This is a genomic window from Mucilaginibacter sp. BGA-UO-ETr-C110 (assembly GCF_059567985.1).
Genome location: NZ_JCAQPB010000002.1, coordinates 4,208,849 through 4,266,519 on the forward strand (window position 1 = coordinate 4,208,849; position 57,671 = coordinate 4,266,519).

Consider the following 57,671-nt stretch of genomic DNA (forward strand, 5'->3'; position numbering starts at 1 on the left):
TTGCCATACTCGTCATCAAACCCGGCATTAAGCGAAGATAAAAAAGCAGAGTGCCTTGCCGCCGGTAAAGCGATCAAGATATTGCTCGAAAAAGATATTAAACCATCAGACATCATGACCCGCGAGGCATTTGAAAATGCCATGGTAGTGATCATGGTATTGGGTGGCTCAACCAATGCGGTGTTGCACCTTATAGCAATGGCCAAAAGCGTTGATGTTAAAGTAACTCAGGATGATTTCCAGACGGTAAGTAACCGCATTCCGGTACTGGCCGATATGAAGCCAAGCGGTAAATACATGATGGAAGATCTGCACAAGGTTGGCGGTGTACCTGCAGTAATGAAATATTGCCTGAGCCAGGGATGGTTGAATGGAGATTGCCTTACTGTTACCGGTAAAACCATTGCTGAGAATTTAGCAGATGTTCCGGAGATCAATTTCGAAACACAAACTATAATCCGCCCGGCCGAAAAACCAATTAAAGCGACCGGTCACTTACAGATATTGTACGGAAACCTTGCCGAAGGTGGCAGCGTTGCCAAGATCACCGGTAAAGAAGGCACCAGCTTTGAAGGCCCGGCCCGTGTATTTGATGGCGAATTTGAATTAATCCATGGCATACAAAGCGGACGTGTTAAGGCTGGAGATGTAGTAGTTATTCGTAACGTAGGTCCTAAGGGCGCCCCAGGCATGCCGGAAATGCTGAAACCAACCTCCGCCATATTTGGCGCCGGACTAGGTAGTTCGGTAGCATTAATTACTGATGGGCGTTTTTCAGGCGGAACACACGGCTTTGTGGTTGGTCACATTACACCAGAAGCTTATGATGGCGGCGGTATCGCTTTTGTAAAAGACGAAGACCGGATATTTATTGATGCGGTTAACCGTACCATCAATGTGATCATCAGCGACGAAGAGTTTGCCGCCCGCAAAGCAGCCTGGAAACAACCTGCTTTAAAGGTAAGCAAAGGTTTATTATACCGCTACGCCAAAACAGTAAGCACTGCAGCCGAAGGTTGCGTAACTGACGAAATGCCGTAAAGTTATACGTATAACGTTTTACGTTGTACGCAATTAAAATCGAATAAATAAAAACGTATCACGTAAAACGTACTACGTAAAACAACAATAAACATACAACATAATACCCAACACTATGGAAGTTGCACAGGAAACACTAACTACACCCGCACCAACAACAGCGGTAGAAGTTTCAGGATCAGTAGCATTATTGGAGGCATTAATTGTTGAAGGTGTTGATACCATCTTTGGCTATCCAGGTGGCGCTATCATGCCCATCTACGATGCTCTATTTGATTATAATGATAAACTGAATCACATCCTGGTCCGTCACGAACAGGGTGGTATTCATGCAGGGCAGGGTTATGCCCGTACTTCAGGTAAAGTGGGTGTTGTATTTGCAACCAGCGGTCCGGGTGCAACCAACCTGGTAACTGGTTTAGCCGATGCGCAGATAGATAGCACACCCGTGGTATGTATCACCGGGCAGGTATTCGCACATTTGTTAGGTACCGATGCCTTTCAGGAAACCGACGTGATTAACATCACTACCCCGGTAACCAAATGGAATTACCAGGTAACTGATGCTAACGAGATCCCTGAGGTTATCGCCAAGGCTTTCTATATAGCCAAAAGCGGCCGTCCCGGACCGGTACTCATCGACATTACCAAAAACGCCCAGATACAAAAATTCAATTTTCAGGGTTATACCAAATGTAACCATATCCGTAGCTACAGGCCAAAACCTATTGTACGTACGCAATACGTACAGGAAGCTGCCGAACTGATCAATCAGGCTAAAAAGCCATTTATCGTTTGGGGTCAGGGCGTAATCCTGGGCAGTGCCGAACAGGAATTTAAAGCCTTTGTTGAAAAAAGCGGTATCCCTGCAGCATGGACTGTTTTAGGCGCGGGCGCCATCCCTACCGAACATCCGTTGAATGTAGGTATGCTGGGCATGCATGGTAATTATGGCCCTAACGTATTAACTAACGAATGTGATGTACTGATTGCTATCGGTATGCGCTTTGACGATCGTGTAACCGGGCGTTTAGATAAATATGCTAAACAAGCCAAGGTGGTGCACCTGGATATTGATCCGGCTGAGATCGACAAAAACGTAAAATCAACCGTACCGGTATGGGGCGACTGTAAAGAGACCCTGCCTATGCTGACCAAGCTGATTGAAGAAAAGAAACATACCGAATGGCTCAATACTTTTAACGAATACACCCGAAAAGAAATTGAAGCAGTAATTCATGACGAATTGAACCCAACTACCCCGGAAATGACCATGGGTGAGGTGATCAAACAATTGAATGAAATTACAAAAGGCGAGGCTATTATCGTAACCGACGTAGGTCAGCACCAGATGGTGGCCTGCCGTTATGCACGATTCAATAAAACACGCAGCAACGTTACCAGCGGTGGTTTAGGTACTATGGGCTTTGCCCTGCCTGCTGCTATCGGTGCCAAATTTGGCGCTCAGGACCGTACCGTTGTAGCTATTATCGGCGATGGTGGTTTCCAGATGACCTTGCAAGAATTAGGTACTATTATGCAAACTGGCATCGATGTAAAGATCATCATCCTGAACAACCGTTTCCTGGGAATGGTTAGGCAATGGCAGGAGTTATTTAATGAGCGCCGTTATTCATTTGTAGATATCCAAAGTCCTGATTTTGTTGCTGTTGCTGCTGCATACAGAATTGCCGGTAAAATGATCGATGATCGTAAAGATTTGCCTGCTGCATTAAATGAAATGCTGAGCACGAAAGGATCATTCCTTTTAGAAGTAATGGTAACTAAAGAGAACAACGTGTTCCCGATGGTACCGCAAGGATGCAGCGTGGCCGAGATCAGGTTGAAATAATTACAGCCTATAACCTTAAAAATAGCAATCATGAGTAATCAAGATACAGAGAAACAAGAATTTAACATCACGGTATACACCGAAAATCAGATAGGCTTGCTAACACGCATAGCCATCATATTTTCGCGCCGCAAGATCAATATCGAAAGTTTGAACACATCTCCATCTGAGATAGATAAAATTCACCGCTTTAACATTGTGATCACCGAATCTGAAGAAGTGGTACACAAGCTTGTTCGCCAGATAGAAAAACAGGTGGAGGTATTGAAAGCCTATTATCATACCAACGCCGATGTAATTTGGCAGGAATTAGCGTTATATAAAGTATCAACTGATGTAATTGCCGAGAAAGTGAGCGTTGAGCGTTTATTGCGTGAGAACGGCGCACGTGTAGTTGTACTGCGTAAAGATTATACGGTATTTGAAACCACTGGTCACCGTGAGGAAACTGACAATTTGATCAGTATATTGCAGCCCTTTGGCTTAATTGAATTTGTACGTAGCGCCCGGGTTGCTATCATTAAAGACAGTGATGGCTTCAACCGTAAACTACGCGAATTTGAAAGACTGGAACCAGGCGAAGAGGTGATAGAAAACGAATACCTTAACCAGGGTGAAAAAGTATTTACTATGTAAGCTGAAAGCCGAAAGGTTAAAGCTGAAAGCTAACAACTAAAATGACTGATTTTCGTATAAAATCGGTGAAATCAGAACAAATAAACTTAAAATAGAATAACCGGTGAAATCACCTACAATCGGTGAGGTCATCAAAATCATTAAAATAAAAACAAAACAATGGCAAAATTAAATTTCGGCGGTACTGAAGAAAACGTAGTAACCCGCGAAGAGTTTCCTTTATCAAAAGCGCAGGACGTATTAAAAGACGAAGTTGTAGCAGTAATTGGCTATGGCGTTCAAGGTCCTGGTCAGGCATTAAACCAAAAAGACAATGGCATCAATGTAATTGTTGGTCAGCGTAAAGGCACTAAAACATGGGATAAAGCAGTAAGCGATGGCTTTGTACCCGGCGAAACACTTTTTGAAATTGAAGAAGCTCTGGAAAGAGGAACTGTAATTTGCTATTTATTAAGTGATGCAGCTCAGATCGCACTTTGGCCAACCGTTAAAAAACACTTAACTCCTGGTAAAGCATTATACTTTTCTCATGGTTTTGGCATTACTTTTAACGAGCAAACAGGCATCATCCCTCCTGCTGATGTTGACGTATTTTTGGTTGCTCCTAAAGGATCAGGTACTTCATTACGCCGCATGTTTTTACAAGGCCGTGGCTTAAACTCAAGCTACGCTATTTTCCAGGATGCTACCGGTAAAGCATTTGAGCGTGTAATTTCATTAGGTATTGCTGTAGGTAGCGGTTACTTATTTGAAACCAACTTCAAAAAAGAAGTATACAGCGATTTAACCGGCGAGCGTGGTACGCTGATGGGTTGTATCCAGGGTATCTTTGCTGCTCAGTACGATGTATTGCGCGCCAATGGTCACTCTCCATCTGAAGCCTTTAACGAAACTGTTGAAGAGTTAACTCAATCATTAATGCCATTAGTTGCAGAAAACGGTATGGATTGGATGTATGCCAATTGCTCAACTACAGCACAACGTGGCGCTTTGGATTGGTGGAAAAAATTCCGTGATGCTACTAAACCAGTATTTGAAGAATTGTACAAAAGCGTTGCAACAGGCAAAGAGTCACAACGTTCAATCGACTTAAACAGCCAGCCTGATTACCGTGAAAAATTGGATGCAGAATTAAAAGAATTACGCGAAAGCGAAATATGGCAAGCAGGTAAAACTGTACGCAGCTTACGCCCTGAAAACCAGGTTGTAGAAGCGTAAAGCAGTACCAAGTAGTTAGTATCAAGTATCAAGACTTTTTGATTTGCTGCTGATACTAACTACTTGATCTTATAATGATATACCTGTACTATGTGTCAAGATACACTCGCGCAAATTACTTGATACTTGATACTAACTACTTGATACTTTAAAAAACATGGGACAAACATTATTTGATAAAATTTGGGATGCGCACGTCGTCAGTAGCAACGAGGGTTTTCCTGATATTTTATACATCGATACACATTTCATACACGAAGTAACCAGTCCGCAGGCATTTGATGGCTTGCGTACCAGAGGCTTACCGGTTTTCAGGCCAAAACAAACTGTGGCCACTGCCGATCATAACGTTCCTACAATTGATCAGCACCTCCCCATTAAAGAAGAACTTTCCCGCTACCAGGTTGATATGCTCACCAAAAACTGCAAAGAGTTTGGTATTGAGCTGTACGGCCTGGGTCACCCTTTCCAGGGTATCGTACACGTGATAGGACCCGAGCTGGGCATTACACGTCCGGGTGGCACTTATGTTTGCGGCGATAGTCATACATCAACACATGGCGCCTTTGGTGCCATAGCGTTCGGTATAGGCACCTCACAGGTGGAGCAGGTAATGGCAACACAATGTTTGCTGCAGTCGCGCCCAAAAAGAATGAAGATTGAGGTGAACGGCAAATTGCACAAAGGTGTTGGCGCTAAAGACATTATCCTGTACATCATTGCGCAGATCTCTGCCGCAGGCGGTACAGGTTATGCTGTAGAATATGCCGGCGATACCATCCGCTCATTAAGCATGGAAGGTCGTATGACCATCTGCAACATGAGCATCGAAATGGGTGCACGTTGCGGACTAATTGCTCCCGACGAAACAACTATTGAATATGTAAAAGGCCGCGAATTTGCCCCTAAAGGCGAAGAGTGGGATAAAGCAGTAGCTTACTGGAAAACTTTGTACTCTGATGCTGATGCATCTTTTGATGAAGTATTATCCTTTAAAGCCGAAGACATTGAGCCAATGATCACCTACGGAACAAACCCCGGTATGGGCATTGGCGTTACACAACACGTTCCTGAAACTGCTTCGTTTGAAGCCAAAGAGCAGGGATCATACAAAAAAGCCCTGGAATACATGGGTCTGCATGACGATGAGCAGTTATTGGGCAAACCAATTGACTATGTGTTCATCGGCAGTTGTACCAACTCGCGCATTGAAGATCTGCGCCAGGTAGCTGAGTTTGTGAAAGGCAAACACAAGGCAGATAATGTTACCGTATGGGTAGTTCCCGGATCAAAACAGGTACAGGAACAAGCCATCCGTGAAGGATTGGATAAAATATTTGACGCGGCTGGTTTCCCACTTCGCGAACCGGGATGCAGCGCATGCCTGGGCATGAACGAGGATAAAATACCGGCAGGCAAATATTGCGTATCTACCTCCAACCGTAATTTCGAAGGGAGACAGGGGCCAAATTCCCGCACCTTCCTGGCTAGCCCGCTAACCGCAGCTGCATCGGCTATTACCGGTGTGGTAACCGATATTCGGGAATTTTTGAAAGAAGAAGAACTGATAGGCTAATGATATTGGAAGTAGCCATACTCAATGTGGTCCCAGGACAGGAAAATGATTTTATAAAAGCATTTTCAAAGGCACAGGATATCATTTCAAAGATGGCAGGCTACATTACTCATCAATTAAAACGATGTGTAGAAAATGCAAGCCAATTCATTTTATTGGTGGAGTGGGAAAAACTCACCGACCATACCGAGGGCTTCAGACAATCAAAGGAATACCAGGAATGGAAGGCTTTATTACATCATTTTTATGATCCCTTCCCTACTGTTGAACATTACGAAACAATATAATTGCTAAATTACTATGGCAACCAAAATATTTAAACATATACAAACCAGTGTTGTGCCTCTGCCTATCGAGAATATCGATACGGATCAGATCATCCCCGCCAGGTTTTTGAAAGCTACAACCCGCGAAGGATTTGGCAACAACCTGTTCCGCGACTGGCGTTTTGATGGCGACGATAACCCTAAACCGGATTTTGTACTGAACAATCCAAACTTCAGTGGTAAAATACTGGTTGCAGGCAAAAACTTTGGTTGCGGCAGTAGTCGCGAGCATGCTGCCTGGGCCATTGCCGATTACGGCTTTGATGCCGTGGTAAGCAGCTTTTTTGCCGATATATTTAAAGGCAACGCCTTAAACAATGGTCTGCTCCCGGTACAAGTAAGCGACGATTTTTTAAAGAAGATCTTCGAGGCCGTTTATGCCGATGAGCATGCTGTAGTGGAGATTGATCTGGTTGATCAGTTCATTAAAATTGTAGCCACAGGCGAACAGGAAACATTTGAGGTTAATCCTTACAAAAAAGCCTGTATGACCAACGGCTATGATGATATTGACTACATCCTGAGCAAGAAGGAACTGATAAAGGAGTTTGAAGAATCTAAATAATTAACGCAATCAAAAAAATCCCCCTTTAGGGGGTTAGGGGGCTAAATGGCACTTAAAAAACATATATTAGTAATACCCGGTGATGGCATCGGTACTGAAGTAACAACCTGGGGTAAGGCCGTATTGGAAGCAATTGGTCAAAAATTTGGTCATGAATTTACCTTCGACGAAGCCCTGATGGGTCACGCAGGTATCGAAGCAACCGGTAATCCGCTACCCGACGAAACTTTAGCAAAAGCAAAAGCCAGCGACGCCATTTTATTTGGAGCCATTGGTCATATCAAATATGATAATGACCCTTCGGCCAAAGTACGTCCCGAACAAGGTTTATTAAAAATACGTAAGGAACTTGGGTTGTATGCCAATCTGCGTCCTATCATGCTATTTGATGAACTGCTGGATGCATCGAGCCTTAAACCTGAAATACTGAAAGGGACAGATATCCTTTTCTTCCGCGAATTGACAGGCGATGTTTACTTCGGTGAAAAGAAACGCAGTGAAGACCGTAATACCGCGTCGGATTTGATGATCTACTCACGTTACGAGGTAGAACGTATTGCCATCAAAGCATATGAAGCAGCCCGCGTTCGTGGCAAAAGATTATGCTCTGTGGATAAGGCAAACGTACTGGAGGCATCACGCCTGTGGCGCGAGGTTGTTCAGGAGATAGCCAAGCAATACCCTGACGTGGAAACCGAGCACATGTTCATTGATAATGCAGCCATGCAGCTGGTTAAAAATCCTAAAAAGTTTGATGTGGTATTAACCGCCAATCTTTTTGGTGATATTTTAACCGATGAGGCATCGCAAATAGCGGGTTCGATGGGTATGCTGGCATCAGCATCTATTGGTGATGGAACGGGTTTCTTTGAACCTATCCACGGTTCGGCGCATGATATTGCCGGGCAGGATAAAGCCAATCCACTGGCTTCTATATTATCAGTAGCCTTAATGCTCGAAATCAGCTTCGGATTAAAAGAAGAAGCAAAACTGATCACAACAGCCATTGATAAAACATTGAAACAAGGTTACCGCACCGGCGATATCGCTGATGCCAATACCGACAAAAGCAAAATTTTAGGCACCAAGGCCATGGGCCAAAAAGTGTTGGAATACTTGTAATAAGCTAAAAGCGTAAAGCAGAAGGCTTAAAGCTAAATGACAAAATCGGTGTAGTCAAAAAGACATCGGTGTAATCTGAAAGAATATGAAATGGAACGCTGATTTGTACGACCAAAAGCACGCCTTTGTATTTCAATACGGTGAGGATGTGCTGGAATTACTGGATGTTAAACCCGGCGAATATATACTGGATCTGGGTTGCGGCACCGGCCATTTAACACAGCAAATAAAAGATAAAGGAGCCCGTGTAAAAGGCACCGATTTTTCGCCGGAGATGATTGAGCAGGCAAGGGCAAAGTACCCGGACGTTGATTTCGCGGTGGAGAACGCTGCCGATTTTTTTACAGACGAAAAATATGATGCCGTATTTTCAAACGCGGCCCTGCACTGGGTGCTGGATGCCAATGGTGCTGCCCGCAGTGTGTACAACAGTTTGAAACATGGCGGTCGTTTTGTAGCCGAAATGGGCGGCAAAGGTAATGTGGCCCGTTTAATTGAGGCAACTCAACTGGTACTACAAAACCATGGGTACCATGTACAGGCCGATACCAGGATCTGGTATTTCCCATCGGTTGGCGAGTATGCCACCAAGCTAGAAGAGCATGGTTTCAGGGTAACTTACGCGGTTCATTACGACCGTAAAACACCATTGCAGGATGGCGATGAAGGTGTGGCTAAATGGGTTACCATGTTCGGCGCACAATACCTGGAGAATATCCCTGAAGAGGAGAAAGCGGAGATATTAAAAGAAATCACACACAAACTGGAACCCCACTACAATGAAGGTGGCCAATGGTATGCCGACTATAAGAGGTTACGGTTTGTGGCGATAAAAGAATAATTTAAGTAGCAAGTAATTAGTATCAAGTATCAAGACTTTTTATCTGTTTTGATTTTAGATACATACAGATAACGAATTGAATTAAGTAAAAAGTAAACGAATGGGTCTTGATACCTGATACTCGCTACTTGATACTAACAAAAATTTAAAAACTAAGAAAAATATGTTACACGATCCCAACCGCGTTTATGTTTTTGATACTACGCTTCGCGATGGCGAGCAGGTACCGGGTTGCCAGTTAACAACCCCCGAAAAAATTGAGATAGCAAAAGAACTGGAGCTGCTGGGCGTGGATATTATTGAAGCAGGTTTCCCGGTTTCAAGTCCGGGCGATTTCAACAGTGTTGTTGAAATTTCAAAAGCTGTAAAAGAACCTACTGTTTGCGCCTTAACACGTGCCAACAAAGGCGATATTGACGCTGCTATCGAGTCGTTAAAATACGCCAAACGGCCGCGTATCCATACGGGCATCGGTTCTTCCGACATGCATATCAAGCATAAATTTAACAGTACCCGCGAAGAAATTCTGGAGCGTGCTGTTGAAGCTGTAAAATATGCCAAACGTGCTGTAGAAGATATTGAGTTTTACGCCGAAGATGCCGGCAGGGCCGATGTAGAATACCTGGCCAAAATGGTTGAGGCTGTAATTGCCGCAGGTGCTACCGTAGTGAACATTCCGGATACCAACGGTTACTGCCTGCCTGATCAATATGGCGCCAAAATCAAGTTCTTGAAAGAGAATGTTAAAAATATCGACAAAGCCATTATTTCGGTGCATTGCCATAACGACCTGGGTTTGGCTACAGCCAACTCTATCGCCGGCTTGCAGAATGGTGCACGCCAAATAGAAGGCACCATTAATGGTATTGGGGAGCGTGCTGGCAATACTTCTATTGAGGAAGTCGTCATGATCCTGAAAACACACCAGGTGCTGGGTTTGCATACCCAGATAGACTCTAAAAGATTTTATGAGCTTAGCCAAATGATCCGTACACAAATGCGCATGCCCGTGCAGCCTAATAAAGCTATTGTAGGCGCCAACGCATTTGCACACAGTTCCGGTATACACCAGGATGGCTTTTTGAAAATGCGCGAAAATTATGAGATCATTCGTCCGGAGGATGTAGGTTTCCCAAGCGCCAGCATCGTACTAACTGCACGCAGCGGCAGGCATGCGCTTAAATTCCATTTGGAACGCCTTGGTATCAACCTCAGCAAAGAAGAACTGGCAGAAGCTTATAACAACTTTTTAACTCTTGCAGATGCTAAATTAGACATCAACGACAATGATCTGTTGAGCCTGGTAGCGCACAAGCTGGTAAAAAACTAATAATGGAAACTGATACGAAGAACCAGCTGGATTTTGAAGCCGCGCATGAACGTCTGAAAGGCGTTGTTAAGCGCACTCCGCTGGAATATAATGCCGGCCTTTCGGCAAAATACGAATGTGAGGTTTACCTCAAACGTGAAGATTTACAAGTAGTACGCTCTTACAAATTGCGTGGCGCGTACAACATGATCAGTCAGCTAAGTGCCGAAGAGTTAAGTCGGGGCGTGGTTTGCGCCAGCGCGGGTAATCATGCGCAGGGTGTGGCATTCAGCTGTAATGCCTTAGGCACTAAGGGCGTAATTTTTATGCCCGAGATAACGCCGAGACAAAAAATCACCCAAACAGAAATGCATGGGCACGGTAATATCGAGATCGTTTTAACAGGCGATACTTTTGACGATTGCCTGCGCGAAGCTTTGATCTATACTGAAGCTCATCAAATGACCTTCATTCCACCTTTTGATAACTACCGTATCATTGAAGGCCAGGGAACTGTAGGTTTAGAAATACTGGAAGATCTGCCGGATCTGGAAGCCGTAATTATGCCCATCGGTGGCGGTGGCATGGCAGCTGGTACAAGCAGCTATTTAAGGCAGCACGTTCCTGGAGTTTATCTGATAGGGGTTGAGCCGGAAGGTGCACCATCTATGCTGAAAGCTTTTGAACATGGAGAGCCGATCACATTGCCGGAGATAGATCGTTTTGTTGACGGCGCCGCGGTAAAACGTGTAGGTACTTTAACCTATGAGATTTGCCGCGAGTTACTGGATGAGATGCTATTGGTACCTGAGGGTAAAGTTTGTACCACCATACTTAAACTATACAACGAAGATGCAATTGTAGTTGAACCCGCAGGCGCCCTTTCAGTAGCTGTATTAGACGCTTGTAGGGATAAGATCAAGGGCAAAAAGGTAGTTTGTATAGTGAGTGGTGGTAATAATGATATTGCCCGTATGCAGGAGATCAAAGAGAAATCATTACTGTATGAAGGCCTTAAACATTATTTCATTGTTCGCTTCCCGCAGCGCCCGGGAGCTTTAAAATTGTTTGTGACCAATGTATTAGGTCCGCATGATGATATCACCCGTTTTGAATTCATCAAGAAAAACGATAAAGAGAATGGCCCTGCCCTGGTAGGTATCGAGCTTCAATCAGCTGAAGATTACCCGGCTTTGTTAAAACGCATGTTAGCCCATCGCTTTAACGTCATCGAATTGAATAAAGACCGTACTTTGTTTGAGTACCTGGTGTAAAAAAATATCCGTTTACAAAATATCAGCCCTGGCTTCACTGAAAGCCAGGGCTTTTTTTATTTCCCCCAATAAACCTTTGTATAATATTAAGGTCTTACGCTAGATATTACTTGTATTATAATAACAAAAGCAACCTTATTATCTTATTTTCGCACCAAATTTCTACATGAAAAAATCTACATTTCTTTATTCCCTTCTCCTTTTATCCGCATTTACCTCTTGTCAAAAAGACCATCCCGTTAAAGTAGATACTACCGGAAACAAGCCTCCGGTAATAGCTGCTGTGCACGATTCGGTTTCGTATACGGTTGATGGTAAAACATACATGGCTAATTCTTATAGTGCTTACAGTTCAGGCACCGAACAGGTTAATCAAAAAGTTATTTTTCCTGACAGCAAGAACTTATCCAATTATGAATTGGTTGGTAATCCCGATTCTGTATTATATTTCCAGCGAAATACGATTTCATCTGATGGTGCGAGCCTTCAGATACTCTTCTTAAAAAAATATCCCAAAAGGCATAAAAACGATGGTATTATTTACTTCCCGGCATTAAAAGACCTGCTTACGCAATTTACCATAGGCAAATATCCATATGCCGAAGATTTTGAGCGGGAAAACTCAGAGAATGGTATAGCCATGGTTATTTCGGCCAATGGTAGAAGTTATGCATCTTATTCTCCTTTTGATTTAAGCAGACCAACTCAACTCAAACCTGGATTTCAAAAAAATTCCACATTTGAGATCATCAGTTTTACCCGGGCTACATCCGGCGGCTACAACCTTGAAGCCAAGTTCAGCGCAGTTGTAGTGGATGGGTTTACAGAGGAACAGAAAAAATTAGAAAACGGCTATTTACGCTTGTATTTCGCGCCATTTGTAGCAGCTGAATAATAAAAAAACTGAAGAATGGTTTTATTTACGGCTTCATAGGTATAGCCAATAAGCTTCTTTTGTCATTCTGAACGCAGTGAAGAACTATCTCTTGAACGTAGTGAAAAACTATCTCTTGAGCGTAGCGAAAAACTATCTCTTGAACGTAGTGAAAAACTATCTCTTGAGCGTAGCGAAAAACTATCTCTTGAACGTAGTGAAAAATCTATTCGACGGGCAAAGTTCAAGAATAGATTCTTCGTTCCTCAGAATGACATTTTTTTTAATACCCCGCCCCCCCACTTAATACTCCAGCCACTTCCCTACCCTTACAGCAACTTTATCACCCTCGGTGTATTTTCCAGGCTCTTCGTTCACTATGCGTATTGAAACGCCCTTTTGTTCCAGTATCAGGTCTTCGTAGAAACCTTTAAAAAGTACCTGTTTTACAACCCAGGATTTGTTTGGAGTGATCACTTTGAGTTTGATCCATTCCGGATATATAACAGCGTGCGCATTGGTAATATGAACACCACAAAGTTGGGCTTCGGAAGTGGTAAGTACGTTACAGTTACTGAGCAATTGCGCGGTATACAGGTTCTTTGGTGATTGATACAAGCTTTTAGGATGCCCATGCTCGATGATCTCTCCGTTTTGCAACACGATCAATTCATCGGCCATCGAAAGCACCTCTGCCGGATCATGTGATACCATGATCACTGTAAGCCCGGTTTCTTTTACAATCTGCCTGATATCGCGCTGCAAGCCTTCCCTGAAAGAAGTATCCACCTGGTTAAATGGTTCATCCAGCAACAACACCTGCGGACGGGTGATAATAGCCCGGGCAATGGCTACACGTTGTTTTTCGCCACCGCTCAGGTCGGCCACACGCCTTTCAGCCATGTGTAACATGTTTAGTTGTTTGAGTACCTGCTCTGTTTTTTGTTGTTTGGCCGCCAGGTCGGTTGCGGGCAGCATAGCGGCTACGTTATCCCATACTTTGGCAAACAGGTTCAGATCGTCGGTGTGCTGGGTAACCATTTTCATGGCATCATGCCCTGGGATCAGTTTTTCTTCGGGCCCCCAGATACGGTCTCCTTTGAATTGTACTTCCCCGGTATCGGGCGAGAGCAAACCATAAAGCAGTTTGAGTAAAGTACTTTTCCCGCTGCCGCTTTCACCAATAATAGCCGTTATTTTACCGGGCTGCACCACCATGTTGGTTGGTTTTACACCCGAAAGTTGTTTACCAGGATATATTTTACTTACCGCAATAGCCTGCAAAAAAGGAGTATCTGACATCGGTGGCAAAGATACACGATTTTGAGGATTTGAACAGACCAGGCATATCCTAACAAAGTGGGTTTACATGGTTTACACTTTTCATGGTTGACATGTATTTAATTTACTAATTGATCAATAATGAGCGGGTTTACACTAATCAGCTTAGTACAAAAGATATCTGTAATATTCTTAAACATGATTACTGTGCATTAACTCAGAGTCTTAAGTTGGTCACTCGGGCTACTAGAAACTCTACGAATACCAGGGCACATGCACATCGGTCGGGGAACTTATGGATTCATTAATTTCTTAAGAAAAAAAGACGAATTGGGTACAGATTTGCCCTTGCCAAACTCCAGTTCAATATCATTCTTCGCTTGTGAGGAGCCTAATTCCTTAGCTTTAAAAAGATAATAAAAAGCCAGGTTCTTGGTATTTTTATCATTACTAAACAGCATTACTCCATCGCCGCTTGCGTAAGCCTCGTGGGTCAAAATAGAATTCAAAGTACGATATGCTTCGGGACAGTGATATTTATTAGCCATGATCAGTGAATAATAATAAAGGTCTACTTCCCTGTACGTCATCAAGTATGCGAGCGCGATTTTGTTATAAGCAAAGCAATCGCCACTATCGATGGCCGCTTTCCAAAGGCGTGTTCTCTCCTTCTCATTATTCACTAAGTCAATATATCGAGAGCCTCCTGTCACAACTTGTTCTTTTTTCTTCTTATGCTGTTCTTTTTCTTGCTTATGATTACAGGAAATAAACATGAGCACAAACAGGCTGATGGAGAATAGTGTGATAAGTTTTTTCATTCTGCTTATATTTTGGGTAAGCCATTTCCAACACCAGTAATCCCGCAAAATCAATGTTTAAAAACCCAGCGTCAACCCGAACGAAAAGTTCTTTAAGCCAGCTTGCGCAGGGCTGTTCTCAAACATGTCGCTAAAGTAGTATTTGGCATAAATACCCATCAGGCCATAACCTACGCGTACAAAAGCGCCTTTACGCAGTTTGGTAAAATGATAATCGTCGTTAAATTTCTGTTTGCCGTTCTCTTCGCTAATTTGTTTTACACGACCATTCAGCAATACGCCAATTTCGGGCCCGGCAACAACACGGAAGTAGTTGCCTCTGTCGTCTTCATGACTACGGTAATAGAATGAAAGCGGGATACGCAAATAGCTTGACGAAAAACGGTTCTTGCTGTAATGGATATCATCCTCGGTATAGGTTAAAACCGGGGTGTTCCGTTGTATGGTGATATCCCTGCGTAAGCGGATCAATGTCCAGTCGAACCCACCCGAAACGTATATTTTAAAGGCACTGTTAAAACGATAGCCAAACTGTACCACATCGAAGCCAAAATTGCTGGTTTTCCATTGCCGGTAACTCAAAAACTGGTTATTGGGCGATAAGGTAAAACTACCATGATCAATCAGCGTAGCAAAACCCAGGTCGATACGGGAAAATGTTACCCCAAACGAGAAACCCGGCGCCTTGTGCGCATGATAGGCGGTATCCGGTTGATTAACCGAAACAGCCGGCGCGTCATCCCCCACACCCAATTTTACCCGTACACGTTTCCTATGAACGCTATCAACGGTAGCATGGGTTGAATCGGAAGTAGTTTGCGCAAAGCTTGTGCTTGCTACAACGCATATGATGATGGTAAAAATTAAGCGTTTCATATATAATGGTAAATATATTATTTTTCTTTCTTCACTTTAATAATACCCAGGTTAATGCCAGTAATGGTGGCGTCATCCTCATCGGTATTGGAAAATTCAATGAATTTGTCTTTTCGTTTATCAACAGCCGCTATCACTATGTTAAACACATCGCCCATACTACGGATACGATGCTTTTTAACTGGGGCTTTAACTGGTTTTATAGTCAAAGCCGCCAGCTGCGGTTTGCTCTCCAATAAACTCAGGTTATGTATCGCCGGTTTTACTGACATTTCGTCTCCGGTATGATCAGGTATAACCGCGCTGGCCAGATCATCTCCACGGCTTGTTAAAACACCCTGTGGCTCATTATTTATCCTTGCCAATTCTTCTTGCTGTACTCTTAATTTTTTAGTCTTATCTGCCCTATTGTTCAGCCTTTCAAGCTTCACAGCTGCCAAACGGTTAGTAGGGGCTATAACTGCCTTGGTTACTTTTTTGTTTTGCTGTTGGTCAGCTAATACTGTAAGATCTGTTTTAGTAACCGGGGATGTCTTTTTAATTATCCTGGTAGCCAATGGATCCTGCTTGTTTACTTTGACCTGTTTAGGAATAAACAGCACACCTATGGTAAGCGTCAATACAATGCCTGCTGCGATACTCAAAAAAGACACCAGCGATTTTTTGCGTTTGCCGGCATCCAACTCAGTGGCTATACCTGTCCATACATGGGCCGATGGCTGTATTTCCAATTCATCAAGTGACGACCGGAACAGTTCATCTAATTCATTACCCTGCATATCCATAACTTTTACCCTCCATTTTTGCAATTTGTTCTTTTAATATAGTCCGCGCCCTTGATAGCTGTGATTTGGAAGCCCCTTCGCTAATGCCCATCATCTCCGCTATTTCTTTGTGCGAATAGCCTTCCAGGGCATACAGGTTAAAAACCATACGATAGCCCGGCGCCAGCTGTTGTATCAATCCCAATAATACCTGTGCATCTAAATTTGATGCTGCCAGTGGGTTTACCGATGGCTCATTTCCCACATCATCCGTATTAAGCACCTGCAGCATTTTATGATGTTTACGATAATATTCAATAGAGCTGTGCACCATAATGCGCCTTACCCAGCCTTCAAATGAACCATCGCCACGAAAGTCTGCTGCTTTTTGAAACACCCGGATAAATCCGTTCTGTAGCATATCCTCGGCCTCCATTCTATCCGTTGCATAACGCATGCACACCGCCAGCATTTTGGCCGCGAATTGTTTGTATAACAACTCCTGTGCTTTGCGTTCGCCCGCTTTGCAGCGGTCTATCAATTGTTGAATGGTAAATTTTGGTTCCAAAAACATCATTTATAGCATTAAGATGTAATGCTTTGGTAATTGGTTGCATGGTATCGAAAATATATTTATAGTGTATTTTTTAAACTCCTTTAAACTATCTTTAATTTATAATGAAAAGATCACTTATCACCGTAGCATTTATTATATGCTGCCTTCAACTGCTTGCCCAACCTGCCGAATATTATACCCTGCTTAAACCCGACCGCGTTTTCGACGGCGAACAGATGCACCCCGGCTGGTGGGTGCTGGTAAAAGGCAATCATATTGAAGCGGTGGGTGACGCCTCGCAGATAAAAGCACCGGAAGGTGCCCGGATCATCGAGTTGAAAGGGACTACCTTAATGCCTGGTCTGATCGAAGGGCATTCGCACCTTTTCCTGCATCCTTATAATGAAACCAGCTGGAACGAGCAGGTACTAACCGAAAGCAGGGCCGAACGCACTGCCCGAGCTACCGTAAGCGCCTGGGAAACCCTCATAGCAGGTTTTACTACCGTACGCGACCTGGGTACCGAGGGCGCGGCATATGATGATGTGGGTTTAAAAACAGCCATCAATAAACATGTGATATCCGGCCCGCGGATGTTGGTGGCTACCCGTGCCATTGTGGCTACGGGCAGCTACGGTCCTAAAAATGAGGTACCCGAAAATAGTATTACCAAAGGAGCGGAGGAAGCCGACGGGGTGGATGGTATTACCCATGCGGTGCGGTCGCAAATTGGGCATGGTGCCGACGTGGTTAAAATATATGTAGATTATCGCTGGGGACTGAATGAAACACCCGCACCTACTTTTACCGAAGAGGAATTGAAAGTAGCCGTGCAGGTTGCCAAAAGCAGCGGACGTATGGTGGCTGTACACTCAGGTACGGAAGAGGGGATGCGCCGGGCTATTGCTGCCGGTGTTACTACCATTGAGCATGGTGATGGCGGTACACCAGAGCTGTTTAAATTAATGAAGGAGAAGGGCATAGCGCTATGCCCCACCCTTGCCGCTACCGAGGCTTTAGCCAGTTATAAAGGCTGGAGAAAAGGCATCGATCCGCAAACGGCCGGCATTAAACAAAAGCATTACATATTTACCGAGGCCTTGAAAGCCGGTGTAATCATTTGTATGGGCGGCGATGTAGGCGTGTTCCCGCATGGTGATAATTCCCGCGAAATGATACTGATGGCGGAGTATGGCATGAAGCCGATCGACGTTTTGCGTTCTGCTACGTCGGTAAATGCCTCGGTTTTTAAATTGAGTGACCTGGGCAATATTAAAGCGGGCTACTTAGCCGATATGGTGGCGGTAACCGGTAACCCGGTTGAGGATATGAAGGTTTTAAAACAGGTAAAACTGGTGATGAAGGATGGGATTGTAGTGAAAGAATAACCTCAATCAAGGCCATGCCGAATTTATTTCGGCATCCCACAAGCAAGGTTTACAACGTGCTGGTTAAATGTTCCGTGGGATGCTGAAACAAGTTCAGCATGACGTGGGGGATTTTATTCCTTCTTCATCCTGTAGCGCTTGTATATTTTCACGGCGATCATCAGGATCATGGCTAAGGCAACCAGGCCCACTACGCCAAATATCCAGTTGAGAGCGCTTTTGAGCACCACCAGGAAAACGATGGCGAACAGCAATAAAGTGGCCAGCTCATTCCACAAGCGTAATTGGGTCGACGACCACTTGAATACGCCACTGGCCATTTGTTTTATCTTATTCTGGCACATGTGGTGGTAAATAGCCAGTATTATTACAAAAGTAAGCTTAAGGTGCATCCACCCAAAATGAAGCCAGCCGGGTTGCATTACCAGCATGGTGATACCGGCAGCAACCGTTAGGATCATAGAAGGGATGGTAATGATATTCCACAGCTTACGCTCCATAATGGTAAACTGATCTGATAATATCTTACGATCCGGCTCTGGTTTTTCCTGAGCCTCGGTGTGGTAAATAAACAGGCGTACTATATAAAACAGTCCGGCCATCCAGCAAACCACAAAAATGATGTGTATAGCTTTAACGTAATCGTACATAGGTAGTTATATTTAATTACGGATTAACAAATACGAACTTCAGGAAAATTATTAAAATTTCCTGAAGTTCAATTTATCCATTAAGCAAATTGGTGATATTCGCCTATTGCTGTTAGTTCCTGTATTCTTTAATCACCTCTACCGCGTACTTCACATTATCAAACGGAATATCGGGCATAATACCATGACCCAGGTTAAAGATGAAACCTTTTTCATCCTTCATCCTGTTAAACAGGCGATGGATGCGTTCTTTGATCACCTTTTTATCGGCATATAAAATATGCGGATCAAGGTTGCCCTGTACGGCAATACCTGCCGGTAAACGTTTTTTGATATCCAACAGATCAACGTTCCAGTCGATCGAGATCACATCCGGTTTGGCTTCGGCCATCAACGGTGCAAATACCGAACTGCCTTTGCAGAAGGATATCACCGGGATATCTTTACGGTTCAGTTTACTGATGATCTCGGCAATATAACGGTGACTAAATTCTTTGTAATCATCCCAGGCCAGTGCCTGCGCCCAGCTGTCGAATATCTGTACGGCATTTACACCGGCAGCTATCTGCATGTTCAGGTAATCGGCGGTAACGGTAGCTATTTTTGATAGCAGCTGATGAGCCAGTTCGGGCTCATTATGCAGCATCAGCTTGGTGAGTTTAAAATCTTTGGTCGATCCTCCTTCTACCAGATAGCTCATCACCGTAAAGGGAGCACCAGCAAAACCAATAAGCGGTATGCGGCCATTTAAACGCTGCTGAATTACTTTTATAGCATCGGCAACATATTGCAACTTATCCAACACATCTGTTTGCAGGTTATCCACATCAGCCTGAGTACGTACCGGGTTGGCAAACTTAGGTCCAACACCATTAGTAAAGCTCAGATCGCCGCCCATGGCTTCGCCGGTGACCAATATGTCCGAAAACAGGATGGCTCCGTCGATACCCAACAGATCAACCGGCAACATGGTAACATCAGCAGCCAGTTCCGGGGTTTTGCACATTTCCAAGAACGAATACTTGTTTTTGATCTCCCAGTATTCTTTCATGAAACGGCCAGCCTGGCGCATCATCCACACCGGCGGGCGTTCTGTTTTTTCGGAAAAAGCTGCTTTTATTAATAACGAATCTATCATATTTTTTAGAAGAGTATCAAGTAGTTAGTATCAAGTATCACGACTCAAAGAAAGAATTTTATCGATCTTCACAAAAAATCTTGATACTTGATACTAACTACTTGATACTATTTTTCAATGTTTTTTCAATTCCTGATGAAGACGGTTAATTACCTCCTTCATTTTGGCTGTCATTTTATCTGTATGTTTTTCGGCTAATCCTAAGTAAGCTTTGGCTTTATCAAAATTACCAAACCTGATGTTGAGATTGGCTACGGTAACCAGCGCGGCCACGTGATCATTCAGCGTATGCAGCGGGTATTGTGCGGCCAGCTCATAATGCTGTTCGGCAGCTTCAAATTCCTGCCGCTGGATACAAACACCACCGTATATATATTCATAAAACCCACGGCGCTTTTTGCTCAACCATTTGGGGTTACTGATCTCTTTTAACGATGCTTCGGTTTTTACATAGTCCTTGGCATGAAAATACTTGGCCGCTACTACCAGGGTACCTTGTTTAAAGTAATCCCAAATGAGCAGCAAAATCATCATTACCGCTACTGCTGCCAGTTCATAAATGCGCAGGTACAGTAACAGGCCTAACGATAACAGGAAAATAAATGCTATAAATAAACGTACCCTGTTACTGAACATTAATGCTGATTATCGGTAAACTTATAACCTACACCACGGATAGAGTGAAAATAAACCGGGTTTTTAGGATCTGGTTCAAAATACTTACGGAAGGTTAGGATAAAGTTATCAATAGTACGGGTTGATGGATATACATCATAGTTCCAAACCGTTTCCAGGATCTGCTCGCGCGATACGGCATCATTTCTGCGTTCAATAAGCAGTTTAAGCAGCATGGTTTCTTTTTTGGTAAGCGCGGTGATCGAGCCATCGGCATTTACCAGTTCAAAAGAGTTAAAGTGGATGGTTTTATCACCAATTTTATAGCTGTTAAACTCTTTCAGGTCTTCACCTTTCAGGCTGCGTTTTACCAGGTTGTTCACCCTTAAAATCAGCTCTTCCAGGTTAAATGGTTTAGTCAGGTAATCGTCGGCGCCTTTTTTAAGACCCGCTATTTTGTCCTCATTAGTGTTTTTAGCGGTTAAAAACATAATAGGCACTTCGGTATTTTCAAGCCTGATAGTTTCGGCTACAACAAAGCCGTCAATCTCGGGCATCATTACGTCTAATATCACCAGGTTAAAACGCTCTTCCTTAAACAACTGTAAAGCCTTTTTACCATTTTTAGCTGTAGAAACTTTATATCCTTCCAGCTCAAGGTTAAGTTTGATGGCTTCCAACAAATGTTCTTCGTCTTCAGCTAATAAAATTCTTTTCTTGTTAGGCATGTTATTTTTTTAAATTTAGGTTAATCCAAATACTACTTCAAAAACACTGCCCGCCGGACGGTTATCCCGTACTTTTATGCTGGCCTGGTGTTTATCAAGCACTTCTTTTACAATATAAAGCCCCAGTCCGGTACCTTTGGTATTACGGGTATCCTCGCTGCCTACACGGTAAAACTTATCGAAAATACGTGTTTTTTCGTTATCGGCTATACCAATGCCCTGGTCGGCCACTTCCAGGTAAACCTTATCGTCTTTAGAAAACAGCTTTACAGCCACTGCAGAGCAGGGACTGGAATATTTCACCGCGTTCTCGATAAGGTTAGTTACCACCGATGTCAGCGCGAACTTATCGCCGGTGATCTCTATCTTGGGTTCTATTTCAGCATCAATGATCTGCTGATTGCAATCGCATTTGGTGATCTGTAAACGGTTAACAATACTATCCACCAATACCGAAAGGTTAAAACTATTTTTAGGGAAGGTATATGACCGGTTATCGATTTTTGATGCCAGCAGCATATTCTCTACCATATCATCCAAACGCTCCACATCCAGTAGCGATTTGCTCACAAAATCAAGCAGCTGCTCTTTGGTTAAAGAGCGCTTCTGAATGGTTTGCAACAATATTTTAATAGAGGCCAGCGGCGATTTAAGCTCATGCGTAACCGAAAGCAGGAAATTCCTTTTCTGCTCCTGCAACTTACGCTCCTTGTTGATCGACGCGTGCAGGCTATAAGCCCCTACCACTAATATCAATATGAACATCGAGCCTTCGCCCAGGATCATCCCGATGCGTTGCGGCTGCAGTTTCATCAGCATGTAGCCCCACCAAACCAGTTCGGAAACGGCGTATATGATGAGCGCATAGAAAATAATAAATGGCTTCTTCATTGTTTTTTCAGTTTGCAGTTGACAGTTTTCAGTGGGCAGTTAATGATGGCTGCATGCAAACTGCAAACCGCCCACTGCTAACTGAAAACTATTTTCCGTTAAATACCAGGTCAAGACTATCAAAGATAGCACGTTTAGCTTTCTCCAGGTCTATTTTTGTATGTGCCGATGATATAAAGCCCACTTCGTAACCCGATGGCCCCAGGTAAATACCCCGGTTGATCAGTTCGCGGTGAAACTTTTTGAATTTTTCCATGCTGGAAGCATCAATATCTTCGGCTTTACGAATATACTCTTTATCTGTAAAAGCAAACCAGAATATGGAGCCGATGCCAAACACCTTGAACTTATAGTTACGTGCTGTGGCAAAGCGTTGTACCGCATCGCGGAACTCCTCTGTTTTGTTATTCAAATCGCGATAGAAACCCATTTTCAACAGTTCGCTCAGTTGCGCAATACCTGCCGCCATAGCTACCGGGTTGCCTGATAGGGTTCCTGCCTGGTAAACCGGACCTTCTGGCGATATATTGCTCATGATAGCCGCTGATGACCCGTAAGCACCAACTGGCATACCACCACCAATGATCTTACCATAGGTAATAATATCCGGCTTAATGCCGTAATGACCCGATGCGCCCTCAAAACCGATCCTGAAGCCTGATATTACTTCATCAAATATCAGCAGGGTTCCGTTTTGGGTACATATATCACGTAGGAATTGCAGGTATTCTTTTTCCTGTAATAGCAAACCGTTATTAGCCGGTATTGGCTCAATAATGATGGCGGCAATCTGGTCTTTAAAATCTTCAAAAGCTTTGGTTAAAGCTTCTTTATCATTCAGGGATACCACGATGGTCTCATCAGCAAAGGCTTTGGGTACACCTGCTGATGAGGTTTCGCCAAAAGTAACCAGTCCCGAACCCGCTTTTACCAGCAAGGCATCTACGTGACCATGATAACAGCCTTCAAACTTTAATATTTTGTCGCGTTTGGTATAGCCCCTGGCTAAGCGAATAGCCGACATCACAGCTTCGGTACCTGAGCTTACAAAACGCAGTTTTTCAATCAGTTTATTATTTTTCAGGATGAGTTCGGCCAATTCATTCTCCAAAGCAGTTGGCGCACCGAACGACATGCCATTTTGCATTACTTCGGTCACTTTTTCGCGTACTTTGGTGTTGTTATGTCCCAGGATAAGCGGGCCCCATGAGCAGCAAAAGTCCACAAACTCGTTACCATCGGCATCCCAGATATGGCTGCCGTCGCCTTTTTGGATGAACAGCGGCGTACCGTAAACAGATTTGAACGCCCTAACCGGTGAATTTACACCACCCGGAAAATAAGTTTTCGCTTTCGCGTATAACTCTGCAGACTTTTCCCTGCTGATATCAGGCTTGCCTGTAGTATTTAAAGGCTCATTGGCCTCACCCGAAAACATTTTCTTTATTGAATCTAACATTTCTTTTGGTCCATGGACCATGGTCGATAGTCCATGGTTCTTACACACTATTTTATTTAAAGTCTATGGACTATCGACCATCGACTATGGACTTATTTAAAGCCATTTATTCTCCAACACCTCTTTGGCGTGATAGGTTAGTATCGCGGTAGCGCCTGCCCTACGGATGCTGGTGAGCACCTCGGTAATGGCGCGCTGCTCATTCAACCAGCCTTTTTGTATGGCCGCTTTGATCATCGCGTATTCGCCGCTTACGTTGTAAGCTGCTACCGGCAATTCGGTATTGTCTTTTATCAGTTTGATCACATCCAGGTAAGGCAAGGCCGGTTTTACCATTAAAAAGTCGGCGCCTTCCAGCTCGTCCAGATTAGCTTCTATCAATGCTTCGCGCTGGTTGGCGGGGTTCATCTGGTACGTTTTTTTATCACCAAATTTAGGAGCCGAATTTAAGGCATCCCGGAACGGGCCATAAAAAGCGCTGGCATACTTGGCCGAGTATGACATGATAGAAACGTTTGTAAAGCCGTTTTCGTCCAACACATTGCGAATATATCCTACGCGACCATCCATCATGTCAGAAGGGGCTATGATATCGGCGCCACATTGGGCATGGGCCAGGGCCATTTTGCCTAATACATCCAGCGTTTCATCGTTCAGGATCACGCCATCTTTTACGATGCCGTCATGACCATCGCTGCTATAAGGATCCATCGCTACATCTGTAACCACACAAGCCTCGGGAAAGTTCTTTTTAACTTCACGTATGGCCCGCAGGTATAAGCTATCGTCACGATAGCTTTCGGTAGCCAATGGATCTTTTAATGAATCCTCGATATTGGGGAACAGATCAAAAGAGTTTAAGCCTAGTTTCAGGCAGCTTTCAATTTCGCGCAGTAAATTATCAACAGAGTAGCGGTATATGCCGGGCATAGAAGCCACTTCTGTTTTCTGAAACGTACCATCCACAATAAACAGTGGGAATATCAGGTTAGCCGCGCTAACATGTGTTTCCTGCACCATTTGGCGTATCACTTCACTTTTTCGGTTTCTACGTGGTCTTTGTAACATATCTCTTAGTTCATGGTTCATAGTTGATGGTTCATTGTAATACCAGCAACGTCGCCAATTGTTATTTTGTAATTCCTGTTAATGATTTTAAATCGCTATGATCTATGAACCATCAACTATGAACTAACCTATAATCCAAACACAGCCTCCGCCAGCCCAACTTCGTCGGGTGAGTAAGGCAGGGTATATTTTACACCCATTTCATCAAATTTTTTCCCGGTTGATTTACCAATGGCTACCACCTTTTGGTATGGATCCAACAGGTTATCGGCAAAATAAGCCTCTACGTTGGATGGACTGGTAAACACCATCACATTGGCGCCGCTGGTTTCAACTTCTTCTTCCAGTACGGTTTCATATACCGGCAGATCAATGATCTTGGTATCGGCAGATAATCCCTGCTGTATGCTCCTCATTGGGCTTTCGGCACCGGGGAACAACACAATCTTACCGTTAGCCAGCTTGGCAAATTCTTCGGCTACTTCGGCGGTATCGGTGCCTTCGCCCACATAATCGGTAAAGTACCCTTTGCGGCGCAGCATCTCTTCGCTGCCGCTGCCCATTACCCCGAATTTTACCTTTTTAGGAAACAACGGGTTTAGCTGGAAAAAGTAATCCACTGCGTTTTTACTGGAGAAAAATACCCAGTCGATATTTTTTAATATATAGGAATCAAATTTGGTTATCACCGGTACAGTACGGATAAGCGAACGCGCCTCCACCTCGATACCTAAATGTTCCATCGCTTTCTTAAAGTAGCTATGCTCAGTCAGTTCGCGTGATATAAATACCTTAGCCGGAAACTTGCGGTCTTTAGCAAATTTAGCCACAACCTTTTCTGCCAGGCCTTCGGTAGTGGGCGACTCCAAAAATAACCTGTCCGGAAATTCATCTCCTTCATCGGCTTTGGAAGTAAACACCTGGAACATGCCCTCATCGCGCCTGCAATAGCATCCTAATGGCAGATGACAGCCACCGCCAAACATTTTCAGCACGGTTCTTTCCACAGCCAGCTCTTCGGCCACATCGGGGTGGTGAAGCGTCTGCAATATATCAAAAACTTCCTGGTTGCTTTCGCGGATCTGGATAGCCAGTGCTCCCTGTGCCGGAGCGGGAATCAGTTCCACAGGGGTAATTTCCTCTACGTGAAACTCGCTCAGGTCTAAACCTAAACGCACTACCCCTGCTTTTGCTATCATAATAGCATCGTATTTTTCATCGCGCAGTTTGCCTATACGGGTAGGCACGTTGCCGCGCAGATCTTCTATCTCCAGGTCGGGGCGATGTGCCAGTAGTTGTGCTTTGCGCCTGTTGGATGATGTACCTACAATAGCGCCGTATTTTACCGACAGCTTTTGATGCACATCCACACAATCTTTCAAGATCAACAACAGCTCAGAGGGGTCTTCCCTTTCTGAAACTGCTGCGATGATGAGTCCCGGAGGGTTTTCAGTTGGCAGGTCCTTGTGCGAGTGTACCGCAATATCAATGGTACCGGCCAATAATTCTTCTTCTAATTCCTTGGTGAAAAATCCTTTTCCTTCTAACTTATCAAAGCTCAGGTTTAGTATACGGTCGCCCTGGGTTTTTATGATCTTCAGTTCGGCATTTACGTTAATGGCTGCCAGGCTGTCTTTTACAAAATTAGCCTGCCATAGTGCCAATTCACTGCCGCGGGTTCCTATTATCAGTGTTCTGTCCAAAAGAATGATTTTTTACGGTGCAAATTTAATTTTTTATAGGCATGAATTTAACATTAATTCATGTTATGAAAGTAGAGTGACTAATGATAATTCAAAAGTTAAAATTAAAAAGTCAAAAAAGGTCAATTTGGAGTACACTATGCTTGAGTTTGTTAATGTGTTATCAATGAATTGCCAAGGTGGATGAATTGCGTAGTTAGTTCATCCGGAAGTCATTCCGAATTTATTTCAGCATCCCACATGCAGTACGCATCATGTAGTTTTTGAATTTCAACTTTTGACTTAATAAGGGCGTTGCCTGCGGCCCGGGCTATCCGCTCATACGCCTGCGGGCATTAGGCACAGGGCCGGTATCTGCTGCTATCCCTAACGCGGTCAATGCGAACAGATAACCGCGGTTCCCCTGTACACCCGTAAATGACTAAAACGAATAACAAATACAAAACATAACATCCTTATATTTAGGTAGATGAAATCTACCTACGCCTGTATCACGATCCTATTGTTTGCCCTGGCTTTTACCGCATGTAAGAAAGACAAGCTAGGTAAAACGCCCGATCCCCCTATTACGCCTGATACCTCAAAGGTCTTCAACCTGAAAAAGGTTTATCAGACCAACCTTGCCAGCGGGTACAAAAGCGATTCGATGTTTTATACTTATGATGCCCAAAACAGACTCACCCACATCAGCCATACCGCTTACCAGTTCCCAGCCCAAACAAACGTTGATTTTACCTATAACGGCAATCATATCATTGCTGAAGTGTTTGACGACGGCCAAAATTACCAGTATACCGAAAACTATCATTACAACGCGCAGGGGCAGGTAACTTACATTGACCATATCAACAAATATGCCTACCTGCCCGTTGGCACCAAAGTGCCCAATACCGAAATTGAGCACACTGATACTTTTACCTATGACGCCAACGGCAAGATCATCCTTATAGACAAGTATTACCTACCGCCCATAAATACCCATTATAAAACCACATATGAGTATGACGCGCAGGGCTTACCGGCAAAATCAGTTATTTCTAGCAGTCAGGATACCTTCAACTACACCTACGTATTGTTCACAAAATTTACAGATAAGATTGATTTCAACGCCCAGGCGCTTTCTTATTTTCTCGACTTTAATATGCACCCCCTCGTGCTGGCACAATTGGGCAGGCTGCCCATATCTATGCGGCTGTATTACAGTAACGATAGCGTTTACCACGCGGGCTGGGAGTATGTTTTTACTGTTACCGAAACCAGGATCAGCCATGTTCATTTAACAACAGTACCAACACCTAATCGGCCTTTCATATTTGATTATGAACTGAGTTACCAATAATTTTAATTATTGAATTAGTGATTTAGTGAATTATTGATTTTTCTCAAAAGGTAAGCTGGGGAAGAACGTATATTGTTTGAACCTTGATTTTTAGGATCACCAAGATTTCTTTTATTTTACCTTTCCCCGTCAGCAGAACAGCTTCGGATGAAAGCGGGCAGAACAATGGTGGTCTGTGCGATTGGAGGGCATAGCAAGTTTTGCAGAAGATGGGGAATTGAGGGTGCGAAGCGGGGCAAATAATTGCAGCCGTGGTTCTGGCTGCTTTGCAGGGTAAAGGCCCATGTGCGGCAAAGAAGCCTCTCTGCTGACTTGATTTATTCGTTGCTGCTTGTTTTTTTTATTGGTACTCATTATCTCGCTACACTCGGTCTTGGTTACTTTATATCAAGACAAAGTAACAGCCTTAGCGGCAATTGAGCGCTCTACGACTAAATGAGGAGATTGCCACGCTACGCTCGCAATGACATATTTAAAAAATTATTAGAAAAATAGTAGGACTAGTTTTCGTTGATCAATATATCTTTGGCCATAATCATCGGCACACTGATATATTTTTTCTCCATGTAATTGATCACCTTTTCCAGGATCTCGCGCGATTGCTCATCCAAACCCTGCACCTCATCGGCAAAAACAGAGTTGATGGCCGTATTGCGAATCTCTTTGATCTTCTCCGGCACCTGGCGCATGGCTACTTCAATACGGCGTTGTTTTAGCTGGGTGCAAAACTCGGCGATGTTTTGTTCAATAATAGCTTCGGCATGAACCAGTTCCTGGTAGCGCTCCTGCAGGTTACGTTTAGCAACCTCATTAAGGGAATGCACTTCGATAAAGTTAACCGGGAACTGCTCCAGTACTTCGGGAGCGGTGTCATTAGGAATAGCCAGATCCACAATGGTTTTACGGCTGGTTTCGCCATTAAGCAGCGATTGGTATATTTCGGTAGTGATGATAGGCTCCACTGCCGATGTACAGGTAATGATCACATCAAAACCTTTATTGTATGTTTTTAAAGCCTTCAGGTCAAATGCTTCACCACCCAGGTCGGCAGCCAGTTCGGCGGCTTTTGACAGGGTACGGTTAAACACCGCGAAATTGGTGAACTTATGTTTTTTAAGATATTTGGAAATATTGCGATTGGTTTCGCCTGCACCAATGATCAACACACGGGCATCAGTAGCACACAGATTAAGGTCGCGTAATTTGCGGTAAGCCAATGATACTACCGAGATGGGGTTTTTAGAAATGTTGGTATGGGTATAAACCTCTTTAGCTGTTTTTACCACGCAACCCATCACCATGCGTAAACTATCGCCGGTAAGGCCTGCCTCTTTGCAATGCTCGTAGGCTTTGCGTAATTGGGCCAGTATTTCCTTTTCGCCAACGATCAAACTTTCAAGTGAACATGAAGTACGTAAAAGATGTATCATGGCCTCCTGCTCCTCATAGATAGAGGCGCTAGCCATAAAGGTACTCAGGGAATGATCACACAGCTCGGTATTAAATGATTCGATGAACTTCCGGGCAAAATCCTTGTCGACCTTATGAGCAGTTGTCATAATAAATTCAACACGGTTGCACGTAGCCAGATAAAATATCTCCGGAATCCCAAATTGAGTTTTTACCTGTTGAAGTTTTTCTGTCAGATTTTCCTGGCAAACCACCAATCTACCTAATTCCTTCAGTTCAATCTGTTTGTGTGTAAAAGCAATAACCTTTAAATACTTCAAAGCAGTTTTAAATTTGACCGAACAAAAATATCACTATAAATGACATCCTATGTCAATACTTTGTCATACAGGGCTATTTAGAATGTTTATAAATTACGTGATCTGACCGTAAAACAACATTAAAACTGCTTAAAACATTATTTAGCAAAATAATGTATATTACATAATGCATCTGATCAAAAATATAAGCCTGATTATACTGGTAATCGGGTATATGCTTGCAGGCATCAATCACTTTATCAATCCAACAGCATATTATCGTATCATCCCGCATTATTTGCCCTACCCGGTAGTTATTAATATGGTAGCGGGTGCTGCCGAAATATTGCTGGCCCTGCTGCTTATTCCTACACAAACCAGGCCATGGGCGGCTTATACTATTATACTCATGTTGATTGCTTTTTTACCGGTACACATCAGCATGGTAAGCGATGCACCGCTAAAATTGGGCAAACTTACTGTAACACCATTATTGGCCTGGATACGCCTGGCACTACAGCCGCTACTCATGGCCTGGGCGTGGTGGTACACAAAAGCGTAATTGGAAAATGGATTTTGGGAGCAAGGAACAAAGATATTAGGAACAAAGATTTGAAGAACAAAGATAAAGAAAGGACATTGGGAACAAGGATGGAAAGAACAAAGAGCAAGGACATAAAAGAAGAAAGAAAAATCCTTGCTCCTTGTTCCAAAAATCCTTACTCCGGAAAAGCTCTTTGCTCCAAAAATCCTTACTCCCTTTAAAATATAAAAACAACCTATGGATCTGCAAAGTGTCGAAATGCGTAACCTGGAAGTACAGGATTACCAGGAGCTCAAAAAATCAATGAAATCGGCCTATATGGATATGGATGAGGACTATTGGGATGCCAATTCCATCAAAAGGCTCATCAAGCTATTCCCCGAAGGCCAGATCTGTATCACCGTTAACGATGTGGTAGTAGGTTGCGCGCTATCTATTATGGTCGACTATCAAAAATTCGGCGATAACCATACCTACAAACAAATAACTGGCGACAGTACTTTTAAAACCCATACCGACAAAGGCGATGTGCTTTATGGTATTGATATTTTTATCCACCCCAATTATCGCGGCCTGCGCCTGGCCCGCCGGTTGTATGAGGCCCGCAAGGCCCTTTGCGAAAAGCTGAACCTCAAAAGTATCATCGCCGGTGGCCGGATCCCCAATTATCAGAAATATCAGAACGATCTGACACCCCGGCAGTACATCGATAAGGTAAAGTATAAGGAAATCTATGATCCTACCCTATCGTTTCAGCTGGCTAATGATTTTCACGTACGCAAGGTGCTGCGTAACTACTTGCCCGAGGATAGCCGCTCCAAAGGTTTTGCCACACTCATTGAGTGGAACAATGTGTATTACGAAGAGATCAGCACGGCCATCAACCAAAAAACAGTAGTACGCATAGGCCTGGTGCAATGGCAAATGCGCTCGTACAGTAACATCAGCGAATTGATGAAACATGCCGAATATTTTATTGACGCCGTAAGCGATTACCAGGCCGATTTTATTTTATTCCCCGAGCTGTTCAACACCCCGCTGATGGCCGATTATAATCATATGGATTCGGCCAAAGCCATGCGCGAGCTCGCCAAATACACACAGCCCATTATCGAAGAATTTTCTAAACTGGCGGTATCCTACAACGTGAATATTATTGCAGGCAGCATGCCCTTTATTTTTGAGGATTCGCTGTACAATGTGTCGTACCTGTTCAGGCGGAACGGCAGTATGGAGGAAGTTTATAAGATCCACCCTACCCCGGCCGAGATCAGCTCATGGGGTATGCGCGGCGGCGATGAGGTAAAAGTATTTGAAACCGACGCCGGTAAAATTGGCATCCTGATCTGTTATGATGTGGAGTTCCCGGAACTATCGCGCATATTGGCCGGCCAGGATATGCAGATCTTGTTTGTGCCCTTTTTGACCGATACACAGAATGGCTACAACCGGGTGAAATTTTGCGCCCAGGCCCGTGCCGTGGAGAACGAATGTTATGTAGCCATTGCGGGTTGTGTAGGCAACTTGCCCAATGTAAATAATATGGGTATCAGCTATGCGCAATCTGCGGTGTTTACACCATCTGATTTTGGTTTCCCCACCAACGGCATTCAGTCCGAAGCGACTCCCAACAGCGAAATGATCGTGATTGCCGACGTCGATCTGTCCCTGCTGGATGAGCTGCATGAATACGGCAGCGTACAAAATCTCAAAGACCGCCGAACCGATCTGTATAACATTACTTTCAACGGCAAAAAAGTGTAGTTTGTCGAAATATTTAATAAATCAAATACTACTTATATAAATAATATTTACATTCAACACGGGTTAAGCCCGTGTTGAAATAATGAAACCTAAACCTGTTACCCTACCCATGAAAAATATTTGTTTGCTATTACTGTTCATCATTGCTGGCTTTGTAGCCCGTGCACAGGAACCTGTTAAAATAATTAAAACAATATCTACCCAACGGTTTAAAGTAGATACGAATTCGGTGGTAAAAGACTCCCTCGGGAAGTCGTATACTTTTAATGAATGGAACGAATTAACCAGTACGGGTCAGTATTTTTTATGGCCTGATGACCTAAAAAATGCCCATACAACATTTACACTTGTTAAAAGAGGCAGTAGGCTGCCTAAATACTGGCCTGCCAGAAATACGGCCCCAGCCGATCAAAAAAACCTTTCGCCCGAAGATATTGAAAAACAAGGCATGGCATCGTATCCCAAACCTATGGAATCGGAAAATTTTACTGTAGGCGAGAGGATCGCGCTATTCACTACGCATGATATGAATGGCAATAAAATAAAGCTCAAAGATCTGCGCGGGAAAGTGGTGATGATAAACTTCTGGTTTATTGGCTGTCCGCCCTGCCGGGCAGAAATACCTGAATTAAATAAATTGGTTGAGCTATACAAGGACAATCCTAACGTTGTTTTTTTGGCTATTGCCCTGGACTCTCAACACGATCTCAAAAAATTTCTGCAAACAACTCCTTTTAATTTTGACATTATCGACGATGCCCGTTTTATAGCCAATATGTATAACATACGCCTTTATCCTACCAGCGTGATATTGGATAAAGAGGGCAAAGTAGCCTTCCATACAGTGAGCTTTACAGCAAACTCACCTTACTGGGTGAAAAAAACTATTAATGAGGCTTTGAAATAATGAAGCTTGTGGTATCGGAGAAATGCATAAAGAATGCATATTGACTAATAATTTTAAGAATAAAATACAAATTCACTCATGAGGATTGTTGACTTTTTTGTGTATTACATTTCAACATTATACACAAACAAAAAGCGTGGAAGTTTATTGTGGGAGAGTCCAGTTAGGAGAACAGCATTTGTTGTTGGGGTATTATTCACCATGCTATTTTTCTCGATTTCGCAAATCTTGTGTTCTTTCATAGAAAATATAAACCTAATTGACATTCCTTATTCCAAGATTGCGTTAATTGTTTTTGGACTGGTGCTAATTCAGATTTTGGTATACATCTACATTAAAAAGGGAAGATTCAAATATATTACTTCAGAGCGGTTTAAATCATTCAAAATGAGCGATCGTGCCGGCGGAGTAATGTGTGGCGTGATGGTTGTACTTTCTGTTATTTTAGCGTGTTTAATATCGATAATTATTGATTAGTAGAATCTCCGCTCATTCAAGCGTCCACGCTTGAATGAGTTTTTAGAGTAAGCGTCCACGCTTACATTTTTTGATCCGGTAATCGTAAGCGTGGACGCTTACCATCATTATAGTTCAAGCAAAAGACGCTTGAACTGGCGGGATTATTACATTCCATCATTTATGAAATAAAGTTTCCCCGAATACTCAAGTTCTTCAACTAAATCTGTGTCAAAATAGAATTTGTATAATAACCAATGGTCTTCTGGTTTATAATAGATGAATGTGAATCGCAACGGATCCTTTTTGTGTTTAGCTAAATAACTAAGCAACACCATACCATCCCCTATGCTTTTTTGTGCAACTTTACTATAACCAGTAAATTCACCTGTTTGAAGCCTGGCAGAATCAAGTTTAATCTTTAAATTCTCGATTCCACTTACTGATTTGGTTGCCGAAAAAATATAGTCAAGGGATTTATCTGCTCCTTCGGTTTTATATTTATTAAAAAAATCCACGACTAAGCCATTGAGGACTTTGGTATCTGTATTTGAAAGGCCAGAATTGCGGTTAGTTAGCGACTTGTGATCTTCCGAATTGCATGACAAGCATAGCGTGCTTAAAATGAACACCACCGATAACCCCCAATAAACGTTTCCTTTTTTCATAATTACAAACATAATAAACAAGTGTAAAAATTGCATTTTACGCTATTTAAAAAAAATGATTTTTTTTATCATCAATGCCCCCTCAGCTGGCGCAGGCGTGCCGCGTGTGTTTCTATAATTACCCCACCCATTAACACCAAAAAAGTGTAATTTTCACCCATGATCCGTAAAGATAATTATACACTGCCCGGCGCCAAGGGCCGCCCTATGTTGATTGATGTAACGTATGACGATGCGCTTAAAAATGCACCGATAGTGATCTTCGCGCATGGCTTTAAAGGGTTTAAGGACTGGGGTACGCACAACCTGGTGGCCGATTACTTCGCCCGTAACGGTTTCCGGTATCTCAAATTCAACTTTTCGCATAACGGCACCACGCCCGATCATCCAACAGACTTTGTCGACCTGATCGCCTTCAGCGATAACACATTTTCCATCGAACTGGAAGATCTGGATACCATTATTGATTTTGCCTGCAGCGGCGCGGGCATGGCAGCTGCCGGGGGCGTATTTTTAATAGGCCACAGCATGGGCGGCGGCATCAGCATCATAAAATCAGCCGAAGACAGTCGCATCAAAAAGCTGGTTACCCTGGCCTCCATATCCGGTTTCCGCAACCTGTGGCCGCAGCAAAGCGAAACGCAATGGTACCTGCAGGGCATCATTTATATGCACAACTCCCGCACAGGGCAGCAAATGCCACTCAAATCAACCCTGCTGGATGACCTCGATAAACATCCCCTACGCCTGAATATCCAGGCCAAAGCTGCCGAAGTAAAACAACCCTGGCTGCTGGTACATGGCGATATCGACCCGACAGTACCACCGGAGCATGCCCGGGAACTACACAAGACTCAGCCCAAGGCCGAATTGATGATCATCAAAGGCGGCGACCATGTTTTGGGCGCATCGCATCCGTACACACAGGATACCCTGCCCGCTGCTTTACAAGAATATTGCGACGCGGCAATAACATTCCTGCGGGGTTGACTCACCCCGCCTGCGCTTCGCGCGGCACCCCTCTCTGCTTCGCAAAGAGGGGGAATTAAATATCGAATAAAAATCATGTCATTGCGAGCGGAGCGTGGCAATCTCCTCGCTTGTGTATCGATTAGAATAGCTATGAGATTGCTTCGTCATTCCTCCTCGCAATGACATGAAGGGGACCACCCCCTCTTTCCGCCAAAGGCGAAGAGAGGGTGGTCAAGCGAAACGATGACTGGGTGAGTCGACTCTGCGATTACATAATCTCATCCAAAACGAACCACAACTATCTCAATAACAAACCCTTCGATATCGCTCAGGATGACAAATTTTTTGTTTGTATAAAAATATTCTTCCCGTCAGCAGATAAGCTTCGGACAAAAGCGGGCAGAACAATGGTGGGCGGTGCGGCAGGAAAAGGCATTAGCAATTTTGCCTGAAGCGTGGGGCAATGAGCGAACAAAGTAGCGGCAAAATTAAGCAGCCTGTGGTTCTGTCCGGTTTGCGGGGCAAAGGCCAAGTGCGGCAAAGAAGCATTTCTGCTGACTTGATTTTTGGTTACTTTTCATCAAGGAAAAGTAACTCGCCCTCCCGCGGCAGGAGCGGGTATACGTCATTCCACCGTCAATAAACACCCAGGAAAAAACTTACCGTAACTTTAAACAGTTAACCCTATCTTAATCCAAATACTATTAGCTTACTATGAGTTTAGAAGGATCACGAAAAGAAGGAAAAAAATACCTTAACGTTATACCAACCGACGAGGCCGGTTTTGATAAAATGCTCCCCATACTGCGGCAATACATCAACAACAAGGCCGAGAATATCCCAAAGAAAACATTAGGTCCTTTTAAAACCGACACAGCCATTTACCAAAACCCGCCGGCCAATGGCCTGCGCATTACCTGGATAGGCCATACCAGTATATTGATAGAGATTGACGGCAAACGCATCCTCACCGATCCGGTTTGGGGCGAACGCGTTTCTTTCTCCAAATTCATCGGACCCAAGCGTTTTTTTCAACCACCGCTTTTATTAAGCGAATTACCACCTCTGGATGCCATCATTGTATCGCATGATCATTATGACCATCTGGATAAGGATACCATCAAATTTTTCGCTGGTTCTGCCACTCCCTTCTACTGTTCTATAGGTGTGGGGCAACACCTGCGTAAGTGGGGCATTACGGATAATCAAATCACAGAAATGGATTGGGGTAATAGCACGGTCATCGGTAATGATCTGGTGGTTACAGCTACACCTGCCAGGCATTTTTCGGGCCGTGGTATTACCGGGCGAAATGAAACCTTATGGTCGTCGTTCGTGATCAGAGGCCCCAAACACAATATTTATTTTGGTGCCGATTCGGGCTGGTCGCCCAGTTTTGCCGAGATCGGCGAAGCTTTCGGGCCATTTGACCTCACGATATTGGAAGTTGGCGCTTACGGCAAATACTGGCCAGATATACACATGGGCCCCGATCATGCTTCCAATGCCCACCTGGCCCTCAAAGGCAAACTGATGATGCCCGTACACTACGGCACTTTCAGCCTGGCCCCGCATGCCTGGTACGAACCCATTGAATGGCTAACCGACCTGGCAAAAGATAAAAATATAGAACTGTTTGTGCCCAAACCCGGCGAACCAACCGAAGTAAAAGAAGCCTACAACTCCAACTGGTGGAAACCGTTTTTGTCGTGATTATGATTGCTCCTGAGCCTTCTTTTCCCCGTCAGCAGAACAGCTTCGGGCGAAAGCGGGCAGAACAATGATGGCTCACGTAGTGGCTAGGGCATTAGCAAACCTTGCCGAAGCAGGGGATTAAGCGAACGAAGTAGAGGCAAGGTTTAGCAGCCCGTGGTTCTGCCTGTTTTGCAGGGTAAAGGCCATGAGCGCAAAGAAGCATTTCTGCTGACTTGATTTATTCGCTGTTGTTTGTTTTTATCGGTGCTCATTATCTCGCTTCGCTCGGTCTTGGTTACTTTGTATCAAGACAAAGTAACAGCCACAGCGGCAATTGAGCGCTCTACGACATGCTTTTTCACATTGAAAAGCAAATTTTAAAAAGCACCGTCACCAAAACACACTAGATATTTTAGTATATTTGTATATAACCAGCCCGGGATTCTCTAAACCAGAAAACCGGGCTGTTTTGTTAAGGGGAAAAAGGGAACAAAAATCGACTGTTTTATATTCATATATTTGATTATAAGCAAGTTAATACTTTTTAAACCTTTCAAAACACATCAAAAAAGTGTTAAAAAGTGTTAAAAAGGCGTTAAAACTTTGTTAAAATGGCCAATAACCAAGCGTTTTTACCCCGTTTTCGACTAAAAAGTGTTAAAATTTAAGGTTTAAAAAGTTTTTCTGCCCAACAAAGTAACTTCGGGCATTTGCAATAATCAAATAGCTGAACGCATCACAAAAAATCCTGATCAATGACTCAAACCTATATACTGGTAATTGAAGGTAAACCCCAGGGCCCTTTTAGCATCGACCAGCTAAAAGACCTCAAAGTAAAACCTACCGACTTTATAAAAACCCCCGAAATGGACGATTATAAAGAAGCACAGGAAATTACCGAACTGCGCACGCTTTTCGGCTTTGCCAAACCATCGCTGCTCATGCAGTATTATGGCAGTTTTGATCAGCGTCTGCTGGCTTCGGTTTTGGATTGGTTTATACTTTTCGGCGTGTTTGTGATCATCGCTTTTATTGTGGTACTGCTGTTTATACAGGATAAAGAAACACGCATTATTGTATCCTTCAGCATTTTAGGCGTTATCCCATTAGCTAAAGTGATCTACCATATTGTGATGGAAAGCTCGGCCAAACAGGCCACCTACGGTAAACAAATGCTCAGGATCAAGGTGGTAGATATGAATGGCGATCGTATCAGTACGGGTACGGCCATTAGTCGCAATTTGCTCAAACTGCTTTCTGCATTGCCGTTTTGTTTGGGTTATGTGATAGCCTTCTTCAACAAAAAACAGCAATGCCTGCATGATATGCTGGCTAATACCCTGGTGATCAAGGAAAGGTTATTTTAAGAAAGCTGCTAATCCTTATTTTTCGCCCTTGAACGTCTTATAAAAAACGTACTTGCCCAGGCTGTCCTTTTTGAATACTGACAGCTGTAAACTACCAGCGGGTTTAGATAAGGAGTCGCCTTTCAACAGGTTTTCAGTGATATTAAAAGTTGAGGTATAAAAGAAGTTACTATAGCCAAAAGATATATCTTCATTGATATTGAACTTAAAACCGGTGTTTGATTTATCGGCAAAGAACATCTTAAACCGGGTGCCGTTTGGTTCAATTTTGATAATATGGGAGTTGATCTCGTTTTTATAGATCCGGCTGCTGTAGGACCAATTATCCGTATTAAAATAAACAAATAAGCCTATAACGAGTAATGTGATCAATATGCGGATTAATCTTTTCATGCGTATAAAGTTATATAAACATTACAAGCTTTCCACTTTGCAAGCGTTTAACCTTTAATCCTATTGCTTATCTTTGTATCTTATTAATTTTCGCTGCATGAATACTGATGCTGTTAAGTTGCTGCAAGGCCGTTATTGTAATTCACTAACCGAATATTCGCGTTTTGTTACCCGCGAGGTAAATATTGGCGATGTGCCCATGGGCGGCAATAACCCTATCCGGATTCAAAGCATGACCACTACCGATACCATGGATACCATAGGCACGGTTGAGCAATCTATCCGTATGGTTGATGCCGGCTGCGAATATGTACGCATTACCGCGCCCAGCATCAAAGAAGCCCAAAACCTGGCTGAGATCAAGAAACAGCTTCGCCAACGCGGCTATAACGTTCCGCTGGTGGCCGATATACATTTTACTCCCAACGCTGCCGAAGTAGCCGCACGGATAGTTGAAAAAGTAAGGGTAAACCCAGGTAATTACGCCGATAAAAAGAAATTTGACCAGATAGATTATACCGACCAGGAGTACCAGGGCGAACTGGAACGCATCTACAAAAAATTTGCCCCGCTGGTTAACATCTGCAAGGAATATGGTACCGCCATGCGCATCGGCACCAACCATGGCTCTCTGAGCGACCGGATTATGAGCCGTTATGGCGATACCCCGCAGGGTATGGTAGAATCGGCTATGGAGTTTATGCGGATGTGCGAAGCGCTGAACTACTATAACCTGGTGATCTCCATGAAATCGAGCAATCCACAGGTGATGGTACAGGCCTACCGCCTGCTGGTAGACACCATGGTAGCCGAAGGCATGAACTATCCGCTGCACCTAGGTGTAACCGAAGCCGGCGACGGAGAGGATGGCCGTATCAAATCGGCAGTGGGTATTGGTACGTTGCTAGAAGACGGACTGGGCGATACCGTGCGTGTTTCCCTGACCGAGGAGCCAGAAGCAGAAGCTCCGGTAGCTATTGAACTGGTACGCCGCTATACCGAGCGGAAAGCAGAAAGCGAAAAGCAAAAAGCGGAAGAAAAAGAGCTTTCAGCTTTAAGCCTTCAGCCTTTAGCTTCTCATAACCCCTACGAGTACAAAAAACGCCATACCTATGAGGCTAACGCCTTTATTGGCGGGCATATGGTGCCAAGGGTGGTGGTTGATCTGTCGGCCAGAAACCTGAAAGATCCGGCTGTTTTGAAGGATGCAGGATATTTATATTCGCCTTTGCTGGATAAATACAACATGGCCGAGCAATCGGTTGATTTTGTATACCTGGCTGATGAGTTGCCGTCTTTTGTATTCCCGAGCAACTTAAAACAGTTGTATAACTATGACACCTGGCAAAAACTGACCGATAAAACCAATTGTCACCCAGTATTTTCATTAGCTGAATACATCGCATCGGGCACCGATCGTTCGTCCAAATTAAACCTGGTGAGGATATTACCAACCGATATTGATTCGGATGAGTTTGGGGCGTTACCGTTTGATAACTCATTGGTATTTGTACTGGAAACTAGTGCCCTGCACGGCATGGCCGATCAACGCTCCTTCTTCTTTAAACTGGAAGAACTTGGATTAGAAGTTCCGGTAATCGTGAAAAGGAGCTACAAGTTTGAAAAAGACCATGGACAAACGGACTTAACCACTAAACTCCAACTGTACGCAGCTACCGATCTGGGGGCCCTGTTAGTTGATGGTTTTGGCGATGGGATATGGATAGATGCTCCGGAGTTGCCCGCTAATGTTATCACTTCAACAGCCTTTGGTATTTTGCAGGCCACCCGTTCCAGGATCTCCAAAACAGAGTATATATCATGCCCAAGCTGCGGCCGTACCTTGTTTGATCTGATGGTGACTACCCAGATGATCCGCAGCCGCACAAGTCATCTCAAAGGCCTTAAAATTGGCATCATGGGTTGTATTGTGAATGGCCCGGGCGAAATGGCAGATGCCGATTACGGTTATGTAGGCTCTGGTACCGATAAGGTAACCTTGTATCGCGGCAAAGAAGCTGTCAAAAAAAACATCAACTCGGCAAATGCACTTGATGAGCTCATCGGCATTATCAAGGAAGATGGTAACTGGGTTGAGCAAGAACAGGCATAAAACAGAACAGGGCTGACCTCGCGCCAACCCTTGTTCAAAGTATAATTAAAAAAGATCATTTATCGCTTTAAATTGAACGCCATCGCGATCAGCTTTTTGTTTTCGGGACTGTCCTTCCCTTCGTTCAGCTTGTTAGACAACTCATTTAAAGCCAGCTTTGTTTTTTCGCGTTTTAAATTTAGTTTGGCGTTAATAGTTTCTTCATAAATCAGCTTCGCGTCATCGGTATAAAACCTGATGATTTGTACTCTTGGTTGATTAGCGTTACTCTCTACCACCCAAAAACCGTGGGTAGCAGGTGTTTTGATTTGAGCCTGGCTGCATACAGCGCTTATCAGGATCAATGCGGTTAACATGATTGTTTTCATAGCCCGTTTTCATTTGATGATCTAAATTAGCCGGGGCTGATCTGATAAAGAAGCGATGCCGTTACACAGCTATTATTTGCATACAAACAGCATTTAATGTAGCCCTATTAACATTTGTCAAAAATAATTACCCTTGTTAAATGTTTTTTGGTTGTATGTCGATGAAAGCGCGCGGTTTATCGCATTTACTGAAAAGATTTTACTTCTTTCGGCCGATATCAGGTAAATTAGCTTTATGAATAACAGGCTCGACATCAGGCTGCAAAACATCAGGATACCAAGAATTTACCAGCACTTGTTATTTTGGGGTGTGGCTTACCTTCTGATAGCCAGTATGTACTCCGTGCAAACCAACTTTTGGATCTCACTAAGGAACAACCTGTTCTTTATGCCTGTTCAAATTGCTTATTATTACGCCATAGCCTATTGGATAATTCCGCGCTATTTATTTGTTAACCGGTATTTAAAATTCGCCATATGGCTATTAGTGCTGGTTGTTGCTTCGTCATTGATAACCAGAACAGTGGGGCTTACTCTGGTAACCCCCTATCTTATCAAAGCAATGCACATTACCGATATTGATTACCTCAGGTACCAGCAAAAACCATTTTTTGAAAAACTAATGGATATACAAAACCTGGTGAACACGTTTAAAGGTGTAAACCTTATTATCGGTTTTGTATTGGCCATCAAGCTATTTAAAATGTGGTATGAGCGTAAGCAGGCCTCATTAGAAGCAGAATTAAGCGCTTTGAAAGCACAGGTTCATCCGCACTTTTTGTTTAATACCTTAAATAATCTGTATGCGTTGAGCCTGGATCAATCACCTAAATCGCCCCAGTTGATATTGGGATTATCAGACATTTTACGGTATATGCTTTACGAATGTAATGCCGATGAAGTACCACTTGAGCGGGAGATACTCATGATGCAGCAGTATGTAAAGCTGGAAAAGCTGCGCTATGAAGACCGCATCGACATTAATTTCACCATCACCGGCGATCTGCGGAATAAACTGATAGCGCCATTGCTCATACTCCCCTTTATTGAGAATGCCTTTAAACATGGCACCAGTGAAAAAACCGGGCACGTTTGGATAAATATCAACGTAAATGTGACCGGCAACCGCTTTAAACTCAAAGTAGCCAATAACAAACCTGAGCATCGGACGGAGGAGGCTGAGGAAAATACCCGTGGGCACATTGGTTTAAAAAATGTAATGAAACGGCTTGATTTACTTTATCCTGCCACCTCAAAACTGAAGATCATGAATGAGGACGATACATTTCTGATCGTGCTTGACATGCAGTTGAGTGAGGTTAAACAACCCGAAAAACAATTGGTAAGCGCATGAAGATCCGGACACTAATAGTTGATGATGAGCCTCACGCCATCGCCGTGTTGGAGAAATATCTGGCCCAATTTAACCAAATGGAATTGATCGGCAAATGCACTGATGCGATACAGGCTTTTCAATTGCTGCAGCGAAAGCCCGTGGACCTGATGTTTTTGGACATTCAAATGCCAGGCATCAAAGGTACCGACCTGCTCCGGAGCCTCAAAAACCCACCAAGAGTAATTTTTACTACTGCCTACAGTGAATACGCGCTGGAAGGCTTTGAGCTAAACGCGGTTGACTACTTGTTAAAACCTATTTCGTTCGAACGTTTTTTGCGTGCTGTTGATAAAATTTACCAGTTGGCAGAAAGCAGGCACAATCCAGTGATCACTCATGAAGCGCCGGTGAGCGACCATGAAACATTCATCTATCTCAAGGTGGAGCGCAAAACTGTTAAAGTAAATGTGAATGATATTTTATGGATTGAAAGCCTGCGCGATTATGTAAAAGTGGTGATCAAAGATCAGGTGTATATCACACGGCAAAAGATCAGTATGTTGGAAGAAATGTTACCGGAAAATAGGTTTGTACGCATCCACCGGTCGTTCATTGTAGCGCTGGGTAAAATCGACTCTTTTTACTCTTATAGCATTGAAGTTGCAGGCCATGAATTACCCATTGGTCGTAATTACAAACAGGATGTTCAAAAAAAGCTAAAGGCCGAACAGATACAATTTGACCCATAAGTGTAAAATAATTTTGCACTATCTTTGAGATTCATGAGTAATAAAATAGCTGTTTTTGATATTCCCGCCACACTTCAACGATATACCGGCACCAACCGTAATTTTGGTATTATCCACGATAACTGGAACCAGGACGATTTTGCTATATTAAGTCATGAAACCGGGGCAAAGCATGGCTTACCCGTTAAAACTGATTATTACTCGGTTATTTTATGCCTGAGCGGTAGCTGTAAAAAAACAGTTGGGCATTTTGTTTTTGATGTTTATCCAAACTCCATACACCTGGTATCGCCAGCTTTTATTACTTCTTTTGAAGATGCTACTGACGATCTGCTCTTGTACCAGGTACTGTTTAAAAAGGATTTTCTGACCCATAACTTCCTGAAAGAAAACATTGTAGATAACCTGCTGGAGGTAAACCCCGACTATCCGCCAATTTATGGTCTGTCAACAAAAAGTGTGGCATCCTTAAAAGCACTGTACGAAAAAATGAGTGATGAAAGCCGTGAAAAAGGGGCTTTTCATTTGCAGATCTTACGCCTCCTGGTGGTCGATCTGTTGTATGAAATGAATCGTGCCTGCGAAAGTTGTTTGCTCCATTCAACCAGGCATTTGAGCAAACAATATCAGTTGGTGTATAAATTCAAAAAACTGGTTGAAGAGAAATTTCTGGCCCTGAAAACCGTACAGGAATATGCGGACGAATTATTTATATCGGCCAAATATTTAACCGAACTGGTAAAAGGCGAAACCGGTCAAAATGCTTTGCATGTTATCCATAACCGCCTGTATCTGGAGGCGCAGTATCTACTCTCATCATCGGGTCTTAGTATCAAAGAAATTGCCGAACGGCTTAACTTTGACAACAGCTCACATTTCAGCCGGTTCTTTAAACGTTTCGCAGGGTATAATCCTTCGGAACTTAAACAGGTACAATAGAGAAATCTCCTGCCTCATTCCTTTCAAAATCCCCCGTTATGACCGTTGCCTGACGGTATTTTCCACCTATCGGAAAAATTGGTTGTTAAATCCGATTTATTGGGATTGATGTGCCTTCGTACAGCCAGTACCTTTGACATGTCAATCAACAACAAGGGTCATGAAAAAGGAAAACTTAAACTTACTAAAAGGCAGATTACTCCAGGTATACTGGGGCACCTTTCAAATTTTAACTATCATTTACAGATAATCACCTTCTGGAGATCATCAAAAATTTTACCATATATAACAAAACTATACTATAACCTATACGATCATGAAAACTTCCATTAAACTAAGTGTTTTAATATTTTCATTGTTATCTGTCATTTCTCTAAATATTAAAGCACAGGATATAAATAATCCAGTAACACCTAAAACAACTTCTTTGGGTTCAGGCATCCGCTTAAGTGCTGGTGTTGAATCGGGTGTACCTTTGGGCAAACTTAATAATAACTACAACCTGAACTTCGGCGGTTCGTTACAGGCCGATTTCCCGGTGCTTGACAGGCAATTATATGTTACTTTAAACACTGGTTTCAACAATATTTATGCTGATGATATTACCAATGCTCCCGACATTCAACTGATACCAGTTAAGGTGGGTTTAAAATATTTCCCTGTTAAAAATTTCTATATCCAGGGCGAAGCCGGTGCATCATTTATTGCCAACAAAACAGATCTGGGTGCAACTAAATCAGCAGCCTTTGTTTACGCACCACAAGTAGGTGTATTATTTAATGTGGGCCGCAAAAATTATATTGATGCAGGTGTAAGGTTTGAAAGTAATAGTAAATTTTATACTAACGGCAGCACCAGCAATTTTATTGGTCTGCGGGTTGCTTACGCTTTCAATCTTTAATCAGTACCAAAAACAACAGCCGGAAGGCTTCTCTATATATTGACACAGAAAAACAGGCAGACTCTTTAAAGTCTGCCTGTTTTGTTTTACATCTCAGCCATCGTTCCGGCTCAGTCCACCGGATTAAATTCAGCAAACATGTTTGCTGTTTCGCTTAGGCTATTCAGGTTTACATAATCGCAAACTTCGGCATACTCGGCCCACATTTCATGAACGGCTTTGTTCTGATGGGCCTGGTTAATAGCTTCGACACTCAACCATTCAAAAACCTCAATAATAGTTCCATCGGTGGTTTCCATGATAATAGGTTCACGATCCGTTACCAATCCCTCCAGCTTAAGCCGGGGTACGTGGGTTTTGGTGAGTTGCTTTAAAGCAGCTGCTTTTCCAGGCTTTGGTTTATAAGCTACAATAACTATTCGCCCCATGATTGTCATATTTTACAGCAATTTACAATTTTTAAAACCCACTGCATATTCAATGGTTAGCTTTATACATATCAAAACATAAATCAACCTGACCATGGCAAAAAATGTTGCAGATCAACTGGTAGAAATGCTGGCCAATGCCGGTATAAAAAGAATATATGCCGTTACCGGCGATAGCCTTAACGAAGTAAATGATGCCGTAAGACGCGAGGGAAATATACAATGGATACATGTACGACACGAAGAGGTTGGCGCCTACGCAGCCGGCGCCGAGGCACAGCTGAATGGTTTGGCATGTTGTGCGGGCAGCAGCGGCCCGGGCCATGTACACCTCATCAACGGTTTGTATGATGCGCACCGATCCGGCGCGCCGGTTATCGCCATCGCTTCAACCATAGCCAGTTTTGAATTCGGTACAGATTATTTCCAGGAAACCAATACTATAAAACTGTTTGATGATTGCAGTTATTACAACCAGGTGGCTACAACTCCCAGGCAGTTGCCTCGTATGCTGCAGGCAGCTATACAAAACGCGGTACATCAGAAAGGAGTGGCTGTAATTGGCTTGCCGGGCGATGTTACGAGTATGGATGCTGTTGAGATCAATACATCTACCCAAAACTTTAACCCAGTACCCGTGGTCAGGCCTTCTGATGCTGATCTGCAAAAGCTATCTGCCTTGATCAACCAGCATCAGAAGATCACCATTTTTTGTGGCATAGGTGCAGGCGAAGCTCATGATGAAGTAGTAGCCTTATCGCAAAAGCTTCATGCTACGGTTGCTTATTCCTTCCGGGCCAAAATGGATATCCAGTATGATAATCCTAACGAGGTGGGGATGACCGGACTTTTAGGTTTGCCATCGGCCTATCATAGTATGCACGAAAGCGATCTGCTGATATTGTTAGGTACGGATTTCCCGTACACCCCATTTATGCCTACCGATTGCAAAATTGTACAGGTAGATATTAAGCCGGAGCGGATCGGTCGCAGGGCTAAAATCGATGTGGGTTTATGCGGCGACATCAAAGATACGTTAACAGCTTTACTTCCACTGATCAGTCAAAAACAGGATGATAGCTTTTTAAAAGCCCAGTTAAAAGTATACGCTGATGTAAAAAACAAAATGCAAACCTATGTAGACGACAGCGGCGAACAGGATAAGATCCACCCCGAATTTGTAGCCAGCGTACTGGATAAAATTGCTGCCGATAATGCCATATTTACGGTAGATACAGGCATGTCATGCGTGTGGGGTTCCCGTTATATCAACGCTACAGGCAAGCGAAAAATGATAGGATCATTTAACCACGGTTCCATGGCTAATGCTATGCCGCAGGCTATTGGTGCGGCTCTGGCCCGCCCGGGTCAGCAGGTTATTGCGCTTTGTGGCGATGGCGGATTGTCGATGTTACTGGGCGATCTGGCTACCATTGTTCAGTATAAATTGCCGGTCAAGATCATCGTTTTTAATAACCGTTCCTTAGGCATGGTCAAGTTGGAAATGGAGGTTGCCGGCCTGCCCGATTGGCAAACGGATATGTACAATCCAGATTTTGCTTTAGTAGCGCAGGCTATGGGCATTAAAGGTATTAACGTTAAATATCCGCAGGATGTTCAGGAGGCAATTGCAGAAGCATTGGCTTTTGACGGCCCGGCCTTAGTCAATGTATTTACCGACCCGAATGCGCTGGCTATGCCACCCAAAATTGAGTTTGAACAGGTGAAGGGTATGGCTGTATCGATGACCAAACTGATGCTCAACGGCCATATGGACGAAGTATTGGATACAGTAAAATCAAACTATAAACATTTGAAGGATCTGTTGTAGGAGACCAAAACTAATTTGTCATTCTGAGCAAAGCGAAGAATCTAATCGCCGAATAGATCCTTCGTTCCTCAGGATGACAAATTAGAATCCTCTATTCCAATAAACAAAAAACCCGGCCTTAACCGGGTTTTTATATTTCTTATTTCTTCCAAACGTTATTGTCTGGGTTATAATCGGGCAGTACTTTATCAGGGTCATAAGTAACCGATTCAATTTCTTCGGTTGATGGATATTTGAATGTCCATGAAGCAAAACGCTCCCAAATTTCAACCGGCAGTTTAATACGATCAGTTTTACCGCTTTTGGTTTTCACCTCCAGGATAACCGGCATGGCCATTTTACCCAGGTTATCTATGGTGATCATGGCTCCTTTTGATGCATCGCCATCCACATATTTCACATCGCTAACCGCAACATCCAGGCGCCAGTCGTTCAGGAACCAACCTCTCCAAAACCATTGCAGGCTCTCGCCTGATGCATTTTCAATGGTGCGGAAAAAGTCGTCAGGTGTTGGGTGTTTAAATGCCCACCTGTTTATGTAGGTTTTAAAAGCAAAATCAAAACGCTCAGGGCCTAATATCTGCTCACGTAATAAAACCAAACCGGCGCTTGGTTTTGCATACAGCAATGTACCGGTATTTCTTTCCCTCAGGTTGGCCGGCTGGCTCATCATTGGCTCCAGTTCTGGCTTGGTGAAAAAGTCGCCGGTACGGTGCATATCTATGGTGCGGGTGCTTTTATACTCGCCATTGTTAAAATTAGCGGTTGAAAGCGTGTTGATGAAAGTGTTAAAACCTTCGTCCATCCAACCATACATACGTTCGTTTGAACCTACGATCATTGGGAACCAGGTATGGCCAAATTCATGATCATTTACACCCCAAAGCGCATTTTTCTTTGCTCTGTATCCGCAGAAAACAATACCAGGGTACTCCATACCACCTACTATACCGGCAACAGATGTTGCGGCAGGGTAAGGGAATTCAAACCATTTGGCAGAGTTATATTCAATTGATTTTTTTACATATTCTGTTGAGCGGCCCCAGGCATCATTGCCATCACTTTCAACAGGGTAGGCTGAAATAGCTATCGATTTTTTACCGCTTGGTAAATCCATTTTGGCAGCATCAATAATAAATGCAGCTGATGAAGCCCATGAAGCATCACGCGCGTTCTTTATTTTAAAGTGCCAGGTGAGTTCTGTTTTACCTGCCGGGCGCGATTTGGGATCTTTAACCTCATCGGCAGTACGGATCACTACCGTTTTTTCGCTTTGGGCAGCTTCGGCCCAACGTTTTTGTTGTTCCGTGGTATATACTTCCTGTGGGTTTTGCAGTTCTCCGGAGGCTACTACGATGTGATTGGCCGGAGCGGTAATGCTCAGATCAAAATCGCCATACTCCAGGTAAAATTCACCTGGACCTGTATAAGGCAGGGTATTCCATCCAATTACATCATCATATACGCACATGCGTGGGTACCATTGCGCAATGGTATAAATTCTGCCGTTTTTGGTATCCTGGTAACCCATACGATCCGATCCATAATTCGGCGGAACAAATGAGTACTCAATTTTAAGTTTAACCTGTCCGCCATTGGCTGTTACCTCTTTAGGTAAAAAAACCTGCATGCGGGTATCACTGATCAAAAATTTAGCTTCGGCAAATTCACCTTTACCAATAGCGTATTTTACTGATTTTATTTTATAGCCGGCATCAAATGCTTCACCACGGCCCCAGTTGCGGCTGCCTGTTGGGGGTACAATAGCAGTTCCGCGTGAATCTAATTTAAACAAGTTTTGGTCAAGCTGCATCCATAAAAAGCCCAGGCTCTGCGGACTATTATTGGTATAAGTTAAAACTTCAGAACCGGTGATCTCGTTGGTTTGATCATTCAGTTTTGCAGCCAGTTGATAATCGGCCCGGTTTTGCCAGTATTTAGGTCCTGGTTCGCCGCTTGCGGCACGGTATTCTGTACCATTTTTGGTATAAAAGCCAGGCCCGAAAGTTTCATGGTAATTGTAATCAGAAGCAGGCGCATTAGTTGAAGCGGCCTGCTGAGCATCACTTACACTAACCGCCAACATAAAGGCCATGCTGAAACCGGCCATCAGTTTTAAATTCATTTCAATATTTTTTGTATGTATACAGCAAGTATACTACAAAAAAACATTTTTGGATGTTCGGGTAAAACGATTGTTACCATAAAATTAAATTATTCCTCATCAAACACGAAAGCCTATAAATCAGGTAGATATACGAGATTTACAGGCTTCAAACTAAAAAATATGGAGATGTCCCGGCCCTATTTGTTTAAAAAGTGGGATTGATAAACTTTTTCATCAAAACCAAAAAACAAAAAGTCGCCATCTTCAATAACCGGTCTTTTGATCATGCTGGTTTTTTGTTGTAATAGCGTAAGAGCGTCGGCATTTGTTTTTACACTTTCTTTCACCTCAGGATCAAGTTGTTTCCAGGTAAGGCCTTGTTTATTCAGGAATTTTTCGTACCCCGCTTTACTATCCCACTCCTGTAGTTTCTCGGTACTTACCCCAAGCTTTTTGAAATCCTGGAAATTATAATCTACCTTATTTTCTTTTAACCAGTCAAGCGCTTTCTTAACTGTGTTGCAATTGGTTATTCCGTAAACTTTCATCGGGCTAATTTATCCTTTTTGTGCCGAAAGTATGTCAGGTGTTTTTAATCTAATACGCAATCTTACTGACTGGCGCCACTGCTTTTACCGCCACCTTTGGTATCATCGTTATTGATGCTGCGCTGGTTCTTTTTAATATCGCTATTAAGCTTGCCAAATTTATAATTAAGCCTGATAGCAAAATGGCGATATGGGTTTTCCCTGCTGATGGTTTGAGAAAAATCGGGCGTATTGGTAGTGTTGGTAAACGCCCTATACTTGCTGTAAGGGTTATTAGCTACAAGGGTTACCGTAAATTTTTTATTGAAAAGATCCTTGGCAACGGTGTATGAGTTATAAATAAAATTGCTTGATTTACCTTGCAGGGTTACATCACCGCTAAAGAAACCGGCATTATAACCTAACCTGTAAGTATCACCTAATTTATAGGTAAAGCTGGCAAATGCATTACCAATGTAACCGCCGTTTTTAAAGAACTCACTGTTATAGATACCTTTTAGCCAAACATGTGAAACTTGCCCGTTTAAGCTAACCGTAAAGGGTTTGGTAATGGAAAAATTGGTATTAATATTTAAACCCAGTGTACGGTTGCTGCCCAAATTTTGGTAGGTAGTATAGGTTACCGTATCACGCAAACTGCTTATAGTTTGGATGGAGTTATTGGAGAACGCATAACTTAAGCCCACCGTAACGGAGGCCTTTTTAAAATTGCTGTAAGTAAGCTCAAAGGTGTTGTTAAGCTCGGGGCGCAGATCAGGGTTACCGGTGCTGATGAATTTAGGGTTTGAATTATCAACAAAAGGATTAAGCTGGTATATACCCGGGCGCTGTATACGCTGCGTAAAACCGAAATTAATGCTGCTGCTGTTGAGGCTGCGTTGTATAGATATGGATGGTATCAAATTGTTATATCCCTTATCAAGTGGTGTGCCTATAAAATCGGCCGTGACTTGGGTATGTTCAATACGTAAACCGGCTTTGGCTGTCCACTTACTTAGTTTTAACTGATAAGAGTTGTAAAAACTGGTCACATCCTGGTGATAGTCAAATGTGCTGGTTTGCCCGGTGTTAACCACATATTGGTTTGTAGCAGGATCAAGATCTTCGCGCCCGAAATCACTAAAGTTGTTCCGCAGAATGGCTTTGGCTCCGGCTTCGATACTTAGTTTTTTAAGCGGATATACATAATCAAGCTGAATGGTATGTTCGCGGTTACCGGCATTATTACGCTGTCTGAAATCAGGATTGTTCACATCGTCATAATTAAACCTGTCGGTAAATGCATTCGAGCTCGTTTGGTCGCTTGGCGAATAGCTGTATTTGTATGACAAGGTTAACAGCTCATCTTTGTGGTTTTTAAAGTTCCGCTGGTAATTGATGGCGATATCGGCCCCTTTATCTTTACTGTTACTGGTAGTGGCGTTGCGGTAGGCCTCATCAAGTGTTCCCACGTTGTTTACCCGGTTTGATTGCAGGGAGCCCATTTGATCAAAGTGCCCCTGAAAGATCTCAAATGAACCTGTGATCAGGTCAAGGCTATCAATCTCATAACTTAGTTCGGCATTAGCATATTTGTATTTACCGCTAAATGTATTGGTACCATCCTGGTTTAATATGCTTGATACTGATTTATTTAAAAATTGGGTCTGCACGTTGTGCGTTGCCCCGGTTACTTCTTTTTGGGTACCAAAACCCGCGTAACCAGAAAGACCAAATTTACCCTGTTTTACGGTGGCGTTCAGGTTGTATCCGGGGCCCCAAACGGTGTTATAACGCATGTTGATGCTGCCGTTATAACCCTGGTCGGCATTTTTCTTGGTAATAATATTAATAATACCGGTTAAACCTTCCGCATCATATTTAGCAGGTGGCGTAGTGATCACTTCAATCTTTTCGATATTGGTGGCCGGCATTGATTTTAACACATCCGATGGACTTTTGGCCATCAATGCTGATTCCTTTCCGTTGATCAGGATTTTATAATTACCGCTTCCTTTGAGTCTGATTTTATCATCTCCATCTACAGATAAAAGCGGCACTTTACGCATCATATCCAGTGCAGATACCGCTTTACTTTCAGGATCGGCGGTTACATCATATGTAAGACGGTCAACTTCCTGCTTCAGGGTTGGTCGTACAGCTGTTACAGTAACTTCTTTTAATTCTTTACTGGAGGGGGCCAATAAAATTTTACCTGCATTAAATTCATTACCGGTCAATTTTACAGGTAAAACTTTGGTGGCATATCCAATAAAAGCAACAACAAGCTGATAAGTTTTACCATCCGGTGCTTTCAACTCAAAACTGCCGTCGTCTTTGGCCAGGGTGCTTTTTACGGGTGTATGGGTAGTTGCATCCTGTAGCGCTACAGTAACATAACCTAAGGGTTTATTTAACGCCGAATCAATCACCGAACCCTTCACAGTTATGTTTGTTGGCGAATTTTGCGTCTGGGCAAAACAAATCGCCGAAATGTAACAGGAAAGCAGGGTTAGTAAAAATTGTTTCATAAGGATTTAGTGATAAGACGCAGTAAGCTATCTAACTGTTGCATACAGCAAAGATTATTTAACACTTTTTAACTAATCAATTAGTATTTAGTGACCCTCGCATATTTTACTACTTATTATAGCGGGTCATGGTGAGTTCGGTACCAATGGTAGCAAAGCTTTTGATCATTTCTATCGAGCGGTCAATAAGTGCTGGAAGTTCCGGTTTTTCGTCATCATCAAAACCACTTAACACATAATCAACCTGGCGGCCTTTCGGATAATTATCACCCACCCCAAACCGGAGCCGGGCGTAGTTATTATTGCCCAAAGTTGCTTCGATGTGCTTTAACCCATTATGGCCGGCGGCGCTGCCCTTGGGTTTTAACCTCAGTGTGCCTAAAGGCAGGGCAATGTCATCCACGAGTACCAATACGTTTTCAATGGGTATTTTTAATTCCTTCATCCAATGGTTCATGGCTTTACCACTTAAATTCATGTAAGTAGTTGGTTTAATGAGGTGCAGCGTACGGCCCTTGAAAGATACTTCGCTGTAATAAGCCAGGCGCATGTGATAAAACTTTGCGCCCTCTTGTTTGGCTAATTCATCCAGTATCATAAACCCTATATTATGCCGGGTATCGGCATATTCAGGTCCTATATTTCCTAAACCAACTATCAGATATTTCATTTGGGGCAAAGATAGAAAGGAGTAAGGATATTTGGACTTCTGGATAAAAGATTTGGGGAATAAAGATAAAATCCTGCTCCTTTACCCAAAAGTCCTTTGTCAAAAAAAAGCGCCGGACATTAGTCCGGCGCTTTTTTTAGTCAGCTCTCATTCCCCCTTCAGGGGTCAGGGGGCTTATTTTTTACCTGAAGCAGCTTCCTGCTCTGCCTGACGTAATGCACGTGAAGTAGTTACAGATACGATAGTATCTTCCTGAGCATTGGTGATAGTAAGGTTTGGCAATTTAATTTCCGCAACTTTTACTGATTTACCAACTTCAAGGGCTTCAATGCTTACTTCAATAGCATCTAAATGATCTTTAGGTAATGCTTTGATGCGCAGTTTCCTTAGTTTCTGAACTAATTTACCACCCACTTTAACACCAGGAGAAGTTCCGGTTAATTTAACAGGGATCTCGATAGTGATCGGCTTTTTCTCGTCAAGCAACAAAAAGTCAACGTGGATAATTTGTTCAGTTAAAGGGTGAAACTGAATATCTTTAATAATAGCTTGTGATTTAACACCAGCAATTTCAAGATCGATGAAATGAACAACCGGAGTATAAACAACGGTTCTCAAATCAGCTGCGGACACTGCAAAGTGGGATTGTGTTGGCCCACCGTAAAGTACTGCAGGCACTAAGCCTTGGTAACGCAGTTCTTTAGCGTCTCTTTTCCCTACGTTCTCTCTTGGAGAACCGCTAATAGCAATTGATTTCATTATTTGTATTTATTTATTTGTTAAGTTCATGGTTCATAGATCATTGTTCATGGTATCTAATCCGCACAAATATTTTTATTCTATTCAAAATCCAGGTTTCCGGCGATGAACCATCAACCATGAACTATAAGCTTCCTATCAATCTACCCTAAACAACTGGCTGATAGAGCCGTGCTCGTTTACATTGCTGATAGCTTTTGCAAACAGTTCGGCGGTTGATAGTACCCTTATTTTAGGGCTCGTATATTTTAACGGTATAGTGTCTGTAACTATTAACTCTGCCAAAGCGGAATTTTCAATAGTTTCATAAGCCTTGCCAGATAATACCGGATGTGTACAAACTGCGCGTACGCTGCGTGCACCACGTTCCATAATTAAACCAGCCGCTTTAGCCAATGTACCTGCAGTATCGCATATATCATCAATCAGCACAATATCCTGATCGGTAACATCACCAATAAGGGTCATGGATTCGATCTCATTGGCGCGTTTACGACGTTTATCGCAAATTACAACCTCTGCATTAAAGAACTTCGCAAAACTACGCGCCCTATATGAACCGCCCATATCCGGCGATGCAATGGTTAAGTTTTCTAAACCCAAGCTTTTTATATAAGGCACAAAAATGATAGAAGCATCCAGGTGATCAACCGGTATATCAAAAAATCCCTGTATCTGAGCAGCGTGCAAATCCATGGTCATGATACGGTTAATACCTGCAGCTACCAGCAAATTGGCTACCAGCTTAGCGCTGATGGCCACACGTGGCTTATCTTTCCTGTCCTGACGGGCCAATCCAAAATACGGAATAACGGCACTTACATAATGTGATGAAGCACGGCGTGCGGCATCAATCATCATTAGTAATTCCATCAGATTATCGGTAGGCTGGTTGGTACTCTGGATCAGGAATACATCGCATCCTCTTACAGATTCGTTAAAATGTGGTTGAAACTCGCCGTCACTAAAGCGCGAAAGCACCACGTCACCTAATTCGCGGCCATAAGCATCAGCAATTTTTTGCGCAAGTTCTTTAGAGCCTGATCCTGCAAATAACTTAACCGGATTAAATTGTAATGGCATTTTCTTGTTTTGGATTTGGGATGTTCGATTTCGGATTTTCCTTAATCTATATCACTTTACACTTACAACCTGTATAAAAAACAATTCGGATTTCAATTTTCCATCAGACCTAAATCCGAAATTGAAAATCAGAAATCCGAAATCTTTCTTGTTGCCCGACCAGGATTCGAACCTAGACAAACGGTACCAAAAACCGTCGTACTACCATTATACTATCAGGCAATCTCCTTTGGTTTGTTTTTACTCCCCGAAAAGGAATGCAAATATAAGACGATTTTTTAACTCTCAAAACAGAATTTAAAAAAAGTATTTTTCATTGCATTTTAATGCCAAAAACAGGCTAAAAAAGTGTTAATCCAACGCTTTTGATTTTAACATCGTAATACTTTTACTAATTTCGGGCTGCATTCAACCTTTTTTTCTATCGTAAAATTCAGACATGGACTACAAAAAGATCAATAATATATTTGGCTGGGTAGCCTTTATCATTGCTTCGCTAACCTATATTTTAACCTTAGAGCCCTCCTCCAGCTTTTGGGATTGTGGCGAGTTTGTTGCCTGTATTTACCGTTTACAGGTAGCCCACCAACCTGGCGCCCCTCTGTTTACGATGATAGGCAAGGTATTTACCTTATTATCTATGGGCAATGGTACCAAGGTGGCTTACTGGGCCAATATGGCTTCGGCACTGGCCAGCGGTGCAACTATTATGTTCCTGTTTTGGACTGTTACCGCCCTGGCTAAAAAGTTACTGGTAAAAAAGGCAGAGGATATCAGCACAGCAAACCTGATCCTGATTATAGGTGCAGGCCTGGTTGGCGCACTGGCTTACGCCTGGTCTGATACATTCTGGTTTTCGGCTGTTGAGTCTGAAGTTTACGCGCAATCATCCTTATGTACAGCTGTTGTATTTTGGGCCATATTAAAATGGGACGCCAACGCCGATGAGCAGCATGCCGATAAATGGATCGTATTTATTGCCTATGTGATGGGCTTATCTATAGGTATTCACTTATTAAACCTGTTGGTAATACCGGCCATAGCACTTGTGATCTATTTCCGCAGGGCAAAAAGTATCACTTCAAAAGGTACTTTCTGGGCATTTTTTGCAGGTATTGTTGCGGTGGCCTTTGTGCTTTGGGGGGTTATTCAATATACCGTAAAAGGCGCAGCTTTTTCCGACCTGCTTTTTGTAAATACTTTAGGCATGGGTTTTGGCAGCGGCGCGGTCATGTTTTTTCTTTTACTGATAGCCACCATCGTATCGGGTATATATTATACTATTAAGCCGCAAAAACCGGCCATCATCATCGCAGCAGTATGTTTTATACTGGTATTGGGTATCAGCGCCGGAATTATAGGCGTGGTTGTTGGTTTAGCAGTATTAGCACTGCTGGAGTATGTGGTTAAGATCCGCGAGAGACGTTTTGCCTTAAATACCTTTTTAATTTGCCTGCTGTTCATCCTGTTTGGTTACAGCTCTTTCGTGATGATCGTGGTAAGGGCCAAAGCAAACCCTAACCTGAATAACAGCGATCCTGAAAACGCTTTCTCCCTTAATGGTTACCTGAACCGCGATCAATATGGTGATACACCATTGCTTTACGGACAGTTTTTTGATTCAACACCAACCGAGCAAACCGAAGGATCAACTATTTACCGTCGCGGAGAAACCAAATATGAAGTGGCTGGTAAAAAACTGACCACTGTTTATGACCGCAATACCCCCTTCCCGCGTATGTTTAGCGATAAGGCCGGTCACCCTGATTTTTACCGGGCATGGACTAAACTTGGTCAAAGCGAGCACCCTACCTTTGCTACCAACCTGGGCTTTTTTGGCACCTGGCAGGTAAATCAGATGTACACCCGTTACTTCTTATGGAACTTTGCTGGCCGAGCCAATGATCTTGACGGTCAAACCGGTGCCATTGATGGTAAAGGCGGTATCGACGGTTCATGGTTAAGCGGATGGGATTTCAGCAAGCCCCTGCCCCATGCCGTTACGGAAAGTAAAAGCTATAACCGTTTATTCTTTTTACCGCTTATCATCGGCCTGATCGGTTTATTCTTCCACTTTTGGCGCGATCAGCGAAACGCGGGCGTGGTGTTGGTACTGTTCTTTTTTACGGGTATTGCAATAGTTTTATACCTAAATCAGGATCCATTGCAGCCACGTGAGCGTGATTATGCGTATGCGGGATCGTTTTATGCCTTTGCCATCTGGATAGGTTTAGGTGTACTGGCTATCGCCGATTTTCTGTCTAAAAAGATCAACGCTAAAACAAGCGCCATTATAGCTACACTGATTTGCTTACTGGCAGCACCAGTGTTAATGGCCAACCAGGAATGGGACGATCATGACCGCTCCACCAAGCTTACACCGCATGATATGGCTTATAACTACCTGAACTCCTGCGCTCCTAACGCTATTTTATTTACCTATGGGGATAATGATACTTACCCGCTTTGGTATATACAGGAGGTTGAAAATGTGCGTCCGGATGTGCGTATTGTGAACTTGAGTTTGCTGGGTACCGACTGGTATATACGCGGCATGAAAAATAAAATGAACGAATCGGAGCCGTTGCCTATCAGCATGTCGAATGATAAGTTTAAACCAGGCGTGCGCGATGTTATTTATTTTAACGACCAAAAGGTTGCCGGTGCCACCGAACTGAAAGAGGTTTTTGATTTCATCACTTCGGATGATAAATCAACCATGGTAGAGTATAACAATGGCGACGTGGCCAACTATCTACCCACCAAAAACTTTAAATTGACTATCGACCCTAACCAGGTGGTTCAAACCGGTACCGTTCCGGCTGCGGAAAAAGATAAGATAGTGCCTGAAATGGACTGGACCTTTAGCGGCCGCTATGTTACCAAAGACGTTTTAGCGATGATAGATATCCTATCGCACAATAACTGGAAACGGCCAATCTA

The 57,671-nt window shown here is 43.3% G+C and carries 51 protein-coding genes and 1 tRNA gene (2 of these 52 running past the window's edge); 27 read left to right on the top strand and 25 right to left on the bottom strand.

Annotated features, from left to right (window positions below; all coding sequences use genetic code 11):
• The 12 genes from ilvD to AC57BQ_RS18140 all read left to right on the top strand — a co-directional run.
• On the top strand, positions 1-1,041 hold the 3' portion of the coding sequence (ilvD, locus tag AC57BQ_RS18085) for a dihydroxy-acid dehydratase (RefSeq protein ID WP_218128494.1). Its footprint begins 672 nt before the window's first position; only the last 1,041 of its 1,713 coding nucleotides appear in the window; the start codon falls outside the window, past its left edge; the stop codon is at positions 1,039-1,041.
• A gap of 115 nt (positions 1,042-1,156) precedes the next feature.
• Positions 1,157-2,893, top strand: coding sequence for a biosynthetic-type acetolactate synthase large subunit (gene ilvB, locus AC57BQ_RS18090; protein WP_496407604.1), 1,737 nt, complete (start codon positions 1,157-1,159; stop codon positions 2,891-2,893).
• A 30-nt stretch (positions 2,894-2,923) separates the two neighbouring features.
• Positions 2,924-3,529, top strand: coding sequence for an acetolactate synthase small subunit (gene ilvN / locus AC57BQ_RS18095; protein ID WP_090473267.1), 606 nt, complete (start codon positions 2,924-2,926; stop codon positions 3,527-3,529).
• 159 nt (positions 3,530-3,688) lie between these two features.
• Positions 3,689-4,747: a ketol-acid reductoisomerase gene (gene ilvC, locus AC57BQ_RS18100; protein WP_496407605.1), complete on the top strand. Its 1,059-nt coding sequence runs from the start codon at positions 3,689-3,691 to the stop codon at positions 4,745-4,747.
• A 157-nt stretch (positions 4,748-4,904) separates the two neighbouring features.
• Positions 4,905-6,323, top strand: a complete 1,419-nt coding sequence (gene leuC / locus AC57BQ_RS18105; protein WP_496407606.1) for a 3-isopropylmalate dehydratase large subunit — start codon at positions 4,905-4,907, stop codon at positions 6,321-6,323.
• Positions 6,323-6,610 (top strand): antibiotic biosynthesis monooxygenase family protein, encoded by a 288-nt coding sequence (locus AC57BQ_RS18110; RefSeq protein ID WP_496407607.1) that lies wholly within the window; start codon positions 6,323-6,325, stop codon positions 6,608-6,610. The genes leuC and AC57BQ_RS18110 overlap by 1 nt, the downstream gene beginning before the upstream one ends.
• A gap of 13 nt (positions 6,611-6,623) precedes the next feature.
• A complete protein-coding gene (leuD, locus tag AC57BQ_RS18115; RefSeq protein ID WP_090473271.1) occupies positions 6,624-7,214 on the top strand; it encodes a 3-isopropylmalate dehydratase small subunit in 591 nt (196 codons plus the stop codon).
• A 45-nt stretch (positions 7,215-7,259) separates the two neighbouring features.
• Positions 7,260-8,336 (top strand): 3-isopropylmalate dehydrogenase, encoded by a 1,077-nt coding sequence (gene leuB / locus AC57BQ_RS18120; protein WP_496407608.1) that lies wholly within the window; start codon positions 7,260-7,262, stop codon positions 8,334-8,336.
• Between the two features lie 85 nt (positions 8,337-8,421).
• The gene (locus AC57BQ_RS18125) at positions 8,422-9,177 is read left to right on the top strand and encodes a class I SAM-dependent methyltransferase (protein WP_496407609.1); all 756 of its coding nucleotides are present in this window, start codon (positions 8,422-8,424) and stop codon (positions 9,175-9,177) included.
• A gap of 163 nt (positions 9,178-9,340) precedes the next feature.
• Positions 9,341-10,507: a 2-isopropylmalate synthase gene (locus AC57BQ_RS18130; RefSeq protein ID WP_090473274.1), complete on the top strand. Its 1,167-nt coding sequence runs from the start codon at positions 9,341-9,343 to the stop codon at positions 10,505-10,507.
• Between the two features lie 2 nt (positions 10,508-10,509).
• Positions 10,510-11,760, top strand: a complete 1,251-nt coding sequence (ilvA, locus tag AC57BQ_RS18135) for a threonine ammonia-lyase IlvA (protein ID WP_496407610.1) — start codon at positions 10,510-10,512, stop codon at positions 11,758-11,760.
• Positions 11,761-11,926: 166 nt separating this feature from the next.
• Positions 11,927-12,655, top strand: coding sequence for a hypothetical protein (locus tag AC57BQ_RS18140; RefSeq protein ID WP_496407611.1), 729 nt, complete (start codon positions 11,927-11,929; stop codon positions 12,653-12,655).
• Between the two features lie 282 nt (positions 12,656-12,937).
• Here AC57BQ_RS18140 and AC57BQ_RS18145 read toward each other — a convergent pair whose 3' ends face one another.
• The 5 genes from AC57BQ_RS18145 to AC57BQ_RS18165 form a co-directional block, all read right to left on the bottom strand.
• Positions 12,938-13,936, bottom strand: a complete 999-nt coding sequence (locus AC57BQ_RS18145; protein ID WP_496407612.1) for an ABC transporter ATP-binding protein — start codon at positions 13,934-13,936, stop codon at positions 12,938-12,940.
• Between the two features lie 272 nt (positions 13,937-14,208).
• Positions 14,209-14,736 (bottom strand): hypothetical protein, encoded by a 528-nt coding sequence (locus AC57BQ_RS18150; RefSeq protein WP_496407613.1) that lies wholly within the window; start codon positions 14,734-14,736, stop codon positions 14,209-14,211.
• A 57-nt stretch (positions 14,737-14,793) separates the two neighbouring features.
• Positions 14,794-15,612: an outer membrane beta-barrel protein gene (locus AC57BQ_RS18155; protein ID WP_496407614.1), complete on the bottom strand. Its 819-nt coding sequence runs from the start codon at positions 15,610-15,612 to the stop codon at positions 14,794-14,796.
• A gap of 17 nt (positions 15,613-15,629) precedes the next feature.
• Positions 15,630-16,421: a hypothetical protein gene (locus tag AC57BQ_RS18160; RefSeq protein ID WP_496407615.1), complete on the bottom strand. Its 792-nt coding sequence runs from the start codon at positions 16,419-16,421 to the stop codon at positions 15,630-15,632.
• Positions 16,381-16,950: an RNA polymerase sigma factor gene (locus tag AC57BQ_RS18165; RefSeq protein ID WP_496409482.1), complete on the bottom strand. Its 570-nt coding sequence runs from the start codon at positions 16,948-16,950 to the stop codon at positions 16,381-16,383. The genes AC57BQ_RS18160 and AC57BQ_RS18165 overlap by 41 nt, the downstream gene beginning before the upstream one ends.
• A gap of 104 nt (positions 16,951-17,054) precedes the next feature.
• Between AC57BQ_RS18165 and AC57BQ_RS18170 the strand changes: the two genes are divergently transcribed.
• Entirely contained in the window at positions 17,055-18,320 is a 1,266-nt protein-coding gene (locus AC57BQ_RS18170; RefSeq protein ID WP_496407616.1) for a metal-dependent hydrolase family protein, read from the top strand.
• Positions 18,321-18,433: 113 nt separating this feature from the next.
• On the opposite strand, the gene hemJ is transcribed toward AC57BQ_RS18170, so the two are convergent.
• The 8 genes from hemJ to hemC form a co-directional block, all read right to left on the bottom strand.
• Entirely contained in the window at positions 18,434-18,970 is a 537-nt protein-coding gene (gene hemJ / locus AC57BQ_RS18175; RefSeq protein WP_496407617.1) for a protoporphyrinogen oxidase HemJ, read from the bottom strand.
• Between the two features lie 112 nt (positions 18,971-19,082).
• On the bottom strand, positions 19,083-20,108 hold the full coding sequence (hemE, locus tag AC57BQ_RS18180; protein WP_496407618.1) for a uroporphyrinogen decarboxylase: 1,026 nt from the start codon (positions 20,106-20,108) through the stop codon (positions 19,083-19,085).
• A 114-nt stretch (positions 20,109-20,222) separates the two neighbouring features.
• A complete protein-coding gene (locus AC57BQ_RS18185) occupies positions 20,223-20,744 on the bottom strand; it encodes a hypothetical protein (RefSeq protein ID WP_090473284.1) in 522 nt (173 codons plus the stop codon).
• Positions 20,744-21,451, bottom strand: a complete 708-nt coding sequence (locus tag AC57BQ_RS18190; RefSeq protein WP_090473285.1) for a response regulator transcription factor — start codon at positions 21,449-21,451, stop codon at positions 20,744-20,746. Before AC57BQ_RS18190 ends, AC57BQ_RS18185 begins: the two co-directional genes overlap by 1 nt.
• A 15-nt stretch (positions 21,452-21,466) precedes the next feature.
• A complete protein-coding gene (locus tag AC57BQ_RS18195; RefSeq protein WP_090473286.1) occupies positions 21,467-22,342 on the bottom strand; it encodes a sensor histidine kinase in 876 nt (291 codons plus the stop codon).
• A gap of 88 nt (positions 22,343-22,430) precedes the next feature.
• Positions 22,431-23,801 (bottom strand): glutamate-1-semialdehyde 2,1-aminomutase, encoded by a 1,371-nt coding sequence (hemL, locus tag AC57BQ_RS18200; RefSeq protein WP_496407619.1) that lies wholly within the window; start codon positions 23,799-23,801, stop codon positions 22,431-22,433.
• 96 nt (positions 23,802-23,897) lie between these two features.
• Positions 23,898-24,869 carry a porphobilinogen synthase gene (hemB, locus tag AC57BQ_RS18205; RefSeq protein ID WP_090473288.1) on the bottom strand — a complete coding sequence of 324 codons (972 nt, stop codon included), beginning with the start codon at positions 24,867-24,869 and terminating at the stop codon, positions 23,898-23,900.
• 128 nt (positions 24,870-24,997) lie between these two features.
• Positions 24,998-26,572 (bottom strand): hydroxymethylbilane synthase, encoded by a 1,575-nt coding sequence (hemC, locus tag AC57BQ_RS18210; protein ID WP_496407620.1) that lies wholly within the window; start codon positions 26,570-26,572, stop codon positions 24,998-25,000.
• 469 nt (positions 26,573-27,041) lie between these two features.
• On the opposite strand from hemC, the gene AC57BQ_RS18215 reads away from it, so the two are divergent.
• Positions 27,042-27,911 carry a hypothetical protein gene (locus tag AC57BQ_RS18215; protein WP_496407621.1) on the top strand — a complete coding sequence of 290 codons (870 nt, stop codon included), beginning with the start codon at positions 27,042-27,044 and terminating at the stop codon, positions 27,909-27,911.
• Between the two features lie 500 nt (positions 27,912-28,411).
• Here the strand turns inward: AC57BQ_RS18215 and hemA are convergent, their stop codons facing one another.
• Entirely contained in the window at positions 28,412-29,641 is a 1,230-nt protein-coding gene (gene hemA / locus AC57BQ_RS18220; RefSeq protein ID WP_496407622.1) for a glutamyl-tRNA reductase, read from the bottom strand.
• Positions 29,642-29,807: 166 nt separating this feature from the next.
• On the opposite strand from hemA, the gene AC57BQ_RS18225 reads away from it, so the two are divergent.
• The 3 genes from AC57BQ_RS18225 to AC57BQ_RS18235 all read left to right on the top strand — a co-directional run bounded on the left by AC57BQ_RS18225 (position 29,808) and on the right by AC57BQ_RS18235 (position 32,835).
• Positions 29,808-30,182 (top strand): DoxX family protein, encoded by a 375-nt coding sequence (locus AC57BQ_RS18225; protein ID WP_496407623.1) that lies wholly within the window; start codon positions 29,808-29,810, stop codon positions 30,180-30,182.
• A gap of 219 nt (positions 30,183-30,401) precedes the next feature.
• Positions 30,402-31,928 carry a carbon-nitrogen hydrolase family protein gene (locus tag AC57BQ_RS18230; RefSeq protein ID WP_076374592.1) on the top strand — a complete coding sequence of 509 codons (1,527 nt, stop codon included), beginning with the start codon at positions 30,402-30,404 and terminating at the stop codon, positions 31,926-31,928.
• A gap of 82 nt (positions 31,929-32,010) precedes the next feature.
• Complete coding sequence (locus tag AC57BQ_RS18235) at positions 32,011-32,835, top strand: peroxiredoxin family protein (protein ID WP_496407624.1); 825 nt, start codon at positions 32,011-32,013, stop codon at positions 32,833-32,835.
• Positions 32,836-33,458: 623 nt separating this feature from the next.
• Here AC57BQ_RS18235 and AC57BQ_RS18240 read toward each other — a convergent pair.
• On the bottom strand, positions 33,459-33,959 hold the full coding sequence (locus AC57BQ_RS18240; RefSeq protein WP_496407625.1) for a hypothetical protein: 501 nt from the start codon (positions 33,957-33,959) through the stop codon (positions 33,459-33,461).
• A 159-nt stretch (positions 33,960-34,118) separates the two neighbouring features.
• Between AC57BQ_RS18240 and AC57BQ_RS18245 the strand changes: the two genes are divergently transcribed.
• The 3 genes from AC57BQ_RS18245 to AC57BQ_RS18255 all read left to right on the top strand — a co-directional run bounded on the left by AC57BQ_RS18245 (position 34,119) and on the right by AC57BQ_RS18255 (position 37,993).
• Entirely contained in the window at positions 34,119-34,949 is an 831-nt protein-coding gene (locus AC57BQ_RS18245; RefSeq protein WP_496407626.1) for an alpha/beta hydrolase family protein, read from the top strand.
• 696 nt (positions 34,950-35,645) lie between these two features.
• Entirely contained in the window at positions 35,646-36,644 is a 999-nt protein-coding gene (locus AC57BQ_RS18250; protein ID WP_496407627.1) for an MBL fold metallo-hydrolase, read from the top strand.
• A gap of 737 nt (positions 36,645-37,381) precedes the next feature.
• The gene (locus AC57BQ_RS18255; protein ID WP_496407628.1) at positions 37,382-37,993 is read left to right on the top strand and encodes an RDD family protein; all 612 of its coding nucleotides are present in this window, start codon (positions 37,382-37,384) and stop codon (positions 37,991-37,993) included.
• Positions 37,994-38,008: 15 nt separating this feature from the next.
• On the opposite strand, the gene AC57BQ_RS18260 is transcribed toward AC57BQ_RS18255, so the two are convergent.
• The gene (locus tag AC57BQ_RS18260) at positions 38,009-38,386 is read right to left on the bottom strand and encodes a hypothetical protein (RefSeq protein ID WP_496407629.1); all 378 of its coding nucleotides are present in this window, start codon (positions 38,384-38,386) and stop codon (positions 38,009-38,011) included.
• A 97-nt stretch (positions 38,387-38,483) separates the two neighbouring features.
• On the opposite strand from AC57BQ_RS18260, the gene ispG reads away from it, so the two are divergent.
• Positions 38,484-40,499 (top strand): (E)-4-hydroxy-3-methylbut-2-enyl-diphosphate synthase, encoded by a 2,016-nt coding sequence (gene ispG / locus AC57BQ_RS18265; protein ID WP_496407630.1) that lies wholly within the window; start codon positions 38,484-38,486, stop codon positions 40,497-40,499.
• A gap of 59 nt (positions 40,500-40,558) precedes the next feature.
• On the opposite strand, the gene AC57BQ_RS18270 is transcribed toward ispG, so the two are convergent.
• Entirely contained in the window at positions 40,559-40,867 is a 309-nt protein-coding gene (locus tag AC57BQ_RS18270) for a hypothetical protein (protein WP_496407631.1), read from the bottom strand.
• Between the two features lie 235 nt (positions 40,868-41,102).
• On the opposite strand from AC57BQ_RS18270, the gene AC57BQ_RS18275 reads away from it, so the two are divergent.
• The 4 genes from AC57BQ_RS18275 (at position 41,103) to AC57BQ_RS18290 (ending at position 44,792) form a co-directional block, all read left to right on the top strand.
• A complete protein-coding gene (locus tag AC57BQ_RS18275; RefSeq protein ID WP_496407632.1) occupies positions 41,103-42,221 on the top strand; it encodes a sensor histidine kinase in 1,119 nt (372 codons plus the stop codon).
• Positions 42,218-42,952 (top strand): LytR/AlgR family response regulator transcription factor, encoded by a 735-nt coding sequence (locus AC57BQ_RS18280; protein ID WP_496407633.1) that lies wholly within the window; start codon positions 42,218-42,220, stop codon positions 42,950-42,952. Before AC57BQ_RS18275 ends, AC57BQ_RS18280 begins: the two co-directional genes overlap by 4 nt.
• A gap of 33 nt (positions 42,953-42,985) precedes the next feature.
• Positions 42,986-43,891: a helix-turn-helix domain-containing protein gene (locus AC57BQ_RS18285; protein WP_496407634.1), complete on the top strand. Its 906-nt coding sequence runs from the start codon at positions 42,986-42,988 to the stop codon at positions 43,889-43,891.
• A gap of 316 nt (positions 43,892-44,207) precedes the next feature.
• Positions 44,208-44,792 (top strand): hypothetical protein, encoded by a 585-nt coding sequence (locus tag AC57BQ_RS18290; protein ID WP_496407635.1) that lies wholly within the window; start codon positions 44,208-44,210, stop codon positions 44,790-44,792.
• 110 nt (positions 44,793-44,902) lie between these two features.
• Here the strand turns inward: AC57BQ_RS18290 and AC57BQ_RS18295 are convergent, their stop codons facing one another.
• Positions 44,903-45,220, bottom strand: coding sequence for a hypothetical protein (locus AC57BQ_RS18295; protein WP_496407636.1), 318 nt, complete (start codon positions 45,218-45,220; stop codon positions 44,903-44,905).
• A gap of 94 nt (positions 45,221-45,314) precedes the next feature.
• Here AC57BQ_RS18295 and AC57BQ_RS18300 point away from each other — a divergent pair, with 94 nt between their 5' ends.
• A complete protein-coding gene (locus tag AC57BQ_RS18300) occupies positions 45,315-47,051 on the top strand; it encodes a thiamine pyrophosphate-dependent enzyme (RefSeq protein WP_496407637.1) in 1,737 nt (578 codons plus the stop codon).
• Between the two features lie 139 nt (positions 47,052-47,190).
• Here the strand turns inward: AC57BQ_RS18300 and AC57BQ_RS18305 are convergent, their stop codons facing one another.
• From AC57BQ_RS18305 to AC57BQ_RS18335, 7 genes are all read right to left on the bottom strand, one after another.
• The gene (locus tag AC57BQ_RS18305) at positions 47,191-49,176 is read right to left on the bottom strand and encodes a M1 family metallopeptidase (protein ID WP_496407638.1); all 1,986 of its coding nucleotides are present in this window, start codon (positions 49,174-49,176) and stop codon (positions 47,191-47,193) included.
• Between the two features lie 179 nt (positions 49,177-49,355).
• Complete coding sequence (locus AC57BQ_RS18310) at positions 49,356-49,706, bottom strand: Spx/MgsR family RNA polymerase-binding regulatory protein (RefSeq protein ID WP_496407639.1); 351 nt, start codon at positions 49,704-49,706, stop codon at positions 49,356-49,358.
• A 62-nt stretch (positions 49,707-49,768) separates the two neighbouring features.
• The gene (locus AC57BQ_RS18315) at positions 49,769-52,216 is read right to left on the bottom strand and encodes a TonB-dependent receptor (protein WP_496407640.1); all 2,448 of its coding nucleotides are present in this window, start codon (positions 52,214-52,216) and stop codon (positions 49,769-49,771) included.
• Positions 52,217-52,325: 109 nt separating this feature from the next.
• Positions 52,326-52,886 (bottom strand): aminoacyl-tRNA hydrolase, encoded by a 561-nt coding sequence (gene pth, locus AC57BQ_RS18320; RefSeq protein ID WP_419701039.1) that lies wholly within the window; start codon positions 52,884-52,886, stop codon positions 52,326-52,328.
• Between the two features lie 174 nt (positions 52,887-53,060).
• Positions 53,061-53,645: a 50S ribosomal protein L25/general stress protein Ctc gene (locus tag AC57BQ_RS18325; protein ID WP_090472396.1), complete on the bottom strand. Its 585-nt coding sequence runs from the start codon at positions 53,643-53,645 to the stop codon at positions 53,061-53,063.
• 138 nt (positions 53,646-53,783) lie between these two features.
• A complete protein-coding gene (locus tag AC57BQ_RS18330; protein WP_496407641.1) occupies positions 53,784-54,728 on the bottom strand; it encodes a ribose-phosphate pyrophosphokinase in 945 nt (314 codons plus the stop codon).
• Between the two features lie 151 nt (positions 54,729-54,879).
• Positions 54,880-54,950: transfer RNA gene (locus tag AC57BQ_RS18335), tRNA-Gln, on the bottom strand.
• Positions 54,951-55,167: 217 nt separating this feature from the next.
• Between AC57BQ_RS18335 and AC57BQ_RS18340 the strand changes: the two genes are divergently transcribed.
• A protein-coding gene (locus tag AC57BQ_RS18340; protein ID WP_496407642.1) for a protein O-mannosyl-transferase family crosses the window boundary here: on the top strand, positions 55,168-57,671 show its 5' portion. The gene runs 649 nt beyond the window's last position; only the first 2,504 of its 3,153 coding nucleotides appear in the window; the start codon lies at positions 55,168-55,170; its stop codon lies off the right edge, out of view.

Bases quoted from the DNA above. Each gene is read 5' to 3' on its own strand.
- AC57BQ_RS18215 (WP_496407621.1), top strand. From the start codon at position 27,042: ATGAAATCTACCTACGCCTGTATCACGATCCTATTGTTTGCCCTGGCT.
- AC57BQ_RS18260 (WP_496407629.1), bottom strand. From the start codon at position 38,386: ATGAAAAGATTAATCCGCATATTGATCACATTACTCGTTATAGGCTTA.
- AC57BQ_RS18300 (WP_496407637.1), top strand. From the start codon at position 45,315: ATGGCAAAAAATGTTGCAGATCAACTGGTAGAAATGCTGGCCAATGCC.
- AC57BQ_RS18330 (WP_496407641.1), bottom strand. From the start codon at position 54,728: ATGCCATTACAATTTAATCCGGTTAAGTTATTTGCAGGATCAGGCTCT.
- AC57BQ_RS18280 (WP_496407633.1), top strand. From the start codon at position 42,218: ATGAAGATCCGGACACTAATAGTTGATGATGAGCCTCACGCCATCGCC.
- AC57BQ_RS18235 (WP_496407624.1), top strand. From the start codon at position 32,011: ATGAAACCTAAACCTGTTACCCTACCCATGAAAAATATTTGTTTGCTA.
- AC57BQ_RS18315 (WP_496407640.1), bottom strand. From the start codon at position 52,216: ATGAAACAATTTTTACTAACCCTGCTTTCCTGTTACATTTCGGCGATT.
- AC57BQ_RS18225 (WP_496407623.1), top strand. From the start codon at position 29,808: ATGCATCTGATCAAAAATATAAGCCTGATTATACTGGTAATCGGGTAT.
- AC57BQ_RS18140 (WP_496407611.1), top strand. From the start codon at position 11,927: ATGAAAAAATCTACATTTCTTTATTCCCTTCTCCTTTTATCCGCATTT.
- ilvB (WP_496407604.1), top strand. From the start codon at position 1,157: ATGGAAGTTGCACAGGAAACACTAACTACACCCGCACCAACAACAGCG.
- leuD (WP_090473271.1), top strand. From the start codon at position 6,624: ATGGCAACCAAAATATTTAAACATATACAAACCAGTGTTGTGCCTCTG.
- hemJ (WP_496407617.1), bottom strand. From the start codon at position 18,970: ATGTACGATTACGTTAAAGCTATACACATCATTTTTGTGGTTTGCTGG.
- leuC (WP_496407606.1), top strand. From the start codon at position 4,905: ATGGGACAAACATTATTTGATAAAATTTGGGATGCGCACGTCGTCAGT.
- AC57BQ_RS18255 (WP_496407628.1), top strand. From the start codon at position 37,382: ATGACTCAAACCTATATACTGGTAATTGAAGGTAAACCCCAGGGCCCT.
- hemB (WP_090473288.1), bottom strand. From the start codon at position 24,869: ATGTTACAAAGACCACGTAGAAACCGAAAAAGTGAAGTGATACGCCAA.
- AC57BQ_RS18285 (WP_496407634.1), top strand. From the start codon at position 42,986: ATGAGTAATAAAATAGCTGTTTTTGATATTCCCGCCACACTTCAACGA.
- hemL (WP_496407619.1), bottom strand. From the start codon at position 23,801: ATGTTAGATTCAATAAAGAAAATGTTTTCGGGTGAGGCCAATGAGCCT.
- hemE (WP_496407618.1), bottom strand. From the start codon at position 20,108: ATGATAGATTCGTTATTAATAAAAGCAGCTTTTTCCGAAAAAACAGAA.
- AC57BQ_RS18155 (WP_496407614.1), bottom strand. From the start codon at position 15,612: ATGAAACGCTTAATTTTTACCATCATCATATGCGTTGTAGCAAGCACA.
- AC57BQ_RS18185 (WP_090473284.1), bottom strand. From the start codon at position 20,744: ATGTTCAGTAACAGGGTACGTTTATTTATAGCATTTATTTTCCTGTTA.
- ilvC (WP_496407605.1), top strand. From the start codon at position 3,689: ATGGCAAAATTAAATTTCGGCGGTACTGAAGAAAACGTAGTAACCCGC.
- ilvN (WP_090473267.1), top strand. From the start codon at position 2,924: ATGAGTAATCAAGATACAGAGAAACAAGAATTTAACATCACGGTATAC.
- AC57BQ_RS18145 (WP_496407612.1), bottom strand. From the start codon at position 13,936: ATGTCAGATACTCCTTTTTTGCAGGCTATTGCGGTAAGTAAAATATAT.
- AC57BQ_RS18165 (WP_496409482.1), bottom strand. From the start codon at position 16,950: ATGTTTTTGGAACCAAAATTTACCATTCAACAATTGATAGACCGCTGC.
- AC57BQ_RS18290 (WP_496407635.1), top strand. From the start codon at position 44,208: ATGAAAACTTCCATTAAACTAAGTGTTTTAATATTTTCATTGTTATCT.
- ilvA (WP_496407610.1), top strand. From the start codon at position 10,510: ATGGAAACTGATACGAAGAACCAGCTGGATTTTGAAGCCGCGCATGAA.
- AC57BQ_RS18240 (WP_496407625.1), bottom strand. From the start codon at position 33,959: ATGAAAAAAGGAAACGTTTATTGGGGGTTATCGGTGGTGTTCATTTTA.
- AC57BQ_RS18310 (WP_496407639.1), bottom strand. From the start codon at position 49,706: ATGAAAGTTTACGGAATAACCAATTGCAACACAGTTAAGAAAGCGCTT.
- AC57BQ_RS18305 (WP_496407638.1), bottom strand. From the start codon at position 49,176: ATGAATTTAAAACTGATGGCCGGTTTCAGCATGGCCTTTATGTTGGCG.
- AC57BQ_RS18275 (WP_496407632.1), top strand. From the start codon at position 41,103: ATGAATAACAGGCTCGACATCAGGCTGCAAAACATCAGGATACCAAGA.
- AC57BQ_RS18230 (WP_076374592.1), top strand. From the start codon at position 30,402: ATGGATCTGCAAAGTGTCGAAATGCGTAACCTGGAAGTACAGGATTAC.
- AC57BQ_RS18195 (WP_090473286.1), bottom strand. From the start codon at position 22,342: ATGAAGAAGCCATTTATTATTTTCTATGCGCTCATCATATACGCCGTT.
- AC57BQ_RS18190 (WP_090473285.1), bottom strand. From the start codon at position 21,451: ATGCCTAACAAGAAAAGAATTTTATTAGCTGAAGACGAAGAACATTTG.
- AC57BQ_RS18245 (WP_496407626.1), top strand. From the start codon at position 34,119: ATGATCCGTAAAGATAATTATACACTGCCCGGCGCCAAGGGCCGCCCT.
- ispG (WP_496407630.1), top strand. From the start codon at position 38,484: ATGAATACTGATGCTGTTAAGTTGCTGCAAGGCCGTTATTGTAATTCA.
- AC57BQ_RS18250 (WP_496407627.1), top strand. From the start codon at position 35,646: ATGAGTTTAGAAGGATCACGAAAAGAAGGAAAAAAATACCTTAACGTT.
- AC57BQ_RS18325 (WP_090472396.1), bottom strand. From the start codon at position 53,645: ATGAAATCAATTGCTATTAGCGGTTCTCCAAGAGAGAACGTAGGGAAA.
- pth (WP_419701039.1), bottom strand. From the start codon at position 52,886: ATGAAATATCTGATAGTTGGTTTAGGAAATATAGGACCTGAATATGCC.
- AC57BQ_RS18125 (WP_496407609.1), top strand. From the start codon at position 8,422: ATGAAATGGAACGCTGATTTGTACGACCAAAAGCACGCCTTTGTATTT.
- AC57BQ_RS18270 (WP_496407631.1), bottom strand. From the start codon at position 40,867: ATGAAAACAATCATGTTAACCGCATTGATCCTGATAAGCGCTGTATGC.
- AC57BQ_RS18130 (WP_090473274.1), top strand. From the start codon at position 9,341: ATGTTACACGATCCCAACCGCGTTTATGTTTTTGATACTACGCTTCGC.
- AC57BQ_RS18295 (WP_496407636.1), bottom strand. From the start codon at position 45,220: ATGGGGCGAATAGTTATTGTAGCTTATAAACCAAAGCCTGGAAAAGCA.
- AC57BQ_RS18170 (WP_496407616.1), top strand. From the start codon at position 17,055: ATGAAAAGATCACTTATCACCGTAGCATTTATTATATGCTGCCTTCAA.
- AC57BQ_RS18150 (WP_496407613.1), bottom strand. From the start codon at position 14,736: ATGAAAAAACTTATCACACTATTCTCCATCAGCCTGTTTGTGCTCATG.
- AC57BQ_RS18110 (WP_496407607.1), top strand. From the start codon at position 6,323: ATGATATTGGAAGTAGCCATACTCAATGTGGTCCCAGGACAGGAAAAT.
- leuB (WP_496407608.1), top strand. From the start codon at position 7,260: ATGGCACTTAAAAAACATATATTAGTAATACCCGGTGATGGCATCGGT.